This is a genomic window from Nocardioides sp. Bht2 (assembly GCF_047308515.1).
GTDB lineage: Bacteria > Actinomycetota > Actinomycetes > Propionibacteriales > Nocardioidaceae > Nocardioides.
In genome coordinates this window covers 1-55,201 of record NZ_JBLBWI010000001.1, presented here as the reverse complement: position 1 = coordinate 55,201, position 55,201 = coordinate 1, and the positions used below count along the sequence as shown (strand labels likewise).

General features: G+C 68.9%; 60 protein-coding genes (1 of these 60 cut by a window edge). 43 read left to right on the top strand and 17 right to left on the bottom strand.

Annotation, left to right across the window (positions count from 1 at the left end):
- The 8 genes from ACLM5J_RS00300 to mftF all read left to right on the top strand — a co-directional run.
- Positions 1-1,423, top strand: the 3' portion of a protein-coding gene (locus tag ACLM5J_RS00300; RefSeq protein ID WP_413654002.1) for a sugar transferase. The gene continues 125 nt to the left of window position 1, outside the view; 1,423 of the gene's 1,548 nt are visible here — the last part of the coding sequence; its start codon lies beyond the left edge, outside the window; the stop codon is at positions 1,421-1,423.
- 109 nt (positions 1,424-1,532) lie between these two features.
- A complete protein-coding gene (mftA, locus tag ACLM5J_RS00295) occupies positions 1,533-1,637 on the top strand; it encodes a mycofactocin precursor MftA (protein WP_413654001.1) in 105 nt (34 codons plus the stop codon).
- Positions 1,638-1,652: 15 nt separating this feature from the next.
- Positions 1,653-1,925 (top strand): mycofactocin biosynthesis chaperone MftB, encoded by a 273-nt coding sequence (gene mftB, locus ACLM5J_RS00290; protein WP_413654000.1) that lies wholly within the window; start codon positions 1,653-1,655, stop codon positions 1,923-1,925.
- Positions 1,922-3,247: a mycofactocin radical SAM maturase gene (gene mftC / locus ACLM5J_RS00285; protein WP_413653999.1), complete on the top strand. Its 1,326-nt coding sequence runs from the start codon at positions 1,922-1,924 to the stop codon at positions 3,245-3,247. The genes mftB and mftC overlap by 4 nt, the downstream gene beginning before the upstream one ends.
- The gene (mftD, locus tag ACLM5J_RS00280) at positions 3,247-4,482 is read left to right on the top strand and encodes a pre-mycofactocin synthase MftD (RefSeq protein ID WP_413653998.1); all 1,236 of its coding nucleotides are present in this window, start codon (positions 3,247-3,249) and stop codon (positions 4,480-4,482) included. Before mftC ends, mftD begins: the two co-directional genes overlap by 1 nt.
- A gap of 4 nt (positions 4,483-4,486) precedes the next feature.
- Complete coding sequence (gene mftE / locus ACLM5J_RS00275; RefSeq protein WP_413653997.1) at positions 4,487-5,257, top strand: mycofactocin biosynthesis peptidyl-dipeptidase MftE; 771 nt, start codon at positions 4,487-4,489, stop codon at positions 5,255-5,257.
- Complete coding sequence (locus tag ACLM5J_RS00270) at positions 5,254-6,054, top strand: mycofactocin-coupled SDR family oxidoreductase (protein WP_413653996.1); 801 nt, start codon at positions 5,254-5,256, stop codon at positions 6,052-6,054. The genes mftE and ACLM5J_RS00270 overlap by 4 nt, the downstream gene beginning before the upstream one ends.
- The gene (mftF, locus tag ACLM5J_RS00265) at positions 6,051-7,565 is read left to right on the top strand and encodes a mycofactocin biosynthesis glycosyltransferase MftF (RefSeq protein WP_413653995.1); all 1,515 of its coding nucleotides are present in this window, start codon (positions 6,051-6,053) and stop codon (positions 7,563-7,565) included. Before ACLM5J_RS00270 ends, mftF begins: the two co-directional genes overlap by 4 nt.
- Here the strand turns inward: mftF and mftR are convergent.
- On the bottom strand, positions 7,450-8,055 hold the full coding sequence (mftR, locus tag ACLM5J_RS00260; RefSeq protein ID WP_413653994.1) for a mycofactocin system transcriptional regulator: 606 nt from the start codon (positions 8,053-8,055) through the stop codon (positions 7,450-7,452). The genes mftF and mftR overlap by 116 nt on opposite strands.
- Before the next feature lie 66 nt (positions 8,056-8,121).
- Here mftR and ACLM5J_RS00255 point away from each other — a divergent pair, with 66 nt between their 5' ends.
- Positions 8,122-8,688: a hypothetical protein gene (locus tag ACLM5J_RS00255; RefSeq protein ID WP_413653993.1), complete on the top strand. Its 567-nt coding sequence runs from the start codon at positions 8,122-8,124 to the stop codon at positions 8,686-8,688.
- 4 nt (positions 8,689-8,692) lie between these two features.
- Here the strand turns inward: ACLM5J_RS00255 and ACLM5J_RS00250 are convergent, their stop codons facing one another.
- Positions 8,693-9,106 (bottom strand): Fur family transcriptional regulator, encoded by a 414-nt coding sequence (locus ACLM5J_RS00250; protein ID WP_413653992.1) that lies wholly within the window; start codon positions 9,104-9,106, stop codon positions 8,693-8,695.
- A 4-nt stretch (positions 9,107-9,110) separates the two neighbouring features.
- Positions 9,111-9,605 carry an FABP family protein gene (locus ACLM5J_RS00245; protein WP_413653991.1) on the bottom strand — a complete coding sequence of 165 codons (495 nt, stop codon included), beginning with the start codon at positions 9,603-9,605 and terminating at the stop codon, positions 9,111-9,113.
- A gap of 43 nt (positions 9,606-9,648) precedes the next feature.
- Here ACLM5J_RS00245 and ACLM5J_RS00240 point away from each other — a divergent pair, with 43 nt between their 5' ends.
- From ACLM5J_RS00240 to ACLM5J_RS00225, 4 genes are all read left to right on the top strand, one after another.
- Positions 9,649-10,011, top strand: coding sequence for a DsrE family protein (locus tag ACLM5J_RS00240; RefSeq protein WP_413653990.1), 363 nt, complete (start codon positions 9,649-9,651; stop codon positions 10,009-10,011).
- A 78-nt stretch (positions 10,012-10,089) separates the two neighbouring features.
- On the top strand, positions 10,090-11,052 hold the full coding sequence (locus tag ACLM5J_RS00235) for a YgfZ/GcvT domain-containing protein (RefSeq protein ID WP_413653989.1): 963 nt from the start codon (positions 10,090-10,092) through the stop codon (positions 11,050-11,052).
- A 192-nt stretch (positions 11,053-11,244) separates the two neighbouring features.
- Positions 11,245-11,781: a hypothetical protein gene (locus ACLM5J_RS00230; RefSeq protein ID WP_413653988.1), complete on the top strand. Its 537-nt coding sequence runs from the start codon at positions 11,245-11,247 to the stop codon at positions 11,779-11,781.
- Positions 11,782-11,917: 136 nt separating this feature from the next.
- On the top strand, positions 11,918-12,274 hold the full coding sequence (locus ACLM5J_RS00225; protein WP_413653987.1) for a phosphomannose isomerase type II C-terminal cupin domain: 357 nt from the start codon (positions 11,918-11,920) through the stop codon (positions 12,272-12,274).
- A 78-nt stretch (positions 12,275-12,352) separates the two neighbouring features.
- Here ACLM5J_RS00225 and ACLM5J_RS00220 read toward each other — a convergent pair whose 3' ends face one another.
- From ACLM5J_RS00220 to ACLM5J_RS00205, 4 genes are all read right to left on the bottom strand, one after another.
- A complete protein-coding gene (locus ACLM5J_RS00220) occupies positions 12,353-12,664 on the bottom strand; it encodes a pyrimidine/purine nucleoside phosphorylase (protein WP_413653986.1) in 312 nt (103 codons plus the stop codon).
- Positions 12,665-12,757: 93 nt separating this feature from the next.
- On the bottom strand, positions 12,758-14,038 hold the full coding sequence (locus ACLM5J_RS00215) for a sulfate adenylyltransferase subunit 1 (protein WP_413653985.1): 1,281 nt from the start codon (positions 14,036-14,038) through the stop codon (positions 12,758-12,760).
- A complete protein-coding gene (gene cysD, locus ACLM5J_RS00210; protein ID WP_413653984.1) occupies positions 14,038-14,952 on the bottom strand; it encodes a sulfate adenylyltransferase subunit CysD in 915 nt (304 codons plus the stop codon). Before cysD ends, ACLM5J_RS00215 begins: the two co-directional genes overlap by 1 nt.
- 129 nt (positions 14,953-15,081) lie before the next feature.
- Complete coding sequence (locus ACLM5J_RS00205) at positions 15,082-16,026, bottom strand: sulfite exporter TauE/SafE family protein (RefSeq protein WP_413653983.1); 945 nt, start codon at positions 16,024-16,026, stop codon at positions 15,082-15,084.
- Between the two features lie 131 nt (positions 16,027-16,157).
- On the opposite strand from ACLM5J_RS00205, the gene ACLM5J_RS00200 reads away from it, so the two are divergent.
- Both ACLM5J_RS00200 and ACLM5J_RS00195 read left to right on the top strand, forming a co-directional pair.
- Positions 16,158-16,628 carry a MaoC family dehydratase gene (locus ACLM5J_RS00200; protein WP_413653982.1) on the top strand — a complete coding sequence of 157 codons (471 nt, stop codon included), beginning with the start codon at positions 16,158-16,160 and terminating at the stop codon, positions 16,626-16,628.
- A gap of 19 nt (positions 16,629-16,647) precedes the next feature.
- Entirely contained in the window at positions 16,648-17,262 is a 615-nt protein-coding gene (locus tag ACLM5J_RS00195; protein ID WP_413653981.1) for a TetR/AcrR family transcriptional regulator, read from the top strand.
- A gap of 96 nt (positions 17,263-17,358) precedes the next feature.
- On the opposite strand, the gene ACLM5J_RS00190 is transcribed toward ACLM5J_RS00195, so the two are convergent.
- The 3 genes from ACLM5J_RS00190 to ACLM5J_RS00180 are packed head-to-tail and all read right to left on the bottom strand — an operon-like array spanning position 17,359 to position 19,405.
- Positions 17,359-17,859, bottom strand: a complete 501-nt coding sequence (locus ACLM5J_RS00190) for a flavin reductase family protein (protein WP_413653980.1) — start codon at positions 17,857-17,859, stop codon at positions 17,359-17,361.
- Complete coding sequence (locus tag ACLM5J_RS00185; protein WP_413653979.1) at positions 17,856-18,674, bottom strand: VOC family protein; 819 nt, start codon at positions 18,672-18,674, stop codon at positions 17,856-17,858. Before ACLM5J_RS00185 ends, ACLM5J_RS00190 begins: the two co-directional genes overlap by 4 nt.
- On the bottom strand, positions 18,671-19,405 hold the full coding sequence (locus ACLM5J_RS00180) for an enoyl-CoA hydratase/isomerase family protein (RefSeq protein ID WP_413653978.1): 735 nt from the start codon (positions 19,403-19,405) through the stop codon (positions 18,671-18,673). The genes ACLM5J_RS00185 and ACLM5J_RS00180 overlap by 4 nt, the downstream gene beginning before the upstream one ends.
- 183 nt (positions 19,406-19,588) lie before the next feature.
- On the opposite strand from ACLM5J_RS00180, the gene ACLM5J_RS00175 reads away from it, so the two are divergent.
- From ACLM5J_RS00175 to ACLM5J_RS00125, 11 genes are read left to right on the top strand one after another with little or no spacing between them, the layout of a single operon-like run.
- Positions 19,589-21,109 (top strand): ABC transporter substrate-binding protein, encoded by a 1,521-nt coding sequence (locus tag ACLM5J_RS00175; RefSeq protein ID WP_413653977.1) that lies wholly within the window; start codon positions 19,589-19,591, stop codon positions 21,107-21,109.
- 1 nt (position 21,110) lies between these two features.
- Positions 21,111-21,896, top strand: a complete 786-nt coding sequence (locus ACLM5J_RS00170; RefSeq protein WP_413653976.1) for an ABC transporter ATP-binding protein — start codon at positions 21,111-21,113, stop codon at positions 21,894-21,896.
- Positions 21,893-22,804 (top strand): ABC transporter permease, encoded by a 912-nt coding sequence (locus ACLM5J_RS00165; RefSeq protein ID WP_413653975.1) that lies wholly within the window; start codon positions 21,893-21,895, stop codon positions 22,802-22,804. The genes ACLM5J_RS00170 and ACLM5J_RS00165 overlap by 4 nt, the downstream gene beginning before the upstream one ends.
- Positions 22,805-22,807: 3 nt before the next feature.
- Positions 22,808-23,716 (top strand): ABC transporter permease, encoded by a 909-nt coding sequence (locus ACLM5J_RS00160; RefSeq protein ID WP_413653974.1) that lies wholly within the window; start codon positions 22,808-22,810, stop codon positions 23,714-23,716.
- Positions 23,713-24,540 (top strand): ABC transporter ATP-binding protein, encoded by an 828-nt coding sequence (locus ACLM5J_RS00155; protein ID WP_413653973.1) that lies wholly within the window; start codon positions 23,713-23,715, stop codon positions 24,538-24,540. The genes ACLM5J_RS00160 and ACLM5J_RS00155 overlap by 4 nt, the downstream gene beginning before the upstream one ends.
- On the top strand, positions 24,533-25,921 hold the full coding sequence (locus ACLM5J_RS00150) for a zinc ribbon domain-containing protein (protein WP_413653972.1): 1,389 nt from the start codon (positions 24,533-24,535) through the stop codon (positions 25,919-25,921). The genes ACLM5J_RS00155 and ACLM5J_RS00150 overlap by 8 nt, the downstream gene beginning before the upstream one ends.
- A gap of 4 nt (positions 25,922-25,925) precedes the next feature.
- Entirely contained in the window at positions 25,926-27,107 is a 1,182-nt protein-coding gene (locus ACLM5J_RS00145) for an acetyl-CoA acetyltransferase (RefSeq protein WP_413653971.1), read from the top strand.
- Positions 27,104-28,006 carry an SDR family NAD(P)-dependent oxidoreductase gene (locus ACLM5J_RS00140; protein ID WP_413653970.1) on the top strand — a complete coding sequence of 301 codons (903 nt, stop codon included), beginning with the start codon at positions 27,104-27,106 and terminating at the stop codon, positions 28,004-28,006. Before ACLM5J_RS00145 ends, ACLM5J_RS00140 begins: the two co-directional genes overlap by 4 nt.
- 42 nt (positions 28,007-28,048) lie before the next feature.
- Complete coding sequence (locus ACLM5J_RS00135) at positions 28,049-28,552, top strand: VOC family protein (RefSeq protein WP_413653969.1); 504 nt, start codon at positions 28,049-28,051, stop codon at positions 28,550-28,552.
- A complete protein-coding gene (locus tag ACLM5J_RS00130) occupies positions 28,552-30,078 on the top strand; it encodes a class I adenylate-forming enzyme family protein (protein ID WP_413653968.1) in 1,527 nt (508 codons plus the stop codon). Before ACLM5J_RS00135 ends, ACLM5J_RS00130 begins: the two co-directional genes overlap by 1 nt.
- Complete coding sequence (locus ACLM5J_RS00125; protein ID WP_413653967.1) at positions 30,075-31,622, top strand: class I adenylate-forming enzyme family protein; 1,548 nt, start codon at positions 30,075-30,077, stop codon at positions 31,620-31,622. The genes ACLM5J_RS00130 and ACLM5J_RS00125 overlap by 4 nt, the downstream gene beginning before the upstream one ends.
- 74 nt (positions 31,623-31,696) lie before the next feature.
- Here the strand turns inward: ACLM5J_RS00125 and ACLM5J_RS00120 are convergent, their stop codons facing one another.
- From ACLM5J_RS00120 to ACLM5J_RS00100, 5 genes are all read right to left on the bottom strand, one after another.
- A complete protein-coding gene (locus ACLM5J_RS00120; protein ID WP_413653966.1) occupies positions 31,697-31,957 on the bottom strand; it encodes a hypothetical protein in 261 nt (86 codons plus the stop codon).
- Positions 31,926-32,639 (bottom strand): ATP-binding protein, encoded by a 714-nt coding sequence (locus ACLM5J_RS00115; protein ID WP_413653965.1) that lies wholly within the window; start codon positions 32,637-32,639, stop codon positions 31,926-31,928. Before ACLM5J_RS00115 ends, ACLM5J_RS00120 begins: the two co-directional genes overlap by 32 nt.
- A 96-nt stretch (positions 32,640-32,735) precedes the next feature.
- Entirely contained in the window at positions 32,736-33,488 is a 753-nt protein-coding gene (locus ACLM5J_RS00110; protein WP_413653964.1) for an enoyl-CoA hydratase/isomerase family protein, read from the bottom strand.
- Positions 33,485-34,459, bottom strand: coding sequence for a zinc-binding dehydrogenase (locus ACLM5J_RS00105; RefSeq protein ID WP_413653963.1), 975 nt, complete (start codon positions 34,457-34,459; stop codon positions 33,485-33,487). The genes ACLM5J_RS00110 and ACLM5J_RS00105 overlap by 4 nt, the downstream gene beginning before the upstream one ends.
- A gap of 15 nt (positions 34,460-34,474) precedes the next feature.
- Complete coding sequence (locus ACLM5J_RS00100) at positions 34,475-35,449, bottom strand: MBL fold metallo-hydrolase (protein WP_413653962.1); 975 nt, start codon at positions 35,447-35,449, stop codon at positions 34,475-34,477.
- 69 nt (positions 35,450-35,518) lie between these two features.
- Between ACLM5J_RS00100 and ACLM5J_RS00095 the strand changes: the two genes are divergently transcribed.
- From ACLM5J_RS00095 to ACLM5J_RS00035, 13 genes are all read left to right on the top strand, one after another.
- A complete protein-coding gene (locus ACLM5J_RS00095) occupies positions 35,519-37,051 on the top strand; it encodes an AMP-binding protein (RefSeq protein WP_413654993.1) in 1,533 nt (510 codons plus the stop codon).
- A gap of 1 nt (position 37,052) precedes the next feature.
- The gene (locus ACLM5J_RS00090; protein WP_413653961.1) at positions 37,053-38,204 is read left to right on the top strand and encodes an acyl-CoA dehydrogenase family protein; all 1,152 of its coding nucleotides are present in this window, start codon (positions 37,053-37,055) and stop codon (positions 38,202-38,204) included.
- A 10-nt stretch (positions 38,205-38,214) separates the two neighbouring features.
- Entirely contained in the window at positions 38,215-39,210 is a 996-nt protein-coding gene (locus ACLM5J_RS00085) for an acyl-CoA dehydrogenase family protein (protein WP_413653960.1), read from the top strand.
- A 75-nt stretch (positions 39,211-39,285) separates the two neighbouring features.
- Positions 39,286-40,374: an LLM class flavin-dependent oxidoreductase gene (locus ACLM5J_RS00080; protein WP_413653959.1), complete on the top strand. Its 1,089-nt coding sequence runs from the start codon at positions 39,286-39,288 to the stop codon at positions 40,372-40,374.
- Positions 40,371-41,366, top strand: a complete 996-nt coding sequence (locus tag ACLM5J_RS00075; RefSeq protein WP_413653958.1) for an LLM class flavin-dependent oxidoreductase — start codon at positions 40,371-40,373, stop codon at positions 41,364-41,366. Before ACLM5J_RS00080 ends, ACLM5J_RS00075 begins: the two co-directional genes overlap by 4 nt.
- Positions 41,363-42,901, top strand: coding sequence for a class I adenylate-forming enzyme family protein (locus ACLM5J_RS00070; RefSeq protein ID WP_413653957.1), 1,539 nt, complete (start codon positions 41,363-41,365; stop codon positions 42,899-42,901). The genes ACLM5J_RS00075 and ACLM5J_RS00070 overlap by 4 nt, the downstream gene beginning before the upstream one ends.
- Positions 42,898-43,884 carry an LLM class flavin-dependent oxidoreductase gene (locus ACLM5J_RS00065; RefSeq protein ID WP_413653956.1) on the top strand — a complete coding sequence of 329 codons (987 nt, stop codon included), beginning with the start codon at positions 42,898-42,900 and terminating at the stop codon, positions 43,882-43,884. Before ACLM5J_RS00070 ends, ACLM5J_RS00065 begins: the two co-directional genes overlap by 4 nt.
- Positions 43,885-43,933: 49 nt before the next feature.
- A complete protein-coding gene (locus tag ACLM5J_RS00060; protein WP_413653955.1) occupies positions 43,934-44,908 on the top strand; it encodes an enoyl-CoA hydratase/isomerase family protein in 975 nt (324 codons plus the stop codon).
- 7 nt (positions 44,909-44,915) lie between these two features.
- Positions 44,916-45,899, top strand: coding sequence for an LLM class flavin-dependent oxidoreductase (locus ACLM5J_RS00055; protein ID WP_413653954.1), 984 nt, complete (start codon positions 44,916-44,918; stop codon positions 45,897-45,899).
- A complete protein-coding gene (locus tag ACLM5J_RS00050) occupies positions 45,896-46,225 on the top strand; it encodes a VOC family protein (RefSeq protein ID WP_413653953.1) in 330 nt (109 codons plus the stop codon). Before ACLM5J_RS00055 ends, ACLM5J_RS00050 begins: the two co-directional genes overlap by 4 nt.
- 1 nt (position 46,226) lies before the next feature.
- Positions 46,227-47,009, top strand: coding sequence for an enoyl-CoA hydratase/isomerase family protein (locus tag ACLM5J_RS00045; RefSeq protein WP_413653952.1), 783 nt, complete (start codon positions 46,227-46,229; stop codon positions 47,007-47,009).
- A gap of 75 nt (positions 47,010-47,084) precedes the next feature.
- Complete coding sequence (locus ACLM5J_RS00040) at positions 47,085-49,412, top strand: sensor histidine kinase (RefSeq protein ID WP_413653951.1); 2,328 nt, start codon at positions 47,085-47,087, stop codon at positions 49,410-49,412.
- The gene (locus ACLM5J_RS00035) at positions 49,409-50,083 is read left to right on the top strand and encodes a hypothetical protein (RefSeq protein WP_413653950.1); all 675 of its coding nucleotides are present in this window, start codon (positions 49,409-49,411) and stop codon (positions 50,081-50,083) included. The genes ACLM5J_RS00040 and ACLM5J_RS00035 overlap by 4 nt, the downstream gene beginning before the upstream one ends.
- A 12-nt stretch (positions 50,084-50,095) precedes the next feature.
- Here the strand turns inward: ACLM5J_RS00035 and cysC are convergent, their stop codons facing one another.
- Complete coding sequence (cysC, locus tag ACLM5J_RS00030) at positions 50,096-51,295, bottom strand: adenylyl-sulfate kinase (protein WP_413653949.1); 1,200 nt, start codon at positions 51,293-51,295, stop codon at positions 50,096-50,098.
- Positions 51,296-51,337: 42 nt separating this feature from the next.
- Here cysC and ACLM5J_RS00025 point away from each other — a divergent pair, with 42 nt between their 5' ends.
- The 3 genes from ACLM5J_RS00025 to ACLM5J_RS00015 all read left to right on the top strand — a co-directional run bounded on the left by ACLM5J_RS00025 (position 51,338) and on the right by ACLM5J_RS00015 (position 53,594).
- Entirely contained in the window at positions 51,338-52,297 is a 960-nt protein-coding gene (locus ACLM5J_RS00025; protein WP_413653948.1) for an asparaginase, read from the top strand.
- Positions 52,298-52,374: 77 nt separating this feature from the next.
- Entirely contained in the window at positions 52,375-52,788 is a 414-nt protein-coding gene (locus ACLM5J_RS00020; RefSeq protein WP_413653947.1) for a helix-turn-helix domain-containing protein, read from the top strand.
- 62 nt (positions 52,789-52,850) lie between these two features.
- Positions 52,851-53,594, top strand: coding sequence for a hypothetical protein (locus ACLM5J_RS00015; RefSeq protein WP_413653946.1), 744 nt, complete (start codon positions 52,851-52,853; stop codon positions 53,592-53,594).
- Positions 53,595-53,919: 325 nt separating this feature from the next.
- Here ACLM5J_RS00015 and ACLM5J_RS00010 read toward each other — a convergent pair whose 3' ends face one another.
- Positions 53,920-54,609 carry a hypothetical protein gene (locus ACLM5J_RS00010; RefSeq protein WP_413653945.1) on the bottom strand — a complete coding sequence of 230 codons (690 nt, stop codon included), beginning with the start codon at positions 54,607-54,609 and terminating at the stop codon, positions 53,920-53,922.
- Positions 54,610-54,825: 216 nt separating this feature from the next.
- On the opposite strand from ACLM5J_RS00010, the gene ACLM5J_RS00005 reads away from it, so the two are divergent.
- Positions 54,826-55,119 carry a DUF2516 family protein gene (locus tag ACLM5J_RS00005; protein ID WP_413653944.1) on the top strand — a complete coding sequence of 98 codons (294 nt, stop codon included), beginning with the start codon at positions 54,826-54,828 and terminating at the stop codon, positions 55,117-55,119.
- Positions 55,120-55,201 lie beyond the last annotated feature (82 nt).

The following is a 55,201-nucleotide window of genomic DNA, read 5'->3' as shown; positions in this document are numbered from 1 at the left end:
CCGGTTGTGGGGAGTGGTCGCCGCGATCGCGGTGGTCGACGCCGCCGTGCTGGCGCTGACCTCGTTCGTCGCGGTCTCGATGAGAGCTTGGCTGGACGGGATGATCGCGCCGTCGGAGGAGACCCTCGTCTTCTCGATCCGCAACGGCATCACCCCCTGGCTCTTCCTGGCCTGGTTCTGCTGTCTGGTCGCGTTCGGTGCCTACGCCCGGCGCAACCTCGGTGGAGGGTTCGAGGAGTTCCGGATCGTCGCGATGGCTTCGGGGATCGCGGCAGGTGCCGGTGGCACGTTGGCCTTCCTGACCCAGAGCTACCTCTCGCGGGGATACTTCATCGTCTGCTTCGCCGGCGGGACGGCGATGCTGCTGACCGGCCGTTACCTGGTCCGCAAGGCGCTGCACTTCGCCCGCTCTCGGGGGCGATTGGCGGAACGGGTGGTCGCGGTCGGCAGCCCGGCCGCACTGGGTGAGATCCAGGCCAACTTCGATCGACTGCACTGGACGGGCTACACCCTGGTCGGCGCCTGCATGCCGGGTGCCGCCGCGCCCCGGGGCAACCCGAGCGCGGTACACGGTGTCCCGGTCTTCGGCGGTACCGAGCACCTGGTGGCTGCCTGTGAGGCGACCGGTGCCGACACCGTGCTGGTCGCTGGCGGCGGGCACGAGTCCGCGGCCGCGCTGCGGGAGATCGGCTGGGCGCTCGAAGGTCACCAGGTGAACCTGGTGGTGGCGCCGGCGTTGCTCGACATCGCCGGGCCCCGGATCCACATGCGCCAGGTCGGCGGGATGCCTCTGGTCTATGTCGACAAGCCCCAGGTGAGCCGGGCCCAGGGCCTGCTGAAGCGGAGCTTCGACCTGGCGGTGGCCTCGGCGATGCTGCTCGCCGCGGCTCCGGTGATGGTGCTGGCGGCGATCGCGATCAAGCTCGAGGACCGAGGCCCGGTCTTCTACCGCCAAGAACGCAGCGGGCGCGACGGCGTCCGGTTCGGGATCTGGAAGTTCCGGTCGATGGTCGTGAACGCGGACGCTCTGCGCGACGACCTGGTGGCGAGCAGCGATACCGACGGCGTGCTGTTCAAGATGAAGGAGGACCCGCGGATCACCCGGGTCGGCAAGTGGCTGCGGCGCTTCTCCGTCGACGAGCTTCCGCAACTGTTCAACGTCATCCGCGGCGAGATGAGTGTGGTCGGGCCACGCCCGCCGCTCCCGGCCGAGGTCGAGGCTTACCCCGCCCACATGCACCGCCGTCTGCTGGTGCGGCCCGGACTGACCGGGCTGTGGCAGGTCTCGGGGCGCAGTGACCTGCCCTTCGACGAGGCGGTCCGGATGGACCTCTACTACGTCGACAACTGGTCCCTGATCGGCGACATCCTGATCATGCTGAAGACCGTCCGCGCGGTGCTGCTCAGCAAGGGTGCCTACTGATCGTCAGACTTTTCTGCCACGGACTTGTCCGAGAACCCTGGCTTTTTGGCAACGAGTGCCATTAATCTCCTCAGTGTGGCGCGCGCCACTTGAACTGAGGAGATTTCGGATGGACATCACGATCGATCCCAACGCGGAGACCGTCAGCGAGCAGCTCACCGCAGACATGCTGATCGAGGAAGTCTCGATCGACGGCATGTGCGGCGTCTACTGAGCCGCGGGGGTTCCGGTGCTTGACCAGGCATGGCAGTTGTCCCCGTCGGTGGCCCTACGGCCCGAACCGTTCGGCGCGCTGGCCTACCACTTCGGCAATCGGCGGCTCACCTTCCTGCGCCGCCCGGAGCTGGTGAGCGTCGTCAAGGCGCTGGGCGGATGCGACGACGTCCGCGCTGCGCTCGTCGAGGCAGGAGTGCCGGAACCCCACTGGGCGGCCTACGCCTCCGCCCTCGAATCGTTGGCCAAGGCCGACATGATCCGCCCCCGTGAAGGAGCATCGGCATGACCACCCTGCAGGAGCCCACCGCGACGGCGTCCCGGCCGCTCGGCGGAACCCTGATCGAGCAGTTCGAGCTCGGTCTCGATGCGCCGATCTGCCTGACCTGGGAACTCACCTACGCCTGCAACCTGGAGTGCGCGCACTGCCTCTCCTCCAGCGGCCGGCGTGACCCCCGCGAACTCAGCACCGAGCAGTGCGAGGCGGTCATCGACGAGCTTCAACGGATGCAGGTCTTCTACGTCAACATCGGGGGTGGCGAGCCGACGATCCGGCCGGACTTCTGGCACCTGCTGGAGTACGCGGTCAACCACCAGGTCGGCGTCAAGTTCTCCACCAACGGCGTCCGCCTCAACCCGGAGCGTGCGGCCTTCCTCGCCTCGCCCGCCTGCAACGGGTACGTCGACGTGCAGATCTCCCTGGACGGCGCAACGGCGGAGGTCAACGACTACGTCCGTGGGCCCGGTTCGTTCGACACCGCGTTGACGGCGTTGGCGAACCTGCAGGAGGCGGGCTTCTCCGACGCCAAGATCTCGGTGGTCTGCACCCGCCAGAACATCGGCCAGCTCGACGAGTTCAAGGCCCTGGCCGACCGGTTCGGGGCCACCCTGCGGCTGACCCGGCTCCGCCCCAGCGGCCGCGGTGCCGACGTCTGGGACGAACTGCACCCGTTGCCGCACCAGCAGCGTGAGCTGTACGACTGGCTGATGGCGCACGGCGAGGACGTGCTCACCGGCGACTCGTTCTTCCACCTGGCCGCCTTCGGTGAGTCGCTGCCCGGGCTCAACCTGTGCGGCGCCGGCCGGGTGGTCTGCCTGATCGACCCGATCGGCGACGTCTACGCCTGCCCGTTCGCCATCCACGACAACTTCCTGGCCGGCAACCTGCTCGACGAGGGCGGCTTCCAGAAGGTCTGGCAGAGCTCCGAACTCTTCACCGAGCTGCGTTCGCCGCAGACCGGCGGAGCGTGCAGCTCCTGCCAGTTCTTCGACTCGTGTCGCGGCGGGTGCATGGCCGCGAAGTTCTTCACCGGGCTGCCGCTCGATGGCCCCGACCCCGAGTGCGTCCAGGGATACGGCGAGCAGGCGTTGGCCGGACCGCGGACGATTCCCGCCGCGAGCCAGGACCACTCGAAGGCGAACCCGACCCGCAATCAACCGGTGATGCTGACTCTGGGACGCCGTCCTGATCAGTTGGAACCGCCCGCCGCGCCGCCGGTCTCGGCCTGCGCGGAGAACCCCCTGGCCGGATTCGTCCCGGCCGACTTCGACGTCCCGGCCGACGGTGGCTGTGGTTGCCGCGCCGGCGCCTCTGGAAAGGCATGCTGCTGATGAAGCTCGAGAACCCCTGGAAGCAGAACCCCTGGTTCGAATCGGTCGCGGTCGCGCAGGAGCGCGCCCGCAAGAGGCTGCCGAAGCCGGTCTACGGTGCGCTCGTCGCCGGTTCCGAGCGGGGCCAGTCGATCGCGGCCAACCTCGACGGCTTCGCGGCCCTCGGCATGGCTCCGCACGTGGTCGGCGCGACGGCCGAACGTGACCAGAGCACCACGGTCTTCGGGCAGCAGGTCAGTTCGCCCGTGCTGATCAGCCCTACCGGCGTCCAGGCGGTGCACCCGGACGGCGAGGCCGCCGTGGCCCGAGCCGCAGCCGCGCGCGGCACGATCATGGGGTTGTCGAACTTCGCCTCGAAGTCGGTCGAAGAGGTCGTCGCCACCGGAGCGACCACCTTCTTCCAGATGTACTGGACCGGTGACCGCGACACGATGATCCAGCGGATGCAGCGTGCCCACGCGGCCGGATCGAAGGGCCTGATCGCCACCCTGGACTGGTCCTTCTCGATGGGCCGTGACTGGGGCAGCCCCGAGATCCCGGAGAAGGTCGACCTCAAGACGATGGTGCGGATGGCACCCAAGGTCGCCACCAAGGTCCGCTGGGGCCTTCAGTTCGCCAAGGCCCGCAACATCCCCGACCTCACCGCCCCGAACCTGGCCCCGCCGGGTGGCGCGGCGCCGACCTTCTTCGGCGCCTACTACGAGTGGATGACCACGCCGGCGCCGACCTGGGCGGACGTCGCCTGGATGCGGGAGACCTGGAGCCAGATCAGCGGAGGTGCGCCCTTCGTCCTCAAGGGCGTCTGCCGGATCGACGACGCCCTGCGCGCGGTCGACGCGGGCGTCGCCGGCATCTCGGTCTCCAACCACGGTGGCAACAACATCGACGGCACCCCGGCCGCGATCCGGATGGTGCAGCCGATCAGCAAGGCGGTCGGGCACCAGATCGACGTGGTGATGGACGGCGGCGTGCGGCGCGGCTCCGATGTGGTCAAGGCGGTGGCGCTGGGGGCGAAGGCCGTGATGATCGGGCGTGCCTACCTGTGGGGCCTCGCGGCGAACGGCCAAGCAGGCGTGGAGAACGTGCTCGACGTGATCAACGGCGGTATCGACTCGGCGATGCGCGGCCTCGCGGTCTCCTCGCTGGGGGAACTCACCGAGGAACACCTGCTGGTCCCTGCGGAGTTCCACCAGTCGTTGGGTGCGCCGGCGCTGGACGCATCCCTGCGGGGCTGAGCCGGTGTCTGCGGTACTGCACCTCGACGGCGCCCGCTGGACCGACGTGCCCGCCGGGGCGTTGGTCCTGGTGCCGGTGGGCTCGGTCGAGCAACACGGTCCGCACCTGCCGCTGGCCACTGACGCCGCGATCGCGGCCGAGGTGACCCGTCAGGCCGCGGAGCTGGTCGCGGCCGAGCGCGCCGCCGAGCTCGGGCCGGTGGTGGTGGCTCCGGTGCTGCCCTACGGTGCCAGCGGGGAGCACCAGGGCTTCGCCGGGACGATGTCGATCGGCACCGACGCGTTGAGCCTGGTCCTCATCGAGTTGGCTCGTTCGCTCAAGCTCTGGGCCGGGTCCGTGGTCTTCATCAACGGTCACGGTGGGAACATTCCCGCGCTCACACGGGCCGTGGTCCAGCTGGTCGCCGAGGGACACGACGCGGCCTGGGTGCCCTGCGCCTCCGGCCATGTCGACGCCCACGCCGGACAGACCGAGACCTCGCTCATGCTGCACCTGGCGCCCGAGCAGGTCGCGATGGCCGAGGCGGAGCCGGGGAACCTGCGACCGATCGAGGAACTGATGCCGCAGCTGATGAAGAACGGAGTCATCGGGGTCTCCGCGAACGGCGTGCTCGGCGACCCGACGCAGGCGGACGCCGTCACCGGACAGGGGTTGTGGCGCGGATTGATCGACGACGTCGCGGGGCGGGTCATCGGCCGGCAGCGTGACGCCCGAGGCTGCTTGACGTCGCCCTCCCGCGAGGGGGCGGTCGGCCAACTCGTGGAGACCGAATGACCCGGCCGGCTCGCGTCGCACTGGTGACGGGAGCCGCCCGCGGGATCGGTGCGGCGACCGTCGATGCCCTGTGTGCGCAGGGATATCGGGTGCTCGCCTTCGACAGTTGCGCCGGCGACGAGGTGCCTGTCGGCGTCCGCGGCTCCCTGGCGGACCGTGCTGAGCTGGAAGCGGTCGCCGCACGGCATCCGGGCCAGGTGCTGGCCCACGTCGGCGACGTCCGCGATCCGGCGGCGTTGCGGGCTGCAGCCGCGTCCGCGGTGGCCACGTTCGGCGGACTCGATGTGGTGGTCGCCGCCGCCGGCGTGATCGGCGGTGGTCGGCCACTGTGGGAGACCTCGGCCGACGAGTTCGCCAGCCAATGGGAGGTGAACGCTCTCGGGGTGTGGAACACCGCCCACGCCGTGGTGCCGCACCTGCTCGCCCAGCCGGACCCGGCGGGCTGCCGCTTCGTGGCCGTCGCCTCGGCGGCGGGGGAGCGCGGGATGTTCGGGCTCTCCGCGTATGCAGCGAGCAAGCATGCGGTGATCGGCATCGTCCGCGGTCTGGCCGCTGACCTGGTGGGTACCGGGGTGACAGCTGTAGCAGTCGCTCCCGGCGCCACCGAGACGGCGATGCTGCAGGCCACCGCAGAGCTCTATCAGCTCGACGACGTAGGCGAGCTCGTCGCGAATCAGCTGATCCGTCGGGCCATCACTCCGGCCGAACAGGCAGCGGTGATCGCCTTGTGCTGCTCGCCGGCCGGGGCCGCGTTGAACGGTTCGGTGCTGCGGGCCGACGGCGGCTTCGTCGGATGAACGCACTGCCTCGTGGTGCGATCGTCCGACTCGACGACCGATCCCGATGGCTGGACGACTCGACCCTGGTCGGTGGTGCGCCGGCCAGGCTCTTCCGGTTCGGTGCGGGGGTGCGGGAGCTCCTCGAAGGCGGTCTCGAGGTCACCGACGGCAACCGTGCGGCGCTGGCCGCCACCCTGGTCAGGGCGGGCGCCGCGCACCTGGATCTCAGCACGGTGCAAGGGATCGAGCGCAGCGAGGTCACCGTGGTGGTGCCGGTCCATGGCCGGGCGGCACCGTTGACCCGCCTGCTCGACGCCCTGCCCAGCGGTTGTGCCGAGGTGATCGTGGTGGACGACGCCTCACCGGACCCCGTTGCCCTGCACGCAGCGATCGCCGGCCGCGAACACCACCGGCTGATCAGGCTGGCGACGAACCAAGGACCGGCCGCCGCCCGCAACGCCGGGCTGGCCCAGGTGCGTACCCGGTTCGTGCTCTTCGTCGACTCCGACGTGGTCGTCGGTGGCGCGGCGTTGGACCATCTGTTGCGGCACTTCGCGGATCCGGCTCTGGCGGTGGTGGCGCCACGGGTCTGTGCCCTTCCCTCGGCGCCGTCGTGGCTGGGCCGCTACGAGGAGGAGGCCTCCGCGCTCGACATGGGCACGCGGTCTGCCGTGGTCCAGCCGCGTACTCCGGTGGGCTGGCTCCCCAGCGCCTGCTGGCTGGCGCGGGTCGAGACCTTGGGAGCCGGGTTCGACCCTCAGCTACGGGTGGCAGAGGACGTGGACCTGATCTGGCGGCTGGTCGCGGCCGGCGGGTCGGTGCGGTATGCGGCCGAGGTGCCGGTCCACCACGAGCACCGCGTGCAGTGGGGAGCGTGGCTGGAACGCCGCTTCCGGTACGGGACGGGGGCGACGCCGTTGGCCCAGCGGCACGGTGCGACCGTCGCGCCTGCGGTGCTCACCCCCTGGACCGCAACGTTGTTGCTCGCCGTCGCGGCGCAGCGTCGGTGGAGTCTGCCGGTGGCTGTGCTCGCCTGCGCGACGGGCGCGATCCAACTGTGGCGCCGGCTCCCCGAACCGCAGCCGCTGGCCCGGGCTCGGCAGGCGGGTGCGCTGACCGCGCGTGGCGCCGCAACCGCCCTGGAGCAAGGCGTCTCGTTGACCGTGCGACATGCCTGGCCGGTGGCCGTTCTCGGCGCCGCCCTCGGCCCGCGTGGCCGCCGGGTGGCGCTTGCGGCGTTGCTCGCCGACGCCGTCCTCGCACGTCGGCGTCGAACGACCTCGTTGGATCCGGCGCGGCATCTCCTGGCACGGCGGGCCGATGACCTCGCCTATGGCGCTGGAGTCTGGTGGTCGGCGTGGCAGGGCCGGTCGGTCCGCGCCTTGCTGCCGGATCTCGTGCTCCCGACGCGGGCTAGGGCGCCAGGTGGGCCCGCAGCCCGGTCATCGCTTCGTCCAGAAGGTCGGGCAGGGAGGCGGTCTCGTCCGCCAGCCACCGGTCGTACGCCGCCAGCGCCAACGCCAGGCTGACCTGTCCGACGGTCTGTGGAAGCAGGTCCGCGACATCGCGGCCGGTCCGCTCCGCCACGTACTCGGCGATCACGGCCCGCCACTGCTCGTAGCGCAGGACCGAATGCGCTTGCAGCGCAGGGGTCCGCAGGATCAGGAGCATCCGCTCGCGGTGCGGGGGAGAGGCGTTCTCGGGGTAGGTGTTGAAGCTGAGCACCGCGCGGTGCACCGCCTGCCACAGGGGCACGTCGTCGGGCATCGCGCGCAGGGTCGAGCGGAAGGTGTCGAGGGTGCGGTCGAACTGGCCCCAGGGAATGTCGTTCTTGGAGTCGAAGTAACGGAAGAGGGTCCGCTTGCCGACGCCCACGGAGCGGGCGATCGCGTCCAGGGTGGTCTGATCGAAGCCGTGCTCGGCGAACAGGGAGAAGGCGGCCTGTTCGATCTCGGCATGGGACGTCGCCCCTGGACGGCCGCGGGGCCGTTCGCCGGCGGGGCTCTGTGCAGACAACACGCTGGGACCCTACCAACTTCGCAGGCCAGCGACGGGGCCACCGAGCGGGCCCACTACGCTGCCTGAGTGCGCCCCACTGTGCTCTTCGTCTGCGTCGCCAACATCTGCCGGTCCCCGGTTGCCGAGCGACTCTTCGAACTGCGCCTCGCCGACGCCGGTTTCCCGGGGGCGATCGAGGTCGCCTCAGCTGGGGTTCGGGCTCTCGAGGGACGGGAGATGGCGCCGGAGTCCCTGCGTACGTTGACCGAACGTGGCGCGGCGACCGGCAGCTTCGGCGCCCGGCTGTGCAGCACCGAGATGTTGGCGCACGCCGATCTGGTGCTCACCGCGACCCGCGGCATCCGCTCCTCGATGCTGGCCGAGACCCCGCAGGCGTTGCGGCGCAGCTTCACCATCACCGAGTTCGTGGCACTGAGCGAGCATGTCCAGGCACAGGCGCCGGTTGCGGACCTTGCCGCGCTGATCGCGGGGTGTGCGCAGATACGCGGCTCGGTGCCGGTCGCCGAGTACGACGTCGCCGACCCGTACGGCCGGAGCGCGGCACACTTCGACACCGCGGCGGAACAGATCGACGCCGCCGTCGCGCGGATCGCGGCGGTGCTCGGCCCGTTGGCCGTGTCGGCCACGGCGTAACGGCTCAGCCGCCCGCGCACTCCACGCAGGTCCCGAACATGGTCAGGTGGCCGACGTCCGGGACGAACTGCTCCTGATCCCGGAGCTGGGTCAGGACGCCGTCCAGGATCTTCGGGTCGACGGAGATCACCTTCTGGCAGCTGCGGCAGACCAGGTGGAAGTGCTCATGGCTGCCGAGCGCGTGGTAGGTCGGCGCGCGGTCCGAGAGGTGGGTGTGCCGGACCAGGCCGAGCTCTTCGAGCACCTCGAGGTTGCGGTAGATGGTGGAGAGGTTCACCGCCGACGAACGCTTGCGGACCTCCGCGAACACCTCATCCGGGGTCGCGTGGCCGAGCGTCTCCACCGCGGCCAGGATCAGCTCCCGCTGCGGGGTCAGGCGTTTGCCGCTGCTGCGCAGTCGGGCGGCGAACTCGCTCACGGTGTCACTGTCGCTTCAAGCGCGCCCACAGGTGGGGCTGGAGCTCCTGGCCCATCGCCGCCATGTCATAGGCGTAGAGCAGGTCGCCGTCGACGTTGCCGTAGAGGCGGTGGCCGGCGGTGACCTCCTTGGCGGTCTCGGTGCGGGCGATCGCGTCGGTGCTGATCTCGAGCTTGGCGTCGCCGGCCGTACCGAACCAGACCTCGGCGATCCCGGAGCTGTGGTTGAGCAGGACCTCGACCTTGCCCTCGGGCAGGCAGCGGATGAAGCCGGACTCGATGGCCGCGTCGCGGACCTTGTTGCCCTCTTCGTCGACGATCCAGGAACGCGCCATGTAGTGGAAGAAGGGCCGTCCGTCGTGGGTGAAGATCAGCTCCTGGCCGAACTGGAACTTCTCGATCGTCGGGTAGTCACCGTGGCCATTGCCACGCCAGGTGCCCAGCATCCAGGCGATCGGGGCGCAGTTGGGGTGAAGGTTCTCAGGGAGCTCGAACGGCATGGGCCCCATTCTAGGAGCATGGCGGCGACTACCCTCTGCAGACATGACGCGTTCGCTTCTCATCAAGGTCACTGCTGGCGCCGAGGATGCCGAACGGTGCAACCAGGCGTTCACCGTCGCCGCCGCTGCGGCGGCCTCGGGCGTCGAGGTGGGGCTCTGGCTGACCGGTGAGGCTTCCTGGTTCGGCCTGCCCGGGCGCGCAGAGGGTTTCAGCGTCCCGCTGGCGACGCCGCTCGCCGATCTGCGCGACACGATCCTGGCGGCTGGGCGGATCACCGTCTGCACCCAGTGCGCCGATCGACGGGGGATCACCGCGGAGCAGTTGCTCCCCGGGGTCCGGATCGCCGGTGCCGCCGTCTTCGTCGAGGAGGCCCTGGGCGACGGCGTCCAAGCCATCGTCTACTAGCTCAATGTGACCTCAGCGTCGCAATTGCGGCCGAAAGCCAGCGCTGAGGTCACATTGAGGGGTGGGTAGGCTGGCAGCGTGAACCCCTTGTTGTCGCTGCCCGGAGCGGTCTCCGGTGACGGTGTGGATGCGCCGGTCGCCGCCCATTACGGATCGTTCAACAACGAACAACGCACGCTGGAGGCGGGCGACGGGTTCGTCGACCTCTCGCACCGCGACGTCGTCCGGATCTCCGGGCCGGACCGGCTCACTCTGCTGCACTCGCTGACGACGCAGCATCAGGAGGTGCTCGCGTCCGGCCAGCCCACGGGGTTCCTGGTGCTCAGCCCGCAGGGGCACGTCGAGCACGCCGTCTTCGGCTCCGACTCGGGTGGTGAGGAGGGAGTCTTCACCGGTCACCTGGAGCCTGGCGCCGGTGCGGGGTTGATCGACTTCCTCACCCGGATGCGGTTCATGATGCGGGTCGAGATCGAGGACGCCACCAGCGAGCTCGCGGTCACCTGGCGCCCGGCCAAGCAGGCCGGGGGAGCCTTCGACGGCTACGAGTTCGTGCCCCGCGACCGGATCGGTGCCTACGCCGAGGCGGCCGGCCCGGCAGCAGGGCTGTGGGCCTTCGAGGCGTTGCGGATCGCGCGTGGCGAGGCCCGGTTCGGGATCGACACCGACCACCGCACCATCCCCAACGAAGCGGGCTGGATCGGCTCCGCCGTCCACCTGGACAAGGGCTGCTACCGGGGCCAGGAGACGGTCGCACGCGTGCACACGTTGGGCCGCCCGCCGCGTCGTCTGACCATGTTGCACCTGGACGGGTCGGACAACCGTCTGCCGGCGCAGGGAAGTGAGCTGTTGCACGGCGACAAGGTGGTCGGGTTCGTCGGAACCTCGGCCCGCCACTACGAACTCGGGCCGATCGCGCTGGCCATGGTGAAGCGGAACGTACCGCTTGACGCCACCTTGAACGCCGACGGCATTCCGGCTGCCCAGGAGGTCGTCGTCGACCCCGAGATCGGGCTCCACGTCCGACCCAACCTTCGCGGCTGAGCTCCGAGGTACACAGCGAGTTCCCGACTCCCAGGTCGGGGGTGGTTCTGGCGACCCCTGCGACAGCCGGTCCAGGGATGGATCGGTCTAGTCCGGACAAGTCCGCTTTCCCGAATTGCGTCATGATCCGCCCGGTGGGCCATCTCACTTGTAGGGGGCAAGCACCTGCGCGGTGGCTACAAGGGGCAAGAGATGAATGGATGGACGAGGCGGAGCGTTCGAGCCGGACTGGTCGCGCTCGCGGCGGTCCTGGGGCTGGGCCTCGCGACCTCTGCGGCGGCCCAGGACGGGCCGGCAACGGTGGTGACCCCGGTGGCACCCCAGGTCCGGGCGATCGATGGCTGCGGGAGCTACGGATTCGTGGGGATGCTGGGTGGGGAAGGGATCGCCTATCGGCTCACCGAGGGCAACGGCCGCGAGGGGGAGTGGGAGGTTCGGGCCGAGGCTCTGCCCGGATACCAACTGGAGCCGGCTGCCGTCCATCGCTGGGGCGGTGACTTGGGCGGATACCGGCCCTGCGCCGGGGGCTCGGACACGGACGCCTCCTCGGCGTCGGCAGACGGCGCCGCCAGTTCGACGTGGGCAGACGACGCTGCGGCGACGACGGCCGACAAGTACTCCGAGCGCGGAGAGCAGGCGCTGCACATCCTGGCGGCCGTCTTCGGCGTCATCGCTCTGGTCTGCGGGAGCTACCTGGTGGTGCTCGAGCGGCGTCGTCGTTCCAGCTGATCCGGCGCGCTGCGACCCGGTCGGGCAGAAAGCGCGCGACTTCGCGGAGTTGTCGCTACGGTTGAGCCAAGACCTGCACCATCCTGTTGGGGGCAGTACTGTTGCCGACTGGCTCGTCGTGGAATGGATCTTTTTGATGGCACATGATTCTGCAGTTCGCCCGTGGGGTTCGTGGCACGTCATTGACGAGAGCCAGGGCTACAAGGTCAAGCGCATCCACGTGAAGCCTGGCCAGCGCCTGAGCTATCAGACGCACCGTCACCGCTCCGAGCACTGGGTGGTGATCTTCGGGATCGCCACCTGCGTGGTCGCTGGCGAGACGATCGTCGCCGGGCCCGGCCAGTCGATCGACGTGGCGGTCGGCGAGGCGCATCGGATCACCAACGAGCACTCCGAGGAGCTGGTGATCATCGAGGTCCAGCACGGTGCCTACACCGGCGAGGACGACATCTGCCGGATCGAAGACGACTACGGTCGCCAGGACGCCAGCTGACGACGCGTCATCACGGACTACGGCGAAGGGCCGCGATCACTCGATCGCGGCCCTTCGTCCGTCTCGGGGGGAGATGGATCAGTGGTAGTGGCAGACGTAGTCGAGGGTCTCGAGCACCTCGATGTCGAACGACGAGTCGCCCGGCACCTCGAAGGACTGCCCGGCGCCGTACTCCTGCCACTCATCGGCTCCGGCGAGCCGGATCTTGCAGCGACCGGCGTTGATCCCCATCGTCTCCGGGGCAGCGGTGCCGAAGTTGAGGGTGGCGGGGAAGATCACGCCGAGCGACTTGCGGGTGCCGTCGGGGAGGTGCACGGTGTGGCTGACGCACTTGCCGTCGAAGTAGATGTTGGCCTGCTTGACGACACTCACGTTCTCGAACTGGGTCATGGAGAAAACCCTAGAGCGCGCAGTTCCAGACGCAGAAGGGCCCTGCCGATCGGCAGGGCCCTTCGGTGCGTCAGGAACGCGATGCTGCGCTGATCAACCGTTGATCATGCCGGCGCCGACGGTGACGCCGGTCGCCTCGTCGATCAGGATGAACGAGCCGGTGGTGCGGTTCTTCGAGTAAGGGTCGGTCAGCAGCGGGACCGTGGTCCGCAGCTGGATCCGGCCGATCTCGTTGAGCCCGAGCTGGTTCGCCTCCTGGTCGCGGTGCAGCGTGTTGATGTCCAGGCGGTACTGGATGTCCTTGACCAGAGCGCGACCGGTACGGGTGGTGTGCTTGATGGCGAGCTTCTGGCGCGGGCGCAGCGGCTCGTTGGTCATCCAGCAGACCATGGCGTCGATGTCCTGGTTCGGCGTCGGCGCGTTCTTCACCCGGGCGATGGTGTCGCCGCGGGAGACGTCGACGTCGTCCTCAAGACGGACGGTGACCGACATCGGCGGGAAGGCCTGGTCGATCTCCTTGTCGAAGAGGTCGATGCCCGCGATCTTGCTGGTCATGCCGCTGGGCAGCACGACGACCTCGTCGCCCTTCTTCAGAACGCCGCCCGCCACCTGCCCGGCGTAGCCGCGGTAGTCGTGGAACTCGTCGGAGTGCGGACGGACCACGTACTGCACCGGGAAGCGGACGTCGACCAGGTCGCGGTCGCTGGCCACGTGCACGTGCTCCAGGTGGTGCATCAGGGTCGGACCCTCGTACCACGGCGTGTTCTCGCTGCGGTTCACCACGTTGTCGCCCTGGAGCGCCGAGATCGGGATGATCGCGAGGTCCGGGATGTTCAGCTTGGTGGCGAACTGGGTGAACTCGGCCTTGATCTTCTCGTAGACCGCCTCATCCCAGCCGACGAGGTCCATCTTGTTGATCGCCAGCACCAGGTGCGGGACGCGGAGCAAGGAGAGCAGCACCGCGTGCCGACGCGACTGCTCGGTCAGGCCGTTGCGGGCGTCGACCAGGACCAGGCCGAGGTCGGCGGTGGAGGCACCGGTGACCATGTTCCGGGTGTACTGGATGTGGCCGGGGGTGTCGGCGATGATGAACTTGCGGTTCGGCGTCGCGAAGTAGCGGTAGGCAACATCGATGGTGATGCCCTGCTCCCGCTCCGAGCGCAGACCATCGGTCAGCAGCGAGAGGTCGACGTAGTCGTGGCCCTTCGCCTCGGAGGTGCGCTCGACGGCCTCGATCTGGTCCTCGAAGATCGACTTCGAGTCGTAGAGGAGGCGGCCGATCAGGGTCGACTTGCCGTCGTCCACCGAACCGGCGGTGGCGAAGCGGAGCAGGTCCATCTGGCGCTTGCTCTCAGGCGTGGTCTCGGTACCCATCAGAAGTAACCTTCCTTCTTGCGGTCCTCCATGGCAGCCTCGGAGAACCGGTCGTCACCACGCGTCGCGCCACGCTCGGTCAGTCGAGCCACCGAGATCTCCTCGATGATCTCCTCGACCGTGGAGGCCTTCGACTCGACACAGCCGGTCAGGGTGATGTCGCCGCAGGTGCGGAACCGCACCGTGCGCTCGTCGGCTTCCTCGCCGGGGCGCAGCGGGTTGAGCGGGGTCTCGGTCATCAGCATGCCGTCGCGCTCGAAGACGCGGCGCTGGTGGCTGAAGTAGATGCTCGGGATCTCGATCTCTTCGCGGCGGATGTAGTCCCACACGTCGAGCTCGGTCCAGTTGCTGATCGGGAAGATCCGCATGTGCTCGCCGGCGTGGATGCGGCCGTTGTAGAGGCTCCACAGCTCGGGGCGCTGGTTCTTCGGGTCCCACTGGCCGAACTCGTCGCGGTGGGAGTAGACCCGCTCCTTGGCGCGTGCCTTCTCCTCGTCACGGCGTCCGCCACCGAAGGCGGCGGTGAAGCCGTTCTCCTCGATCGCGTTGAGCAGCGTGCCGATCTGCAGGCGGTTGCGGCTGGTCTTCCCGTCGTCGACCACGACGCCGTTGGCGATCGCGTCGTCGATGGAGGCCACCACCAGCTTGACGCCGAGGCGGTCCACCCAGCGGTCGCGCGTCTCCATCACCTCGGGGAAGTCGAGACCCGTGTCGACCTGCAAGATCGGGAACGGGATCTTCGCCGGGTAGAACGCCTTCTCCGCGAGGCGGAGCATCACGATGGAGTCCTTGCCGCCCGAGAACATCAGGACGGGCTTCTCGAACTCCGAAGCGACCTCTCGGAAGATGTGGATCGACTCCGCTTCCAACTGGTCGAGTTGACTCAGCTGGTAGTCGGCATGTGGTGCAGTCATGGCTGAACTATGACCTCTCTTGGGACAGCGGCCCTCATCGTAGCCGGTTTGGCCAGGCCTCCTGGCCGTGGTCAGGAGGGTGAAACGGGTGGTCGTGTGGGCGGGGTCACAGTGCGTGACCGAGGTTGCTCACTCGGGGGTGCGGCGCGAGTTGCTGACCCGCCAGGCGCCGGAGTTGTTGTCGAAGGCGGGCAGGCCTCGAGTCTGCCGTACGAAGCCCCACAACAGCGGGCCGAGCAGGAGCAGGCCGGCGCCGATCAGTCCGACCGCCTCGGGGGAGACGCCGAGTAACTTCAGACCGGTGAGGGAGAGCACGATGACGATGCCGCGCCGGATCACCGACTGGCTGACCCAGTGCGCGAGGCGGGCGCCGAGGAAGGTGCCCGGGATGCCGCCGATGACCAGCGGGATCAGCACCTCCCAGTCGACGCCGGAGACCAGCACGTGGCCGATCGCCGCGGCCAGTACCAGCGGCACGGCCTGGACCAGGTCGGTGCCGACCAGCTTCACGGCCGACAGGGTCGGGTAGAGCAGCAGCAGGGCCACCATGATCAGGGAGCCCGAGCCGACCGAGGTGACGCCGACCAGCAGGCCGCCGATCATGCCGACCAGGAGGGTCGGGATCGGCTTGAGGACGATCTCCTCGCGCGGTGCTTCATTGCCCGAGGTGACCAGCCGGAGTTGGAGATACATCCGCAGGGTGTAGGTCAGCGCGGTGAAGAGGAGGGCGACGCCGATCGCGTGCTTGACGAACTCTTCCTGAGCCTCGCCGGCGCCGACGTGGTCGATGATGAACGCCCCGGCGAAGGCGAAGGGCACCGAGCCGACGATCAGCAGGCCGGCGAGGCGGAGGTTGGGCGAACCGCGCCGCCAATGCACTCCGGCGCCCACGCTCTTGGTGATCGAGGCCGAGACCAGGTCGTTGGCGACCGCGGCGGTGGGGTTGACGCCGAGAAAGATCAGCGCGGGGGTCATCAGCGCGCCGCCGCCCATCCCGGTCAGACCAACGACGATGCCGACACCGAAGGAGACCACGAGCACCGCGAGCGCGGCGGTGGTGAGGAGGTCAGGCATGCAAATCCCTCAAGTTCAGTGATTTGATCGTGATAGGTGACAGTGGAACACGGTAATAGGAAGTCCCGATCATCTCCGAACCGAGGTCGAATCCGATAAGATACCTTCCAGTCGGTATACAAGGAGGCGAGATGGAGCCGCGAAAGACCGTGGTCCCCGGGCCGATGGGACTGTTGGAACTGGTCGGCGTCGACCTGGGAGTCAGCGCGCCGCGGGTGGTGTCTCAGGCCGAGGTGGACGCGTTCGCGGACCTCACCGGAGATCACCAGTGGATCCATGTCGACGTCGAGCGCGCGAAGGACGGTCCGTTCGGCTCCACGATCGTCCACGGCTTCTTCACCCTGGCCCTCGTGCCGTTGATGTTCGGCGAAACCCTGGAGGTCGCCGAGTCGTCGATGGGCGTCAACTACGGGTTGGACAAGGTGCGTTTCGTGGCGCCGCTGCGTCCGCAGGAGGAGGTCCGGGCGCGCGCTACGTTGGTCAGCGCGGAGCTGCTGGGTGATGGCGTCGGTGTCCATGCCGCCGCACGAGTTGTTGTCGAACGGGTCGAAGATGGCCAGTTGTGCTGCGTGGCGGACATAGTCTTCCGCTACTACGTCTGAGAGATCGCGGGAGATCATGGTGGAGAAGAGAGCAAGTCGGCGCCGGTGGCCCGAGGGGTACGACCCCGCAGGCACGCGCAGGCAGTTGGTCGACAGTGCGCTTCGGCTCTTCGAGGAGCGCGGCTTCGACCGCACCTCGCTTCAGCAGATCGTCGAGGACGCCGAGCTCACCAAAGGCGCCTTCTATCACCACTTCCAGAGCAAAGAGGATCTGCTCTGGCAGATCCAGGACGAGTACCTGGAGTCGCAGCTCAAGGACGCGCACAAGATCGTCGAGGCCGACGCTACGCCGACCGAACAGATCCGCGCACTGATCTACCTCAGCCTCGAGGGCGTCGCCAAGCATCGTCCGCACGTGGCGATCTTCCAGCAGGAGCGTCGCAATCTCACCGGCGAGCGGCTCGACGAGGTCACCCGCAAGCGGGACGAGGTCGACGCCTTGTTCAACGAGACCATCCGCCGTGCCATCGAGGCCGGCGAGCTGCGTGACGACATCAATCCGCGGCTGATCACCTTCGGCATCCTCGGTATGTGTGCCTGGGCCTTCCAGTGGTTCAATCCGCGGGGCACGCTCAAGATCCAGGACGTCGCCGACCAGTTCTCCGCGATGATCCTCGACGGTCTGACCGTCTGACCCTCTGACGTTCTCTCTGACGTGGTGGCGTCGGTCGCTGGCTGGCGACCGACGCCACCACTGTTTCGGCTCGGCTCGGCTCGGCTCGGCTCGGCGTCAGCGCCGGTGCTGGAGGAAGCGACCTTGGTAGAAGCCCAAGGATCCGCTCGCGGCCTCCTTGTGCCGGACCTGGTCGACATCGACCAGGATGATGATGTGGTCGCCGCTCAGGATGATCTCGCCGGGCCTGCCGACCAGGGTCGCGGCCGCACCGGTCAGTTCGGGGATGCCGTCGGGGCCCGACGACCAATCGATGCCCTCCAGCTTCCGCTCACCGCTGAGGCCGGACGTCGCGAAGCGGCGCGCCACCTCCTCCTGATCCTCGCTGAGGATGTGGACCGCGATCCGTTCGGCGGCGAGCAGGATGTCGTAGCTCGAGGACGACGTCGCCAGGCAGAACAGCACCTGTGCCGGTTCAAGGGAGACGGAGGTGAAGGAGTTGACGGTCAGCGCCGCGACGCGGCCATCCGCGGTCACCGCCGTCACGGCCGTCACTCCGGTGGGGAACTGTCCGCAGGCGTCGCGGAACTGGCGGGTGTCGAAGAGTGGTTCGGTCATCGGGAGTCACCTGTCGGGGCCTGGATGCGCGAGTCGCGGCGAAGGGGAGCGGTCAGTTCGATGAGGTAGAGCGGGTTCTCGTCGGGGTCGTCGACCACGTGCAACGGTCCGTACGGGCTGGGTACCGGGCCGAGCAGACTGGTGCCGCCGAGCTCGCGGACCCGGGCGATCGAGGAGGCGAGATCGGCCACACGGAAGTAGGGCATCCATCGGGCCGGGACCTCGTTGGGCCAGGCGCTCTCCATGGCGAGCAGGCCGGCCACCGGGTCGCCCTCCAGGCTCAGGACGGAGTAGCGCTGGCCGCGTGCCGACTCTCGCTCTTCGCGGTCGAACCCGAACAGTCCCTGGTAGAAGTCGGCGGATCCGTCCGGGTCGCCTGTCGCCAGCTCGTTCCAGCACAGGGTGCCCAGTGCGTTGAGGCGGGCGACGCCGGTACGGGTCTCGGCCTGGTAGAGGCCCAGGGTCGCGCCCGTTGGATCCAGCACGGTGGCGCCGGTGCCGGCCGCCGGGAGATACCGCGGCTCCAGTTGCACAGTGCCGCCGAGCGTCTGGGCCCTCGAGAGGGCGTTCTCCAGGTCGTCGACGGCGAAGTAGGTGATCCAGCCGTGCTGCCGTCCGCTGTGGAGCAGGTCGGCATCGATGATGCCGGCCACGTCGTCCGCGCCGTCGTGGCAGAGCAGGTAGTCCCCGCTCCTGAGCGGCTCGGTCCGGCATCCCCAACCGAAGAGGGCGGAGTAGAACGCTCCGGAGCGTTGCGGGGCACTGCTGCAGAGCTCGACCCAGGCGGGTTCGCCGGTGCGGAAGGCCGCGGTCATCGGGTGCCCCCCTCGCCGATCGTGCCCAGGGTCTGCACCGCCGCGGCGTAGGCGGGGTCGCTGGTGCCGGAGGCATGGCAGGCCTGGATCGCACCGAGGACCGTGCGGGTGACCGCGCCGGGGAACCGGGTGAGGTGATGGGCGAGTTCGGCGGCGACGGCGTCCACTTCGTTGGCGGGTGCGAGCTGTGCGACCAGGCCCCAGGCGTGCAGTTCCGAGGCGGCGACCGGCAACCCGCTGAGCAACATCCGGTGGGCCGCGGCAGAGGGGAGCTGTCGCAGCAGGGTGCCGAGGACGCCGGCCGGGGAGATGCCGTAGGCGATCTCGGGGAGCGCGGCGGTCGCGTCGTCGGCGACGACGGCGAGGTGCAGGCTCGCCAGCAGGCCGACGCCGAATCCGGTGACCTGCCCCCGGACCGCCGCGATGACGGGGACGGGAAGTGAGGTGATCCGGTTGAGGGCCCGGTCGGTGGCCCGGAGCGACGCCTCGAGGTCGGCGGGGGAGCGTTGCGCCAGGGCGGCGAACTCGCGGGTGTCCCAACCGGAGCAGAAGGTGGGGCCGGCCATCGTCAGGTGGATGGCGTTGACCGCCGGGTCGGCGGCGCTGCGTTCCAGGGCGTCGACCAGGTCGTTCAGCGCCGACTCGGTGAAGCAGTTGTGCCGGCTGGAGTGGTCGAACCGCACCGTGCCCAGCGGCCCGTGGGTCGCGCTGTGAATCTCGTGTTGGCTCATGGCATCGCAGCATACAGACTGGTCGGTATGAAATGGAAGGTGTGATGGGAGTCTCGTGAATGTGTTGACTTGATACCGGCTGGTCGGTACTTTATCTACCAAGTCTTGGCAGCTCTGAAGCCACTCGCGTCACAGGTGCGGTCCGTGATGAGGGCCGCGTCCAGCAGGAAAGATGAGGGACCAATGAAGAACCGCAACAAGGCAATCCGCCGGGGGTTGGCCGCCGTCGCCGCAGCCAGCCTCCTGGTCGCTGGCCTGAGCGCATGTGGCAGTGACGAGAGCTCGGGTGCGGCGTCGTCGGACACCCTCCGAGTCGTCCTGCCTGCGCAACCCGCCACCCTGGACCCGATCGTGGGTGCCCGCTCGGCCCAGGTCGTGTGGGCCACTGTCATCGAGCCGCTGGTAGCGACCGGTGAGGACCTCGAGCCGACCGACACCGGTCTGATCACCGCCTGGGAGCGGACCGACGACCTCACCTGGACCTTCACCCTGCGCGAGGGCGTGAGCTTCAGCAACGGCGAGCCCGCCGATGCTGCAGCTGCGGTGAACACCCTGGAGCTGGTCCGCGACCTCGACACTTCGATCCTGAAGTCCTTCTGGGGCAACGCCGCCTCGTTCGAGGCGCCGGACGCGACCACCCTGGTGATCAAGACCAAGGCCCCGCAGTACGACGTCGTCAACCAGCTCGGCACCGTCTACCTGGTGCCGCCGAAGTACTACAAGGAGAAGGGCACCGAGGGGTTCGCCTCCGCGCCGATCGGCACCGGTCCCTATCTCTTCGACGCCATGCGCGCCGGTCGCGACATCTCGGTGAAGCGCAACCCCGACTACTGGGGCGACGCCGCCGCGACCGAGAAGCTGACCTTCAGCTGGTCGCCGGAGGCCTCCCAGCGCCTCGCCCTGCTGCGCAGCAAGAGCGTCGACGTCGCGTTCGACCTCCCGCCGACCCAGCAGGACGAGGCGGAGAAGGCCGGCCTCGACGTGGTCGCCACCGAGTCGGCGATGAAGATCGTCGCCTTCCTGCAGACGGACAAGGCTCCGTTCAACAACCCCGACGTCGCCAAGGCCGCCGCGCTCGCCGTCGATCGGGACAAGATCGTCGAGGGCATCTTCAACGGCAAGGCGGTCGCGGACGGCGGACTGCTCAACGTGAAGCCCGGCACCCAGCCCGACGCCGTCGTCGAGCAGGACCTCGCCGAGGCGAAGAAGCTGCTCGGTGGCAAGACCGTCGAGGTGCCGATCGCCTACCCCGCGGGCCAGTACACGAACATCGAAGAGGTCGCGCAGGCCGTGGGCGGCATGCTCGAAGAGGCCGGCTTCAAGGTCAAGTACAACGCCATGGACTACGGCAGCCTGGTCACCCAGATCGGTGGCGGCGAGCTCGACGGCATCTACATCTTCGCCGGCGTTCCGAACGTCGCGGTGCCGTCCTTCTTCGTCAACGGCTTCATGCGTTCGGCGTCGATCACCAAGAACTGCGGGAGCCCGGAGACCGACGCGATGGCCGATGAGGCTGTCTCCCAGGCCGACGCCGCCGCGGCCGACAAGATCTACAGCGAGCTCAACAAGATCGGGGTGGTGGAGAAGAACTGCTACATCCCGCTCTACCGCCAGATCTACGGCTACGCCGTGGCTGACGGCGTCAAGGACGTCGCGTACAGCCCGCTCAACGCCGTCGACTTCACCGATGTGACCGTCGGCTGACATGTCCGAGTCAACTGTGCTCGCTGTCCACGACCTGGTCGTGGAGCATCGCCGGGAGAAGTCCCGGGAGACCTTCCGTGCAGTCGGAGGGGTCTCGTTGGAGATGGCTGCCGGTGACACCGTCGGCGTCGTCGGAGAGTCAGGCTCAGGCAAGACCACGTTGGCCATGGCGGCGACGGGTCTCGGCCCGCGCACGAGTGGCCGGATCGACCTGCTCGGGCACGATCTCGACGGGCTGAGCCGGCGCGAGTTGCGCCGGCTCCGCCCGGAGGTCCAGGTCGTCTTCCAGGACCCGCACGGCTCCTTGGACCCTCGGCAGTCGGTGCGCTCCGGCTTCTCCGAACTGCGTCGGCTCCAACCCGAACGCACCGCCTGGGTGGACGACGTGGAGCTGTTGGCACAGGTCCGGCTAGGGCCCGAGGTGCTCGGCCGGTACCCGCACCAGCTCAGCGGTGGACAGGCCCAGCGGGTCTGTATCGCCCGCGCCCTGTTGATGAGGCCGCGGCTGATCGTCGCCGATGAACCGACCTCGGGGCTCGACGTCTCGGTCCAGGCCGACGTGCTCGACCTGCTCGACGAGTCGTTGCAGGCCAGCGGCGCCTCGCTCTTCTTCATCAGTCACGACCTGGCCGTGGTGCGCAACGTGTGCTCCCGGGTCGTGGTCATGCTGCACGGCGAGGTCGTCGAGACCGGACCGACCGAGCAGGTGTTGGACGACCCGCAACACGAGTACACCCGCAAGCTCCTGGCCGCGATGCCGGGATCACGGTGGAGGGCAAGCCGATGACACGACGCATTCTCACCCGCATCGGGGCAGTGCTGGTCACGCTCTGGATCGCCGTCTCGATGGCGTTCGCGCTGGGCCGGCTCTCCGGAGACCCGACCTCGACCATTCTCGGCCCGATGGCGAGCAGCGAGCAGCGCGACGCGTTGCGTGCCGAACTCGGCCTCGACCGGCCGCTGTTGACCCAATACTTCGACTACCTCGGGGGAGTGGTCAGCGGCGACCTCGGCAACTCGTTGCAGTTCTACCAGCCGAACCTGCAGATGATCATGGATCGAGTGCCGTTCACCTTGCAGCTGGTCGGCGGCGGGATGTTGATCGCGGTGCTGATCGGCGTGCCGCTCGGTGTGCTGGCTGCCGCCCGTGAAGGCAGCTGGTGGGACCGTGGCGCATCCGCCCTCGCCCTGCTGGGGCAGTCGATCCCGGTCTTCTGGCTCGGGATGATGCTGGTCCTGCTCTTCGCGGTGAAGTGGGGCATGTTGCCCGCCGGCCAGTCCGGGAGCCTGAAGCACTTGATCCTTCCCGCCTTCACCATGGCGCTGTATCCGATGGCGCACGTGGCTCGGCTGACCCGGGCGACGATGAGCGAGGTGCTCAGCGAGCCCTACATCGACGCGGCCCGAGCCCGTGGCCTCTCCACCACGGCGGTGGTCTGGCGGCACGGCTTCAAGAACGCCTCACTGCCGGTACTGACCGTGGTGGTGCTCCAGGCCGGGACCCTGCTCTCCGGGGCCGTCGCGGTCGAGTACGTCTACGCCTGGCCCGGGCTCGGGCAGCTTGCCCTGCAGGCGATCCAGTTCCGCGACTTCCCGTTGGTCCAGGCCATCGTGGTCTTCGGTGCGATCGCCTTCGTCCTGCTCAACCAACTCGTGGACCTGATCCACGTCGCGATCGACCCGAGGGTGAGGTGAACCATGACTGACGTCATCGCCACCGTGCCGGCGGACTCCGCCGCCGCTACCGTGACCGGTCCGCCCCGCAAACGTCGGCGGACCAACCGGACCTCCGTCTTCTGGCTGTCGCTGCCGTTGGTGCTGCTGGCACTCGCCGTGATCATCCTGCCGATGACCGGCTGGCTGCACGACCCGAACAAACAGGACCTCGGCAACACGCTGGCCCCGCCGGCCTTCCTGGACGGCGGCAGCTGGTCCCACCCGCTGGGTACCGGGCGTCTCGGCCAGGACATCTTGGCCCAGTTGGTCGCCGGTGGACGGCTCACCCTGTTCATCGGGTTCGTCGGCGCGCTGGTCGCGATCGGCCCCGGCACCCTGATCGGGGTCACCGCCGGATACTGCCGCGGTTGGGTCGACGTGGTGATCTCGCGCCTCATCGATGCCCAGCTGGCGCTGCCGTTCATCCTGATCGCGCTCGCTGTGATCGCGAACCGGGGCAGCTCGCTGCCGGTGCTCTTCCTGGTGCTGGCGTTGACCGGCTGGGCACCCTGCGCACGCGTCACCCGTTCGGTGGCGATGTCGTTGCGCGAACGTCAGTTCGTGATGGGCCTGCGGGCCGCGGGGGCCTCGGAGATGAGGATCGTCTTCCGCCACGTCGTGCCGAACCTGATGGGCACCGTCGTCGCCCTCGGCAGCCTCCAGGTCGGGACCGCCATCCTGGTGGAGAGCGCGCTGAGCTTCCTGGGCATGGGCATCCTTCCGCCGGACATCAGCTGGGGCGCGATGCTCTCCTCGGGACAGGACGTGTTGTCGAACGCTTGGTGGGTCGCCGCCTTCCCCGGTCTGGCGATCACCGCGGTGGTGCTGATGGTCAACCTGCTCGGGGATGCCCTGCTCACCCACAACGACCCGAGGAAGAGGCGCCGATGAGCTCCGAGAACCGCTCGCTGCTGGAGATCGAGGACCTCACCATCCGGGCCTCGCTACGGCTCGGTGAGATCACCCTGCTCAACAACGTCAGCCTGACTCTCGCACCGGGTGAGGTGATCGGCCTCGTCGGTGAGTCCGGGAGTGGCAAGACCACCCTCGCCCGCGCCGTCCTGGGCCTGTTGGAGAAGAACGTCTGGGTCGCCGACGGCTCGATCGCCGTCTGCGGTGAGACGGTCTCCACCCCGACGCTGAATCGCACCGCGGGCATCCGCGGCCAGCAGGTCGGGATGGTCTTCCAGGACGCCTCGCGTTCGCTCAACCCGCTCATCCGGGTACGGCGTCAGCTGGCGGAGGTGCTGGTCCGGCACGTACCGGGCATCACCAAGGACCAGATCAAGGAGCGCTCGGCCCGGGTGCTCGAGCGGATGCGGATCGCCGATCCGGACCGGGTGCTCGACAGCTACCCGCACCAGCTCTCCGGAGGGCTGCGGCAGCGGGTCGCGATCGCTCTCGCGGTGGTCACCGAGCCCGCGGTGATCGTCGCCGACGAGTGCACGACCGCTCTCGACGTCACCACCCAGGCCGAGGTCGTCGTCCTGCTGCGCGGGCTGGCCGCCGACCTCGGGGTCGGCTTGCTGTTCGTCACCCACGACCTGATGTTGGCCAGTGATCTGTGCGACCGGATCGCGGTCATGTACCGCGGCGAGATCGTCGAATTCGGCGACGTCGAACACGTCCTCAAGAACCCGTCCGTCGACTACACGCAACGCCTGTTGGCTGCGGTTCCCCGTTGGAATGAAGGAGTCCCCACGCGTCATGCCTGACCGTCCTGGCATCACCCGATATGCCGCCTATCTGCCGATCCACTACCTCGACGACACCCGCCTCGGTGCCCAGGCTCCTGGCGGCCCGGGCCGCCGCGCACGGTCGGTCGCCAACCACGACGAGGACGCCCTGACCATGGCGGTCGAGGTCGGTACCCGGCTCGGCAGCAGTGTCGACGCCGCGCGGAGCCTGCTGCTGGCGACCACGTCGGCGCCCTATGTCGGACGCACCGCGGCGACCCTCGTGCACGAGGCGCTCGGCGCGGCGCCGTCGCAGCGCGCTGTGGACCTGGCCGGCCACCGTTCCGGCTTCGCGGCCCTGGACCTCGCGGTCGAGAACGGTGCGCTGGCGATCGCCGCCGACACTCGGACCACCCGGGTCGGTGCGTCGGACGAGCTCGGTCAGGGCGACGCTGCCGTGGCCTTCCTCGGTGGTGCGCCGCTCGCGGCCACCGTCGACGGGTCGGGTTCGGCGACCGTCGAACTGCTGGACCGGTGGCGGCTTCCCGGAGAGGTGCACGAACGGACCTGGGATGAGCGGTTCACCGCCGAGGTCCTGGTCGACGCCGCACGTACCGCCGTAGCCGCTGCACTCGCCGAAGCAGGCGTCTCCGCGCCGACCACCGTCGTGGTCAGCTCGACGAACCCGCGGGCCGCGGCGACCCTGCGCAAGATGCTCGGCTCCGACGGCGCCGACGCCCGGCTCGAGAGCGCCACCGGCTTCACCGGTACCGCGCACCCCGGCCTGCTCCTCGCCGACGCCCTGGACCGAGCCAACCCCGGCGACACCGTGCTCCTGGTCTCGGCCGCCGACGGCGCCGACGCCTGGCTGCTCACCGTCGGCGACCAGGTCCGGGCCGCCCGCTCGGGCCCGAGCGTGGCCGCGCAACTCGCCCGGCGTTCGGCCGTCGGTTACGGCGACTACCTGCGCTGGCGCGGGCTGCTCGACGTCCAGGGGCCGGCCCGGCCCGCCTCCGCTGCCCCCGCCTCGCCGCCCATGCATCGGCGGCGCGGCTGGAAGTACCGGCTCGAGGCGGTGCGCTGCGTCGACTGCGCGACCGTCACCACGCCGCCGAGCAAGGCCTGCTCGGGCTGCGGGTCGATCACGCCCGGCAAGCCCGAACTCCTCCACGACGCAGAGGTCCGCGTGGTCAGCGTGACCCAGGACCTGCTCACCACCATGCCGGTGCCCGCGGTCGCCGTCGTCATCGCCGATGTCGACGGTGGTGGACGCCTGACCGGCTACGCCACCGACGTGGACGCCGATGACGTCGCGGTGGGTGGCCGGATGCGGCCCACCTTCCGGCGGATGTGGACCACCGAGGGCATTCACAACTACTTCTGGAAGCTGCGACCCGCGGAGGGTGACGATGTCGACTAACCGGATGATTCACGATGTGGCGATCGTCGGAATGGGCTGCACGCCGTTCCGCGACCACTGGGACAGCTCTGCCGACGACCTTCTCGTCGACGCGGTGCACGAGGCGGTAGGCACGGTCGCCGGGCTCGAACTCGGCCAGATCGACGCCTTCTGGGTCGGCACCCAGGGCTCGGGGATGAGCGGCCAGACCCTGGCCAAGCCGCTGCGCCTCAAGAACAAGCCGGTGACCCGGGTGGAGAACTACTGCGCCACGGGATCGGAGGCGTTCCGCAACGCCGCCTTCGCGGTCGCGTCGGGGGCCTACGACATCGTGATGGCGACGGGCGTGGAGAAGCTCAAGGACTCCTCCTTCTCCGGCCTCACCGCCACCTGGCCGCCGGCTGACGGCAGCGACGTCGACTGGACGGCGCCCGGTGGGTTCTCGTTGCTGGCGCCGGCCTACCAGTCCGCCCACGGCGTCGACGACGCCACGCTGCGCGAGACGTTGACGGCGATCGCGGTGAAGAACCACGCCCACGGTGCCCTCAACGAGCGGGCGCAGTTCCGCAAGGCGGTCGACGCCAGTGCTGTCGAGCGTTCGCCGCGGATCGCCGGACCGCTCCGGGTGATGGACTGCTCTGGCGTCTCGGACGGCGCCGCAGCGGCGATCCTGGTTCGGGCCGAGGACGCGCACCTCTACACCGATCATCCGATCTACCTGCGGGGGATGGGCTTCGTCGCCGGAGCCGGCGAGGGGCTGGCGACCGACGGCTACGACTTCACCTCGTTCCCCGAGGTGGTCGAAGCCGCCCGGGTCGCCTACGAGCAGGCCGGCGTCACCGACCCGGCAACGCAGATCTCCTTGGCCGAGGTGCACGACTGCTTCACACCGACCGAGCTGGTGCTGATGGAGGACCTCGGGTTCTCCGAGCGCGGTCAGGGCTGGAAGGACGTCCTCGCCGGACGCTACGCGCTGAGTGGCGACCTCCCGGTGAACACCGACGGTGGCCTGAAGTCCTTCGGCCACCCGATCGGCGCCACCGGACTGCGGATGATGTACGAATGCTGGCTCCAGTTGCGTGGGGAGGCCGGCGAGCGTCAGGTCGCCGATGCGAGACTGGCTCTCGCCCAGAACCTGGGCGGTCAGCCCGGGTCCTGCGTCGCGTTCGTGGCGGTTCTCGGCAACGAGCAGGGAGAGCCGCGATGAGCACCATCGACTTCGCCGGACGCGCCGTCATCGTGACCGGCGCGGGCAACGGGATCGGCCGCGCACACGCGATGTTGCTGGCCGAGCGCGGAGCCCGGGTCGTCGTCAACGACATCGGCGGCGCCGTCGACGGCACCGGCGCCGGTACGGCCGCGCAGAAGGTGGTCGACGAGATCGTCGCCGCCGGCGGGACCGCCGTCGCCTCCACCCACTCGGTCGCTGACGCTGCCGGAGGTCAGGGCCTCGTCGACGTCGCGCTGACCGAGTTCGGACGGATCGACGCGGTGATCCACAACGCCGGGATCCTGCGTGACCGATCCTTCGCCAAGATCACCGACGACGACATCGACCCGGTGCTCGACGTACACCTCCGCGGTGCGTTCCACGTGCTGCGGCCGGCCTGGCCGCACTTCCTCGAACAGAAGTACGGACGGATCCTGCTGACCACCTCGGCGTCGGGGCTGCTCGGCAACTACGGGCAGGCCAGCTATGCCGCGGGCAAGGCCGGACTGCTGGGACTGATGAACGTCCTTGCGGTCGAGGGAGCGCGCCACGGGATCACCGTCAACGCGCTCTCCCCGACGGCGGCCACCCGGATGACCGAAGGCCTCCTGGGCGACCTCACCGAGCACTTCGACCCGCGCCATGTCGCGGCCGTCGCGACCTATCTGGTGAGCGAGCAGTGCGCGCTGACCCACCACGTCATCTCCGCCAGCGGCGGACGCGTGGCCCGGCTCTTCGTCGGCTCCACCCAGGGCTGGTACGGCGGTCCGGAACCGGTACAGCCCGAGGACGTGCACGAGGCGCTGGAGGAGATCTGCAGCCTGGACGGGTTCATCGTGCCGGACGACGGCAACGACGAGGTCGCCCTGATTCGTAAGGCGCTGCTGGGCGGATGACCGCCCGCGCCCGGACAACTGAGAAGACCTGAGAGGGAACAGATGCCAGTCAGCGAAGTCCACCACGTGGCGATCACCGTGGCCGACCTGGAGCGATCCGCCTCGTTCTACGAGCACGCTCTCGGCTACCGGCGCACCCTGCGCACCGACGTCGGTGGCCCCGGGATCGAGACCTCACTGGGCCTGCCTGCCGCGACGACCGGCAAGGTGCAGTATCTACAGGGGCCGAGCAAGGTGGGTCAGCTCGAGCTGATCGAGTGGAACGGCACGGCCACCCGGACCCCCTCCGCCGGGCACCTGGAACTGGGCACCTTCCTGCTCAGCTTCGAGGTACCCCGCGAGGAGCTGCGCGAGGTGTACGACAAGGTCGTCGAGCACGGCGGCGAACCGCTCACCGAACCGAACCGCGTGCTGCTGGAGAACTACGGGTACATCGAGGCGTTCGCCTGCCGCGACCCCGACGGCAACCTGCTGGAGTTCGTCTCGCTCCCCACCCGGGAGGAGATCCTCGCTCTCCGCGCCCAGCACCCCGTAACGGAGCAGTGATGGTCGCCAACTTCACCGAGGTACTGCGGCGCCAGGCGAACCGCCGGGGCGATGCGGAGGCGCTGATCGACGGTAGCCAACGGTGGACCTACGCCGCGTTGGACGCCGAGGTCGACCGCTATGCGGCTGCCCTCCTGGCGGGTGGCGTCACGCCGAGCGACCTGGTCGGCGTGCTCGGACGCAACCACGCCCGCTACCTGATCGAACTGTTGGCGATCGCCAGGATCGGGGCGGTCTCGGTGCCGCTGAACTGGCGCCTGCACGCCACCGAGCAGAGCTGGATCCTCAGCCAGGCAGGGATCGGCGTGCTGCTCTTCGACGACGACTTCGCCGACGACGCGGCGGTGCTGCATGCGGAGGCGGGTCTCCGGATCAGCATCGCGAACGGCAAGCGGGCCCTCGGCGGGGGAGCGCGGATCGACGACCTCCTCGCCGAGCTTCCGGATCGCGTCCGGGTCCCGGACGCGACGAAGAGCCCGGAGGATCTGCACCGGTTGCTCTACACCTCCGGCACCACCTCGCGGCCCAAGGGTGTGATGCACAGCTACGGCAACATCGCCGCGAACCACCTGGGCCAGATGCTGGAGCTCGAACTCACCCCGGCCGACAGGATCCTGATCTCCGCGCCGCTCTTCCACGTCAGTGGGCTGGAGGCGCCTGGACTCGCCACGCTGGTCGCCGGCGGCACCATCGTGCTGTGCGAGACCTTCAAGCCCGACGAGATCGCCGAGGTCGTCAGCCGGGAGCAGATCACCGGTCTGGTCCTCGCCGCCCAGATCCTCTTCGGGATCATGGAGCTCGACCGGATGGACGACCTGGCCAGCATCCGCTACCTGCTCTTCGCGGGCGTTGCCCCGGCCGTCCGGCGCCGGGTCAAGGAACTGTTGCCGAGGGTCCGCCTGGTCGACACCTACGGAATGACCGAGCTGACCAACGGCTGCTGCTACATGGACGCCGCCCACGAGCAGGAGAAGGTCGGCTCGCTCGGCGTCCCGCTACCGCTGATGCAGTTGCGGATCGTGGACGGCGACTTCAACGAGGTGGAGCCCGGCGTGCAGGGCGAGATCATCGTTCGTGGTGCGAAGGTCTCGCCCGGCTACTGGCGCGACGAGGCGACCACCGCCGCCTCGCGGCGGGACGGTTGGTTCTTGACCGGCGACGTCGGGTACCTCGACGACGACGGCTACCTCTGGTTCGTCGACCGGCGGACCGACCTGATCAAGTCCGGTGGCGAGAACGTCGCCACCGCGGAGGTGGAGCGGGTGCTCGCTGCGCTCGACGGCGTCGCGGAGGTGGCCGTGATCGGCGTCCCGGACCCGCGCTGGGACGAGGTTCCCAAGGCGTTCGTGACCTTGGCTGCCGAGGCCGACCTCGACGCACAGGCGATCCGCCAACACTGCTTGGCGAATCTCGCCAAGTTCAAGGTGCCGCGCGACATCGAGATCGTCGACTCCTTGCCCCGCAACGACTCCGGCAAGGTGCTGAAGCGAGTACTACGGGAGAACGAGGCGGAGAAGGCGCGATGAGTACCGCAAATCTGAGCCGGCTGGTCACCAGCAACGCTCAACGCTTCGGCGACGCGGAGGCCCTGGTCTTCGAGGATCGTCGGTGGAGCCACCGTGACCTCGACCGTGACGTGCATGCGATGGCGGCCGGCCTGCGCAGCCACGGGATCGGGCCGGGGTCGCGGGTGGCGGTCGTTGCCAACAACGTTCCGGAGTTCCTGATCCTCGCCCTGGGCCTGGCCCGTTCGGGCGGCGTCCTGGTGCCGCTGAACTACCGGCTCACCGCCGGAGAGCTGCACCAGCTCCTCCGGCACGCGGGCGTCGACGCCGTCGCGTCGGTTCCTGAGTTCGCCGAGCTCACCGCAGCCGCCGTCGAGATGGTGGATGGCGACGTCGCGCTGCTTGCGCTGGAGGAGATTCCCGGCTGGATCAGCGTGCCTGCGCTGCTCGCCGAGCACCGCGGCGAGCTGGTCGCCGATGCCGCGGTCGGCCCGGACGACCTGCAACGGATCGTCTACACCTCGGGAACGACCTCGTTGCCGAAGGGCGTGCGGCTCAGCCACGGCAACGTCAACGCCAACATTCAGGCGCACGTGATCGAACTGGGCCTGACCAACAGTGAGCGGCTGCTGAACTTCGCCCCGCTGTACCACGTAGGCGGAACCGATATCCCCGGTTACGCGGTCTGGGCCGCGGGTGGCTGCATGGTGCTGCAGCGCCGCTTCGACCCGGTGGCGGTGCTGCGCGCGGTGGAGGCGGAGCGGATCACCGGGATGGTGGTCGCCGCGACGATGCTCGACATGATCCGACGTGATCTGCCCGAGCCTGCGCCGGACCTCACCAGCGTCCGCTGGATCATCTACTCCCAGGTGACCCGACCGCTCTTCGAGGTGGCGCGCGATCTCTTCCCCGGGGCTCGGCTCACCGAGGGCTATGGGCTCACCGAGACCTGCAGCGCGTTGACCTACCTCGACCGCGAGCACATGGAGTCCAAGCAGGGGTCGGTCGGTCTTCCGGTCACCGGCGTCGACGTCCGGGTGGTCGACGAGGAGGGACGCGACGTCCCGCCCGGCGCGGACGGCGAGGTGGTCGCCCGCGGACCGAAGATCTCGGCCGGCTACCTCGACGACGCTGCGGCTACGGCCGCGGCGTTCCGCGACGGGTGGTTCCACACCGGAGACATCGGCTGCATCGACGACGACGGCTACCTCTTCATCCGCGACCGGCTCAAGGACATGATTCGTAGCGGCGGCGAGAACATCGCCAGCGCCGAGGTCGAGGGTGTCCTCGCCGAGCATCCCGATGTGCTCGCGGTCTCGGTGGTCGGTGCCCCGGACCCGGTCTGGGTGGAGGTTCCGGTGGCCTTCGTGGTCGGGCGCCCCGGCGTCGACGCAGGCTGTCTGATCGAGTTCGCCCGCACCCGGCTCGGCAGGTTCAAGGTGCCGAAGGCGATCTACCTGGTTGACGAGTTCCCGACCAACCCCTCCGGCAAGGTGCTCAAGCGCGAGCTCCGCGCACTGCAGCCGGCCCTGACCCCGCACTGGGAGTACACCGCTTCCAGCTAGCGGGTCCGGCATGCGAGGGCGCGGAAGCCCCAACCGAGCCCTCGCATGCCATTTCTGCGCTCTCGGAGGCGGCTTTACGGGCCGAAGCATCCGATCGGGATGACGTGAACGCCATCGTCGCGGATCCCACCCGCGCCGGTGCTGGTGATGACGCCGAGGCACGACGGTTCGCCATGCCGGGACGTGTCGACGTTGTCCCTGAAGCGCAGCAGGGCAGCTGCGGCCTCGTCCACGGCTTCTGGGTTCAGCTTGATCTCGAAGGCAGCCCACCCATCGGGCCCAGCGGTGACGACGGCGTCGGCCTCATTGCCATTCGAGTCGCGCCATGAGTCCACCCGCGCGCTTCTGAGCTGGGCGTAGATGCAACCGAGCTCGCGAGCGCATGTGCGGTAGCCAGGCCTCGGAGTTGTCCAGGAGATGAAGGCGGCCCAAAGCCTCGAGGTAGGCCGCGAGGGTCTCTTTGGCGATCGGTCCGCCTGCGCCCCCGACGTCCTTCGCGAGATCGACCGCTTTGGAAGCTTGCCCGACCGAGCGGCCGAGGGCCTGGAGCAGCCGTCGAAGGTTCTCCGGGGAGCGGCGAGACCCCAGGCTCGGGATGGCCACCCGCCGATCACGACCCGATTCGAGCAGACTCATGGGGCGCATCTGCATCACCGAGAAGCGTCCGGCGCCGGAGTGCCGAGAGGCGTCGTCGGCGGGCGTCGCTGAGCCAGTGAGGATGAAGAGTCCGTTCCTGCCCCGGTCATCGACCTGCCTACGCACCTTGTTCCAGATCGCAGGTTCGACCTGCCACTCGTCGAACAGGATCGGGGTCTCGTTGTCGAAGAGGCGCTCCGGAGCGAGTCTGACGAGGCTCTGGACCGTTTCGTCATCATCAACCCGGAAGACGGTCTTGGCGTGTTGCGTCGCGGTCGCGGTCTTGCCGCAGGCCTTGGGGCCTTCGATGAGAACTGCCCCTATGTAGTCGAGACGCCGCTCAAGATCGCGGTCCGCGAGCCGAGGTCGATAGTTCCGCATGCTGGGAATCGACCTTTTGCATAGCGACGGGTCTACCTTCTGCATACTCAACAGTCTTCGTTCTGCATCGAGGTTCGTCGTGCCGGGGTACAGGAGTCAGTCGCTGCGCAGGCGCTCCATCGAGGTGGCGCCGGCGACGGCGTCCTGACCGGCCAGGTGTTCGGTCTGTACCTGCCACTCCAGATCCCAGGCAGGGTCCGCGTCGCGTGGTGTCCGGGCCAGGCGGAGCATCCGGGCCATCGCGGTCGGGTCGGCGGCGGCCAGACTCTGGGCGAGGGTGAGCGCGCGGGCCTGGAGTGCGTCGTCGTCGACGACCTCGGTGACCAGGCCGATGCTCGCCGCCTGCTGGGCGTCCAGCGCCTCGGCGGTGAGCAGCAGGCGACGCGACCAGGCCTGGCCGACGGCGGTGGGCAGCATCGCGCTGGAGCCCCAGCCGGGGACCTGGCCCACCCGCAGGTGGCGATCCCCGAGGGTGGCGCTGCGGCCGGCGATCGCCAGATCACAGGCCAGCATCAGCTCCAGTCCGCCGCCATAGGCGGCGCCGTTGACCGCGGCGATGGTGGGCACCGGCGCCGTGCTGATCGCTCGGACCAGGTCGCGGCCCCGGCCCAGGAAGTTCCGGAGGGCGGGCGGATCGTCCAGCAGCGCGGTGCCCTCGGCGAGATCGGCTCCGGCACAGAAGGAGCGCCCGGTTCCGGTCAGTACCAGTGTCCGGACCTCGGGCTCGTGGGCTGCCGCCAGCCACTCCTCGAGGATCGCCATCACCTGGCTGCTGCAGGCGTTCCCGGAATCGGGGCGGGCGATCCGCGCGTGCAGGACGGCGCCATGTCGGGTGATCTCGACGCTCATCCCAGCGCCACACAGAGCTTGCCGAACGCGTCTCCTTCGACCATCCGACGAACCTGCTCGTCGAGTCTCTCGAGCGGCAGGGTGCTGTCGACCTCGGGACGCAGCCGGTAGCGGTCGACCAGACCGACCAGGGCGGTGAACTCCTCGAAGGTGCCCATCGTCGAGCCGTGCACGGTGATCTCCCGTGCGAAGAGACGGGCCAGGTTGAGCGGAGCGACGAACCCGGTGGCGGAGCCGCAGGTGACCACCCGTCCACCCACGGCGGTAGCCGCGATCGAGTGTTCGAAGGTGGCCGGACCGACCGCGTCGATGACCACATCGGCCAGCGCAGGAAGGCGCTCTCCGGTAGCCACCACGTGGTCGGCGCCCAGGGCGAGAGCACGCTCTCGCTTCTCGGCGGAGCGCGAGGTGACCATCACGGTCGCGCCGACCGCCCGGCCCAGGGCAAGCGCCGCGGTGGCGACCCCGCCACCCGCGCCCTGGACCAAGAGGGTCGAGCCGGCGTCCAGCCGGCCCTGGGTGAAGAGCATCCGGTAGGCGGTCAGCCAGGAGGTCGGCAGCGCGGCGGCCTCGGCCCAACTCAGGTGCGCGGGTTTCGTGACCAGATGCTCGCTGCGGACCACCGCCTCCTCGGCCAGGAGCCCGGCTCCGAGATCGCTGAGGAGCGTGCCGAGCGGGGTCACGTGCTCGGGCCCCGCGCCGAGAGCGACGGGATAGACGATCACTTCGCGACCGTCGTCGGTCAGCCCGGCTCCGTCGCTACCGAGCACCCGCGGGCCGGACGACGGCGAAGGGGCCAGGCCTCGCAGCATCCAGACGTCGTGCATGTTGAGGGCGGAGGCGCGCAGTGCGACCCGGGTATGGCCGGGCCGGTCCGCCGGCGTCGGGCAGGGGCCGACGGCGAGGGCGCGGTCCGGGTGATCGGGGTCGGGGGCGGCGACCTGGGCGGCGAGCATCTGTCGGTTCTCCACGGGAGTCCTCTCGGTTCAGGGCAGGGGCTGGAGCAGAGCGTGGGTATGGACCAGGGCGAAGCGGCGGGTGCTGATGCCCATCTCGTGCCACGGCTTGGCCCAACTCAGCTGGGGCGCGACGCCCCAGGCGTCCAGATGGGTGGTGGCGAGGGCGCGGGCACGCGCCTGCTCGGCGGTATGCAGGGCGGCGAGTTCGTGACACCGCTCTTCGACGTCGAGGAACGGGTACTGGTGGGCGGGGCAGGCGACGGTGGCGCCGAGCCCGCCGATGGTGGCGAAGCTGCCGAGGAGGTCGCCGACGGGGTCGTCGTGGCGGAGCGGGGCCAGCGCCAGTTGGGTGCTGCCCTCGGGCATCAGGGTATCGCCGGTGAAGACGAAGCCGGCCGGGTGCTGGTAGACCGTGTGGCCGTAGGTGTGTCCCGGCGCGTGGATCGCTCGCAGGGTCACGTCGCCGAAGGTGAGTTCGGTGATCGCGTCCACCAGGATCCGGTCGGCCGTCATCGATTCGCGGTGCACGGCCACCTTCGTGGCGGCCTCGAACATCTCGGCGCCGGTCTCGTCGGGAACTCCGGTCTGGCCCAACACGGTCCGTAGTTGGTCGAGGAAGCCGCCTCGTTCCTGCCGTTGCCAACCGAAGTCGTCGCGCCGGTGGATGGTCAGCGTGGCGCCGGATGCTTCCCGGATCTGTTCGGCGAGGCCGAGGTGGTCGGGGTGGTTGTGGGTCAACAGGACCGCGACGACGTCGGTGATCCGGTGGCCGATCGCGGCCAGGGAGCTGGTCAAGCTGCTCCAGCAGGTGGGGTGTTCGTAAGCGGCATCGATCAGCACCAGGCCCGCGCTGGTGCGCAGCGCGTAGACCGTGATGGAGCGCAGCGGGCTGCCGGCCAGGGGCACCCCGATCGCGTAGATACCGTCGCCGAGTGCGGTGGGCGGGGCGACTTGCTTGGCCCGGTGCAGTTCTGCGAGTTTGTGGTCAAAGGGTGTGGACATCGGTGGTGGTCCCCTCTATTGTTGAACGAGAACATACCGAATGGTCGGAACTAACTTCAAGGGGTGAGCATGGCGCAGGAGGAGCGGATCGGCTTCCGGCAGTGGGCTGCGGCAGAACCCGATCTGACCGCGATCATCGACGCGGCGGACAACGCGGTCAGCTATCGCGAGCTCTTCGCCGAGGTGAACCGGATCAGTCACGGGTTCACCGAGCTCCACGGGCTGGAGGAGGGTGACACCGTCGCCTGCGTGATGGAGAACTCGATCGGGATGATCGCGCTCTATCTTGCTGCCATGCAGAGCGGCCTCTACCTGGTCACCGTCAACTACCACCTGACCCGGCACGAGATCGACTACATCCTGGCCGACTCCGGTGCCAAGCTCGCCGTCTGCTCGCCGCGAGCCGAGGAGGCGGTCGTCGCCGCCGGCGAGATCCCCGTCGTCGTCGACGGGACTCCGGCCCACGGTGCACTGGCCTGGTCCGCCCTGACCGAGGGCATGCCCTCAGCGTCGCCCGAGCGGGTGCCGGCGGGCTCGCTGATGATGTACACCTCGGGCACCACCGGCCGACCGAAGGGCGTGCGTCGTCCGCTCAGCGGGGCCACCGCGGACGAGGGTGCGCGCACCTACCTCTGGCTCTTCTCCGAGTTCGGAATGGCGCGCTCCGCCTTCTCTGCCTGGTTGGTCGCCGCACCCCTCTACCACTCGGCGAACATCACGCCCGCGATCGGCGCCCTCAATGCTGGTGGCACGCTGGTGTTGATGCGGGGCTGGACGCCGGAGGGGTTCTTGGAGCGGGTGGAGCGTCAGCGGATCTCCGGTACCAGCATGGTGCCCACGCACTTCCACCGGCTGCTGCAGCTCCCCGACCAGGTGCGGGCTGCGGCGAAGATCGACTCGCTCGAGTACGTGATCCACGGCGCCGCGCCCTGTCCGGTCGACGTCAAGCAGCAGATCATGGACTGGTTCGGCCCGGTGGTCTACGAGTACTACGGTTCGACCGAGGTCGGCACCACCATCGCCCGGCCGCAGGAATGGCTGGCCCACCCCGGCACGGTCGGTCGGGTCGCCTCCATCTCGACGCTGAAGATCCTGGACGCCGACGGCAACGAGGTGCCCACCGGCGAGACCGGGATCGTCTACATGCGCCAGGGAGAGGACAAGGTCGGCTACCACAACGACGCGGCGAAGACCGAGGGGTCGCGCCGCGGGGGACTGCTCACCGTCTGGGACGTCGGCCACGTCGACGCCGACGGGTTCCTCTACATCACCGGCCGGATGAGCGAGATGATCCTGGTCGGCGGGGTGAACGTCTACCCCGCCGAGATCGAGGGAGTGCTGTTGTCGCACCCCTGGGTGAGTGACGCCGGCGTGGTTGCGCGTCAGCACCCCGACCTCGGCGAGGTCCCGGTCGCCCACCTGTCGTTGGCCGACGCCGCCCCCGACCGGGCGACGGTGCTGGCCGCCCTCGCCGACCACGTGGCCGAACGGCTGGCAGCGGCCAAGCATCCCCGCGACTACGTCGTCCACGAGACGTTGCCGCGCGACCCCAACGGAAAGCTCTACAAGGCGCGACTGCGCACTGCCCAGGAGGTGGGCTGAGATGGATTTCGAGGACTCCGCTGACGAACTGCGGTTCCGGGCCGAGGCGGCCGAATGGATCACCGCCGCGATGGCCGACATCCCGGACCAGGAACCGCTTCCGCAAGCCGAGCGCGAAGAGTGGTCACGGCTCTGGCAGGACCGGCTCTCCGCCGGCGGCTGGGTCGGCCTCTCCTGGCCGAAGGAGGTGGGCGGTCGTGGGATGGATGCGCTCGCGCAGGCGATCTTCAACGAGGAGTGCGCCAAGGCAGGCGCGCCGTACCCGCTGAACGGTGTCGGCATGATGCTGGCCGGCCCGACCATCCTGACCCACGGCGACGACGCCCAGAAGGCGCGCTACCTGCCGCCGATCCTGGCGGGCCAGGAGTATTGGTGTCAGGGGTTCAGTGAGCCCGGCTCGGGCTCCGACCTGGCCAGCCTGCGGACCTCGGCGAAGAAGGTCGACGGCGGCTGGATCGTCAACGGCTCGAAGATCTGGACCTCCAACGCGCACCACGCGACCAAGTGCATGCTCCTGGTGCGTACCGACGCCGAGGCCGGCAAGCACGCCGGGATCAGCTACCTGCTCGCCGACATGGACCAGTTCAAGGTCAGCTCGCTGGTCATGATCAACGGCGACACTGAGTTCAACGAGATGTTCATCGACGATGTCTTCGTGGCGGACGAGGACGTGCTCGGAGGCATCGGCAACGGTTGGCCGGTGGCCCTGACCACCCTCGCCTTCGAGCGCGGAAGCATGGCGCTGAACCTCTGGGTCTGGGCCCGCGAGGCGGTGGACCGGATCATCGAGATCGCCCTCGAGACCGGCGCGATCGACGACCCCGCGGTGGTCGATCAGATCGGTGCCCTGCACTGCGATGCGGAAGCCGTGCGGGTGGGGTCGATGCGGATGGTCGGCGAGACCCGCGCCGGAGCGGCGCCGGGGCCCGAGACGTCGGCGTTGAAGAGCCTGTGGGCCGGGGTGGTGCAGAACGCCAACCGGCTCGCCGTCCAGCTTGACGGCACCTCCGGGGTGCTGCTCGACACCGAGGGTGCCGCAGCGCGGATGCGCCGCTACCTCCGGGCGCGGGCGCACACCATCGAAGGTGGTTCCGAGGAAGTGCAGAAGTCGATCTTGGCGGAGCGGGTCCTGGACCTGCCTCGTTCGCGATAGGAGTCCACAGATGCGAGCAACGTTCACCCAGGACCAGTCCGACATCGCCAAGACGGTCGAGGCGATCGCGGCCACGGCGGCAGGGGAGACCCGTGCCTGCCTGAGTGCTCCGTGGCAGCCGCCGTCGATCGACGCGGTGCTCCTCACCGACTTCTCGGTGCTGGGCGTGCCGGAGCGGGCGGGAGGCGTCGGTTCCAGCCTGGTCGACCTGATGGTCGCCGTGGAGACGCTGGGTCGCGCGCTGGTGCCGACCTCATTCGCCGCGCACGCCACTGCCGTCCAGCTGATGGTGGACTCCGGTGCCGACCTCACCGCCGCTCTCGACGGCTCGGCTCGGTGGACCTATGCGGTCGACGAGCCCGGTCTCGCCGGCTGGCCGACCTCCGGCAGCCCGCGCAAGACCCTCGTGCCCTGCGTGGCCACCGCCGACGCGGTGGTTGCCGCCGACGGCAACGGGGTGCGGCTGGTGTTGCCGCAAGAGGTGCGCGCCCGGGCCTCCTTCGACGCGTCGAGGCCGATGTCGGACGTGCGCGTCCCGGCGGGGGAGTCGCTGCCGCTCGGGCGCGGACTGCAGCGCGCGACGCTGGTCGCAGCCGCCGAGATGTGTGGTGTCGCGCAGGGGGCGATCGCGCTGGCCGGCTCGTACGCCCGCACCCGGCAACAGTTCGGCCGGGTGATCGGCTCGTTCCAGGGTGTCGCGTTCCAGTTGGCCGAGGCGGTCGCTCAGGCCAAGGCGGCCTGGGATCTGACCGTCCATGCGGCCTGGGCGGTCGAGAACGGCAAGCCCGAGGCTGAGATGCAGGTGCATGCCGCGAAGGCGTCCGCCGGGCGGGCTGCGGTCTTCGCGGCCGAACGGTGCATCCAGGTGCACGGCGGAATGGGGATCACGATGGAAGCCGACCCGCACCTGTTCCTGCGCCGGGCGATGGTCCTCGACGCCGGCCTGGGCTCCGCTGCCTGGCATCGCCGCCGGGTGGGTGCGCTCCGGATCGCCGCTTACCGCTGAATCTGCACCACACCCTTTACCGGGGCTGCCCCGGGCCACTAACATACCGTCTGGTCGGAATAAAAGGAGACCTCTGTGAAGTTCGGAATCATGAATCTGTTCCCGGTCGCCGATGGCGCCTCGGACCACGCCGTCCTGCGGGACACCCTGGACGAGATCCAGTTGGCGGACGAGCTCGGGTTCGACTCGGTCTGGCTCGCCGAACATCACTTCTCCAAGTACGGCATCCTCGGCAGTCCGTTGAACTTCGGGATGGCGGTCGCGGAGCGGACCAAGAAGATCACCATCGGTACCGCCGTCCTGGTGATCCCGTTGCACGACCCGATGCGCCTCGCCGAAGACATCGCCGCACTCGACGTGCTGTCCCAGGGCCGCGTCACCATCGGCGTCGGCCGTGGCTACAACCCGCGTGAGTTCGAGGGCATGCGGGTGCCGCTGGCGGAGTCCAAGGGCCGCTACGCCGAGACTCTCGAGGTCGTCCGGCTCGCGCTCAGCCAGGAGGAGTTCAGCTTCCACGGCGAGTTCTTCCACTACGACAACGTGACCACCTACCCCCGCCCGTTCACCCCCGGCGGCCCACGGATCCTGCAGGGCACCGTCTCCCCGGAGAGCTTCAGCGAGCGCGGCGCGATCGGCGAAGCGATCATCACCTCGCCGAACTTCACCCCCCTGGGGATGATGAAGAAGAACTTCGACCTCTACCGTTCGGCGATGGAGAGCAACGGACATGACATCAGCGGCTACGACCTGCCGTTCATGCAGCAGGTCTGGTGCGGGGACGACAAGGCCGGGCTCACCCAGGCCGCAGAGGCCGCGCTCAACTACTACAAGTCGGTCGGCAAGGTGATCCCCGGCTCCGAGCAGGCGCTCGAGCAGGAGCGTGCCTACTACGAGGCGGTCGCCAAGAACATCGACCTGCTCACCCTGGAGCAGACCTTGACCCACGGCGGGAACTTCGGCTCGGCGCAGCAGGTCATCGAGACCATCGAGATGCTGCGCGAACAGCTCGGCATCAACCACTACATCGGCTGGCTGCGGATCCCGTCCTTGGACCGGACTGCCGCGCTGCGCTCGATGGAGAAGTTCGCCACCGAGGTGATCCCGCACTTCCGGGCCCAGGCCCAGCAGCGCGACGGTGCTCTGGACAAGGCGGTCGTCGGGTGAAGGTCAGCCTCTTCCTGAGTGCCCAGTTCGACACCGACGCTGACGTCAACCAGGGCATCGACGACGTTCTCGCCCAGGCGGTCGCGGCCGAGACCGGCGGCTTCGAGTCGGTCCTGCTGGGGCACCACTACCTCGCCCAGTCGGCGTTCCTGCAGCCGATCCCGCTGGCGGGCTACCTGGCCCGCGCAACCGAGACGGTGCGCCTCGGCTTCGGCGTCCTGGTGGCGCCGCTGCTCAACCCCGTCGCGCTGGCCGAAGAGCTCGCCACTCTCGACGTCCTGAGCCGAGGCCGGCTCACCGTCGGGATGGGGGCCGGATACCGCAAGCGCGAGACCGCCGCTTTCGGCGTCGAGTGGAGCGACCGGCTGGTCCGACTCCGGGAGTACGTGCCGATCCTGCGCAGCCTGTGGGCCGGGGAGAGCCTCGACCTGGCGGGAAGCTGGGGCACGGTGCCCAACGCCTCGTTGGCGCTGCGGCCGGCCCAGGCCGGGGGACCGCCGATCTGGATCGGCGCCTTCGCCGAACCCGCGATCCGTCGCGCCGCGCGGCTCGACTGCTCCTGGCTGATCGGCCCGAAGGGCGGCGAGGATGAGCTCGCCGCGAACCTCGCGCTCTACCGGGAGACCCTGGTCGAGCACGGGCACTCCCTCGATCGGGCCTACCCGATCAGCCGTGAGGCGTTCATCGCGGACACCCACGAGCAGGCCGTCGCCGGGATCCGCCCTCACCTCGAGCGTCAGTACGCCGGCTACAAGTCCTGGGACGACGCACAGCAGATCGACCTCGACCGCTACATCGAGGACGACTGCCTGGTCGGAACCGCCGAGGAGGTCGCCGCCAAGCTCCAACGTTGGGAGGAGAAGCTCGGCCTCACCGAGGTCGCGCTCCGGCTCCAGTTCGTCGGCGCCGGACAGGCCGAGGCGATGGACCAGATCACTCGCTTCGGCGCCGATGTCATCCCCCGTCTCGCAGCCAACGGAGGTCAGTCGTGAACCCCAATCTCGGCACGATCCTGGAGAAGCAGGCCACCGCACAGCCCACCGCCGACGGTCTGATCGGTGAGGACGGCCGGACGTTGAGCTTCGCCGAGGCCGACCTGCTCGCCGGCGGCATCGCGGTGGCACTGCGCGCCGCCGGTGTGGGAGCCGGCGACCGGATCGCGGCCTACGTGAAGAACGGCCCCGAGCTCGCCCTCCTGCTCTTCGGAGCCTGGAAGATCGGCGCCATCCCGGTCACGATCTCCAGCCTCTACAACGCCCATGAGCTCGCCGAGTCGGTCACGAAGACCGAACCGGTGCTGCTGTTGGTCGACGACGCCAAGCCGGAGGTGGTCGCCGCCGTCCGCGAAATGGTGCCGGTGCTCACCTTCACCGGCGACCTCGCCGGTGTCCGGGCGCTCGAATGGCGCTCCGGTGCCGCACTGCCCGCCGTCACGGTCGGTGCCGACGACGAGGCCTGCATCCTCTTCACCGGGGGCACCTCGGGTCGCCCGAAGGCCGTCTCGGTGACCCACGGCGGCGTCCGGGATTCGCTGGCCCGGCTGGCCCGGGTCTCCACCGGCAGCGAAGACGGTGCCGCAGCCAGCCAGAGCGCCCCCAACCTGATCGCGTTGCCGCTCTTCCACTCCGGCGGGCAGCACTCGATGTTGTTCGCCCTGCACGTCGGGCGCGGCTGCGTCGTGTGGGACCGGTTCTCCCTGGACCGCCTGCAGACCCTGTTGACGCGCCACCGTTTCGACAACCTCTTCCTGCTGCCGACGATGCTCTTCGACATCGTCCATGCCGACCAGGAGCTTCCGCTGGAGTCCGTGAAGTCGGTCCTGGTCGCAGGTCAGGCGTTGAGTTGGCCGGTGCGCAAGGCGTTCGAAGAGCGCTACCGGGTGCCGATCCTGGTCAACTACGGCTCCACCGAGTCCGGCCACATCGCCGGCTGGACCGGCCGCGACATGCGTGCCGGCGCGTGGAAGCCGGGCTCTGCCGGCAAGGTCTACCCGGGCGTGGAGATCGAGATCCGCGACGACAACGGAGTGGCGCAGCCGATCGGCACCGCGGGCGAGATCGTGGTCAGGTCCGCGATGACCCGCGGCTACGTCGACGACCCCGACGCCTCGGCCGAGCTGGTCAAGGACGGCTGGGTGCACACCGGAGACATCGGGTACCTGGACGACGATCTGGTCCTCTTCCTGTCCGGCCGCAAGCGCGACATGATCAAGTGCGGCGGCTTCCAGGTCTGGCCCGAGGAGATCGAGGACGAACTCCGTAACCATCCGCTGGTGCACGACATCCGGGTGGTGGGTACGCCCGACGACCGGCTCGGCGAGATCCCCACCGCGATCGTGGTCCGGGAGAGCGACGACGCCGTCTCCGACGACGACGCACGCGAGCTGATCGTGGCCTATGCCCGGGAACGACTGGCGCACTTCAAGACTCCGCGTCGGATCGAGTTCGTCGCCGAACTGGAACGGAGCGAGGCCGGCAAGATCAAGCGGGGCGCGGTCCCCGAGCTGACCGGTGGGGCGGGCGCATGAAGTTCGGCATCATGGCCTCGCACCAGTACCCGCACGATGAACCCCTCGGCCCGCACCTGGACGCGCTGTTCGGGACCGTCGAGACGGCTGCCGAGCTGAACTACGACTCGGTCTGGACGATCAACCACTTCCAGTCGAACCTGGCGACGCCGCAACCGATCTCGATGCTCGGGGCGCTGATCCCGCGGACCGGCTCGATGACGATCGGTACCGGGATCCTGCTGCTGCCGATGTTCCACCCGGCGCATATCGCGGAGGAGTTCGCGACCCTGGACCACCTCTCCGGCGGTCGGGTGGTGCTCGGCGTCGGCGCGGGCTACCGGGAGAACGAACTCGCGGCCTTCGAGATCGATCCGGAGAGCCGGTTCCGGCGGATGAACGAGAGCCTGCAGGTGATCCGGGCGCTCTGGTCGGGTGAGCAGGTCGACCTGGACGGCGAGTTCTACCCGCTGCACGGGGCGCGCTGCGGGATCGCCCCGCTCACCCCTGGCGGGCCGCCGATCTGGGTCGGCGCCGGCGGCAAGCAGTCGATCCGGCGCGCCGCTCGGCTCGGCGACGCCTGGTACGCGCCGGGCAATTCCCCGAACCCGACCTTCCTGAGCAAGCACCGGGCCATCTATGACGAGGCACGGATCGCGGCCGGTCTGCCGGTGGACGGGATCGAGCGTCCGGTAGGCGTGGAGCTCTTCTGTGCGCCGACCACCGAGCAGGCGCTGGAGATGGCGATGCCGTACGCCCGCGCCGAGTACTCCACCTACGCCGAGTACCCGGCGCTGCGGTGGCAGCGCGAGCGGTTCGACGAGTTGGTCGCCAACACCCTGCTGCTCGGCTCACCCGAAGACCTGATCGCCCGGATCTCCGAGCTGCGCGACCAAGGCTTCAACCACGTGATCTTCCGTCCCGGCTGGCTCGGGATGCCGCCCGAGATGGTGCGTGAGTCGCTGCGACTCTTCGCCACCGAGGTGTTTCCGGCCTTCGCCTGAAACGCCACCTCAACCCCATTCCTTTGACCCTGAAGCGAGAGGCATCATCATGAAGAAGACCGAGTCCGAACTGCTGGAGAACCAGTGGGACGCCGAGAACATGATCACCGACGAAGCGCTGATCGAGAAGTACGTGACCTACGACGTCGACGCTGATCGTTCGGTCGCCACGATCTGCTTCGACCGGCCCGAGATGTTGAACGCCATCCCGGTCGCGGCCTTCGAGCGGGTCGGTGACCTGGTCCGCGAGGCGGAGACCGACGACGCCGTGAAGGTGATCGTCTTCAAGGGCAACGGCGAGCACTTCGGCACCGGCGCGGACGCCGCCGAGCTCGGCCACTACATCGGCTACAAGTCCGGCACGGACAAGGCGTCGCGCCGTCGTCCGGCGCAGCGCCAGCGGATCCTGCCCGACCGGAACGTGCTGACCACCAGCTTCACCCGTCCGATCGTGGAGTCGCTCAAGGCGACCATCTGCCAGGTCCAGGGCTACTGCTACGGCGGCCACTTCCAGATCGCGCTCTCGGCCGACATCGTGATCGCCACCCCGGACGCGAAGTTCACCCACCCGGCCTTCCGCTACCTCGGCCCGGCGCCGCAGGACATGTACCACTGGATCGAGAAGCTGGGCCTGACGACGATGAAGGACGTCATGCTCACGATGCGTGCGATCGGCGCCGAGGAGGGCGAGCGCAAGGGCCTGGTCACCAAGGTCGTCGAGCGTGACGAGCTGGACCAGTGGGTCGCCGACTACGCCCAGGCGATCGCCGTGATGCCCCTCGACTCCTTGATGATGGGCAAGTCGATGATGCAGGTCGTGATGGAGGCGCGCGGTAAGGGCCTGGGCGCGATGACCGGCTGGATCGGTCACGGTTGGGCGACCAACGTGGCCTTCGAGGACGGCGACTTCAACTTCCTCAAGGAGCGCCGCACGCAGGGTGTCTCCGGTGCGCTGGCGACGCGCGACAACATGGTTGCCCCCTACTTCCGACTCTCCAACAGCCGCAGCGCAGCGCAGGACTGATGGGCTCGTGAAGTTCGGAGTACTCCTCGACCACCAGTACCCGATCGGCGAGGACATCGGGCGCCGGACCGGCGAGTTGGTCGAGCTCACCCAGCACGTGCGTGACCTCGGCTTCGACTCGCTGTTCGGCATCCACCACTACCTGGCTTCGCTGAGCACCCCGCAGCCGCTCCCACTGCTCTCGCGCCTGCTGGAACACACCGGGACGATGCAGATCGGGACCGGGATCCTGATCCTGCCGCTGGGACACCCGGTGCACTGGGCCGAGGAGATCGCCACCATCGACCAGATGTCGGGCGGGCGGTTCGTGCTCGGCATCGGGTCGGGGTACCGGGAGGACGAGTTCTCGGCGTTCGGCATCGACCGCCGTAAGCGGGTCTCGCGGATGAACGAGTCGCTCGAGGTGATGCAGAAGCTCTGGACGGGCGAGCCGGTCCACCACGACGGCCAGCACTTCCAGCTCGACGGCGCGCGATGCAGCGTGCTGCCGGTGCAGGAAGGTGGGCCGGAGGTGTGGGTCGGTGCCAACGGGCCGATCGGGATCAAGCGGATCGCGGGGCAGGGCCGCTCCTGGCTCTCGCCGAGCAACGTGCGCCGCAACTGGGCGGTCGGCAACCTGACCGACTACCGCGGCCACCTGCGTGAGGCCGGGCACGACGAGGCGGGGATGACCTTCCCGATCCACCGCGACCTCTGCGTGGCCGACTCCTTCGAGGAGGCGTGGCAGATCGCGGGCGGCCCGGTCCGCGAGTCGTACAACGAGTATGTCCAGTACGGCATGGACTACTTCGAGTCGCAGTGGGAGGGGATCAAGCACAAGGCGCTCTTCTTCGGTTCGCCCGACGAGATCGCCGCCAAGATCACCGACTTCGCCGAGGCCGGCTTCAACCACTTCGTCTTCCGGGTCCAGTGGCTCGGCCTGCCGATCGAGGAGTCGATGAAGATCCTGGAGCGGTTCGCCAACGAGGTCATGCCGAGGTTCCGGGTATGAAGGTCGGGCATCTGATCGTTCCGGTCGACGACATCGGGACCGCCGTCGAGTTCTACTCCGAGACCATGGGGCTCTCGGAACGGTTCCGCGACGGTGATCGCTACGCCGCGCTCACCGACGGCTCGGTCACCCTGGGGTTGGCCACCGCCGTCGAACAGCCGGTTCCCGGCCGAATCGTGCTCTCCTTCCAGGTCGGTGATCTGGCCGCCTTCCTGGCCGCGTGGCCCGGGGGAGAGGACGTGGCGGTCACCGAAGGCGGGCACGAACGGCGCGCCACGCTGAGTGATCCGTTCGGCAACCCCGTCGTGGTCTACGAGAGGAGCTGAGATGACCGACGTGCTGATCGTGACGCGCGCCGAAGGTGTCGCGGAGCTGCGGCTCAACCGGCCGGAGGCGGGCAACGCCTTGAACACCGAGCTCAAGGAGGCGCTCGTCGCCGCGTTGAGGGAGGTCGCCGCGGATGAAGCGGTCCGTGCCGTCCTGCTGAGCGGCAACGGCAAGGCGTTCTGTGTCGGCCAGGATCTGGCCGACCTGGCGGCGACGCTCGACGCCGAGCCCGAGCGGGCTTCGGAGACGGTGGCCCTGCACTACAACCCGATCACCCAGGCGTTGGCCACCATGGAGAAGCCGGTGGTCGCCGCCGTCCACGGCACCTGTGTGGGTGCCGGCCTCGGCTTCGCCCTCGCCTGCGACCTCCAGGTCTGGGGAGCGGGGATCACCCTGGCCACCGCGTTCTCGAAGGTCGGGCTGACCTGTGACTCCGGGCTCTCGGCGACGCTGCCGGCTGCGGTCGGTGCCGCCAGGGCCCGCGAGTTGGTGCTACTGGGCAACCCGTTCACTCCCGAGGACGGGATCTCCTGGGGGCTCGCCGGTTCGGTCCTGCCTGCGGACGAGGTGATCGCAGCTGGCGCGGCGCTGGCACAGCGACTGGCAGCCGGACCGACCGCCGCCTACGCGGCGAGCAAGCGGCTGTTGGCTCGTGGTGTCGCCATCGAGGCGACCCTCGCCGCCGAAGCCGAGGAGCAGGCGCGGTGTGGAGCGACCACCGACCATCAGGCCGCCGTCAGCGCGTTCCTCGCCAAGGAACGGGCCAGCTTCGTCGGGAGGTGAGGTGACGCGGCGTGGGGGAGCGGTGCTGGTTAAGATCGCCACAGCGGGGGCTGAGCTAGCAGGAAGGACTACCACGTGCGTTGCGTGGTGCTGCTCCGTGCCTTCGTGACGGGTCTGGACGGCGACTCGGCAACCGCAGGCTGGGCGACGCGCAGCCTCAGCGAGTCGATCCGCGGTGCGCTGTTCGCCGCGGTGGCTCTCTTCCAGGCCTTGGTGATCCTCGCGCTGCTGCTGTCGCCCGGCGATGGCACGTGGTTGTTGGTGGCGTTCCATCTCCTGATCGCGGGGATCGCCTGGACGGCTCGACATCGTCCGATCCCGGGATCGCTGGTCGTCGCCGCCGTCTACGGGATCGGCCTGTTGGACATTGCTCTCACCTCGTCCGCCGACTCATTGGTCACCTTCGTGGTCTGCTGGATGATCAACCTCGCCCACGCGCTGCCGGCCTTCTTGATGCGCCGGTGGTCCGCGGTACTTGCGCCGCTGGTGGGGAGCGTCGGTTACGCCGTCGGGGTCCACCTGCTGCACCCCGATTGGGGTGGCACCTATGCATTGGCGGTGCCGCCGACCGCGCTCTTCATGATGCTCGGAACCCGAGCCGGCGCGATGGTCCTGGCCGACCTCACCGGTCGGATCGACGCCCAGGCCGCCGCCGGAGCCGAAGAGACCGCCGCACTGGCCTGGCGCCGGCGGGTCAGCCGGGAGACCGCCGAGGACGCGCGGGTACTCCACGACACGGTGATCAACACGCTCGGCGCCCTCGCAATGGGCGGTGCGGCGATCAGCGATGGGGCGTTGGTCCGGGCCCGCTGCCGCAGCGACGCGGACACGGTGATCACCTTGCACCACGGCGTCGCCGGGCCGACGGCGCCGGCCTCCTTGCCCCAGGCGTTGGCGCACCACGGCCTGTTCGTCGAACGCCGCGGGCTCGACGACGCCGAGGTTGCCGGGTTGTTGGCCCTGATCGATGCCGATCGGGCGCGAGCCTTCATCAGCGCCACCAATGAGCTGGTCCGCAATGTCGCCAAGCACGCCGGAGTGGACCGGGTCGTGGTCGACGCGCGACACCGTGGCGGGCGACTCCAGCTCGCGGTGCTCGACGCCGGGCGGGGATTCGACCAGGACCGCGTCGAGCTCCGCGGGCTGCTGAGTTCGGTGTTCGCGCGGGCCCAGGAGGCGGGTATCCGGGTCAGCCTCCGCTCAGAGCCGGGCAGTGGCACCGCCGCGGTGCTCTCGGTGGACCTTGAGGCGAGCAGCACCGACGGTCTTCGTCCGGGTCGCGTCGACGACGACGCCGAGAAGTTGGACCAGGTACTGGCCCAGATGCGCAGGAACGCGGCGTGGCTCTGGGCGGCTGGCGCTGCCTCCGTCGGCGTCGGGCTCGAGGTGGTGAACCATCCGGGCAGAGCCACCTGGACCTATCTGACCCTCGTCGTCGCGTTCGCCGGTCTCGCGATCGCCCGGGTGGCCTACCGCCGCCGCCGACGGCTACCGGCCGGGATCGGGGTCGCCCTCGGGATGCTCGCCTCGATCGGTTTCGTGGCCGCCGCCGCGACCTCGGGCTTCGGGGAACAGGATGTGGTGCTGTGGCAGGTGGTCAGCCCGACCGGTCTCTTGGTGCTGCTGACGATGCTGCCGGGAGTCGCCGGCGTGCGCTATCTGGGATTCGGCCTCTTCATCGGCACCGTCCTGGTGACCGCGGTGGTCGGCACCGACTCCCTGGAACCGGCCCTGATCGTCGGTAGCGGTGGTCTGATCGCGCTCACGTTGGTGCTGGGGTTCGTCTCCTTCGGGCGCGTGGTCGGCCGCATCGCCGCCCGGACCAGGGCGGACCAGCAACGACTGCTGGACGCCCGGCTCGACGGTCTGGAGCGCGACGCCGCCACCGAGGCCCGGGGCCGGTGGCGGGCCGCCGGCCTGAGCGATGCGCTGGAACTGCTCGAAGAACTCGCCGACGGACGTCTGGACCCGCACGACTCCGAGGTCAGACGTCGCTGCGGCGAGGAGGAGCTCTACCTGCGCCAGCTGATCCAACTCAACCCGGAGCTGGTCCGGATGTCGCACTGGTATCTGCGCGCCTTGGGCGAGGCCAAGGTCCGCCGGGTCAGCCTGATCCTGCGCAGCGGTGAGGTGGAGCCGGACGATGCCGAGACGGTCCGGGTGATGGGGGAGAACCTGCTCCGCGCCGTCAATGCGGTGCGTCCGAGTGACGATCTGACGATGACGCTCTACGGTGGCGACAGCGGGGTCACGCTGACCATGGTCGGCCCGAACCCGATGCTGTCGGAACAGACAGGCCGGTGGCAGGTGCCGATGGGTGCCCAGCTACGGGTGCAGTCGATCGGCGGCCAGGACGTGGTGGAGTTCGCCCTACCTACCGAGCTGAAGGAGGCGGTCCGATGACGGAGACCGAGATCGATGCCAGCAGATTCGAGTGGCGGGTCGCGATCGTCGAGGACCATCTCCTGCAACGCCGCCGGACCGAGGAGCTGGTCGCCTCCCAAGCGCAGTTGAAGCTCGTCTGGAGCGGGGAGAGCCTGCCTGCCTTCGTGGACTGGCTGAGCAAGTCGCCACGGGCCAACCATCCCCATCTGCTGGTCCTCGACCTGCAGGTCGACCGTGGTGACGCCGCGGACCCCGAGGTGGTGCGCCGGTTGGTCGACGCGGGTCTGCGGGTCCTGGTGCTCTCGGCGATGGCGTCGCCGTCCCTGGTCCGCGACGTGCTTCGCGCCGGGGTGGGCGGGATGGTCGGAAAGCGGGACAAGGAGGACGACATCGTCTCCGCGATCTGGGCGGTGCTCGGACGGTCCACCTGGATCACTCCGGAGTTGGCCAGCGTGATGGCCGGAGACCCGGACCGTCCTGCGCTCAGCGACCAGGAGGAGCGAGCCCTGGTGCTCTATGCCTCCGGGCTCACCCTGGACGCTGTGGCAGAGGCCTTGGGGGTCCGCAAGGACACCGCGAAGAAGTACCTGGGTCGGGTCAAGGCCAAGTACGCCGCCGCCGGCCGCCCGGTGCGGACCAAGGTGGAGCTCAACGAGGCCGCCCGACAGGACGGCTTCCTCAACCGCTGAGCTCCACGTCGCTCAGAGGTTGAGCAGGCCGCGTTCGCGCAGCACAGCCAGTACGTCGTCGAGTGCGGCCTCGATGGTGCGACCGGTGGTGTCGACGACGACGGCCGCGTCCTGCGGCACCTCGTAGGGCGAGGAGATCCCGGTGAACTCGCCGATCTCGCCGGTCCGGGCCTTGGCGTAGAGGCCCTTGCGGTCGCGTCGTTCGCACTCCTCGAGCGGGGTCGCGACGTGGATCAGGAAGAACTCCGCGCCGGCGTCCTCCACGAACTCGCGGACCTGCTGACGGGTCTCGTCGAAGGGCGCGATCGGGGAGCAGATCGCCACGCCGTTGTGGCGCGCGATCTCAGCCGCCACCCAGCCGATCCGGCGGATGTTGGTCTCCCGGTCGGCCTTCGAGAAGCCAAGGCCGGCGCTGAGATTGCGGCGCACCACGTCGCCGTCCAGGCTGGTGACGGTCCGCTTCCCCTGCTCCAGCACCTTGTCCTGCAGGGCCCGGGCCAGGGTCGACTTGCCGCTGCCGGAGAGTCCGGTGAAGAAGAGCACCAGTCCGCGCTCGTCGGCGGGCGGCTCCTCGAAGTCCAAGATGTCGGCGATGGCGACCGGGTACTCGACCTCGTCGCTGGCCGGGGTAGCGGGCAGGGCATACACCTCGTCGTCGGCGGCGTAGTTGCCGACGACCTGGGCACCGAGCAGGTGGTCGATCTCGGGGTCCCGGTGCGAGGCCAGGGGAACGGCGACGACGGCCGCATCCGGCAGCAGGTCGGCGGCGGCCAGCGAAGCGCGGATCAGGCCGACGGCACTGAGCCCCTCCGGGGTGCCGGTACCGACCAGGGCCAGCAGGACGACCTTGCCGTCGAGGTCGGCGAGCGCGTCGAGCTGGTCGGCGTCGAGCGCTGCGCTGAGCGGAACGAAGGTGGAGCCGGCGTACTGCTCACGGACCTCGGACGGCGTCAGATAGAGCCGGCGGAACGGGCCATACTGGGCGTGCGTCAGCGCCTGGACGCTGCCGTCCGCGTGGACGCGGGCGAGCGGCAACCCTTCCGGGTCGACGAGTTCAACCTCGGTGTGGCGCAGTTCGCCGGGAAGGTTGAGCCGGACCGGCGAGCCGGGCTCGTTGAAGCCGGTCAGCGGAGCGAAGGCCCCGGTGGTGAGGAGTTCGAGGTCGTCGAGCTCACGGGGGGAGGGGCAGTGCTGAGAAAGGTTGTCGGCCACGGGCACATCCTGCCAGCCCGGCTCTCGTGATAGGCAGGGCACATGGGTCACGAGGTGCTGGTCGAGGTTGTCCGTTCGGGTCTGCTGGAAGGCACCCACCACGGATCGGTGGTGGCGCTCGCGGCGGACGGCTCGGTGGAGTGGAGCAAGGGAGATCCGGATGCGGTCGTCCTACCGCGCTCCTGCAACAAGCCGCTGCAGGCCGCCGCGATGGTCCGGCTCGGCCTGATGCTTGAGCCACGCCTCCTGGCGCTGGCCTCGGCCTCGCACTCGGGGGAGCCGTTCCAGGTCGCCGCGGTGCGCGAGATCCTGGCGCTGGCCGGGCTCGACGAGACGGCGCTGCACAACCCCGCCGACTGGCCGCTGGACTCGCACTTCGAGCGCGAGTTGATCGCGGCGGGCGGCGAACAGACCCGGCTGCAGATGAACTGCTCGGGCAAGCACGCGGCCATGCTGTTGACCTGCCAGGTCAACGGATGGCCGATCGACGACTACCTGGACCCTGGCCACCCGTTGCAGCAGGCGATCGCGACCACCTTCGCCGAGTTGACCGGCCAACCGGTCGGCCACGAAGCGATCGACGGCTGCGGCGCACCGCTGCTCGGTACCAGCCTGGTCGGTCTCGCTACCGCGTTCTCCAGGCTGGCGACCGCGGCCGAGGGAACCGCGGAGCATGCGGTGGCCACCGCGATCCGGGACTTCCCCGAATACGTCTCCGGCACCCGGCGCGACGAGTACCTGGTGCTGCGCGCGATCCCGGGTGCGATCGCCAAGGCCGGTGCGGAGGCGTGCCATGTGCTGGCGCTCGCCGACGGTTCGGCGTTCGCGCTGAAGATCGCGGACGGCGGTATCCGGGCCCGGCCCGTGGTGCTCGCCGCAGCGTTGGAGCGCAGCGGGGTGCTTGCTGGTGCGGGCGTCGATGCCGCGGCGGTCCGGGCGACGGGGGAGAAGTTGCTGACCGGCGGTGGCGTCGTGGTGGGGGCGGTCCGCGCGGTGCTCTGAGCCGTCGCGAACGGTGGTGAGCGGCGTCACATGCCGCGTGCTTGCAATCTGCTAACTTTTGCAAGCACTATGGAGGCATGGCATTGGGCAAGGTCGGGAAGACCGTGGAGTCGCTGGGCGACTACCTCAAGGAACAGCGGGTTCAGTCGAAGTTGTCGTTGCGGCAGCTCGCTGATCAAGCAGGCGTCTCCAACCCCTACCTCAGCCAGATCGAACGTGGTCTGCGCAAGCCCTCTGCCGAAGTGCTGCAACAGATCGCCAAGGCGTTGCGCATCTCCGCCGAGCAGTTGTACATCCGTGCCGGCATCCTCTCCCCGGAGGACGGCGTCGGTGGTTCGGTCGAGCTGGCGATCTTGAACGACCCCGGACTCACCGAGCGTCAGAAGCAGTCACTGCTCGACGTCTACGCCTCGTTCCTCGCCCTCAACGGCGTGGCACCGGCGGAGGAGGACGCCACCGCGGCGACTCCCGAGGACGACACCGAGCACTGAACCTCCCTCTCGGTGCGGCGGGGGGCCGCATCACCCACCAGCAACAACAGGAGTTGATCACCATGGCCAAGTTCGACCTCAAGACCGAGGCGGCTCGCCCGTTCTACGCCACCGTCGGCGCCACCGACCTCGCTGCCGAGGTTGCCCGCCAGTACCTCACTGACGTCCAGGCCCGCGTTGCCGACGTCTCGAAGAAGGTGCAGAAGCTCGACCTGGAGCCGAAGAACTTCAACGGCCGCGCGCAGTCGTTCGCGAAGGACCGCGTCGAGGTTGCCACCAAGGTCGCCACCAAGGAGGCCAAGGACGCGCAGGCCAAGTTCGAGGCCCGGGTCAAGGAGCTCCAGGCGGACGCCAAGGAGGCGCAGGCCAAGTTCGAGAGCCGGATCGCCGAGCTTCAGGCTGAGGCCAAGTCCCTGCCCGCGAAGGCCCAGAAGCTGGTCACCGAGGCTATCGACGAGGCCGTCGAGACCTACACCGACCTGGTCAAGCGCGGTGAGAAGGCCGTCGAGCTGATCCGCAAGGGTGAGTACACCGTCGTCGTCCCGGCCAAGCCCGCCAAGAAGGCTCCGGCCAAGGCTGCCGCGAAGAAGGCCCCGGTCGCCAAGAAGGCTCCCGCCAAGAAGGCTCCCGCGAAGAAGGCCCCGGCGAAGAAGGCTGCCGCCGAGACCGTCGCGAAGGCTCCGGTCGCGAAGAAGGCTCCGGCCAAGAAGGCTCCCGCGAAGAAGGCACCGGCCAAGAAGGTCGCCGAGACCGTCGTGGCTCCGGCCGCCGCCGTCGTCGAGACCCCGGCTGTCGCCAACGACTGAAGAGCAGGCGACGTCGAACAGCTGAGCCTGTTCTGATCGCCATTGCTGGCTCTTCGAGCACGATGCAAGGCCCCCGGACGTATGAGGTCCGGGGGCTTTGCCCTTGCTGGGGGCACGCCGATGCCTCCGGTGTCCTTGTGGCTGCCGGAGGTGGCGGTGTGGTCGAGGTCGGCGTCGGCTGAGCTGCGGGTGCAGTTGGGGAGGACGCAGTGCGGGTCGCGTTGCTTGACCAGCTCCACCATCCACGGTGGCGGGTCGTGGTGCTTGAGCCAGTCTTCGAGCTGGGCGACGAGGATCGGACCGAGCCGGTCTGTGTCGGCCAAGGTCAGGTCGTCGGTGCTGAACAGGTCGTTGAGGGTGGTGTGCACGAAGACTCGTAGCCCGCGCCGACGGTGGTCGAGCTTGTCGAGAACCTCGTTGCCCTCGTAGTCCAGCTTGTCCTGGGCTTCGGCGATGGAGCCGAGCGCTTGGCTTTGCGTTGGTTCAGGGTGTCCTTGTCACCGGCCCGCTTCAACCGCTCCGCTTCCTCACAGACGAGGTCATGGAACCGTGAGAGGTCCAGCGAGTCGCCGGTCACGTCGAGTCTCGAGGTGCCGGATGCCGTGCCTTCCGGGCCGTAGCGGTGGTTGAGCCGGACGTCCCAGTCGGCCTTCGACAGTGGACCGGTCTTGTCGCGGATCAACTCGGGGTGGAACTTCGCGACTGCTATGGCCAGCATCCGTTCGATGGTCTTCCAGCCGTACCGTTCGCCAATGGCGAGTTGGGTGTCGAACCACGCGGCAGCCTCCGCCGACAGCTTCCTGGTGAGCTCGGCGACCCGGCGGGCCTTCCACCCCGGCACTTCCAACAATTCAACCTGTGCCCACAGGCGCGGGAGTCGGTGGTGCAGATCAAGAGCGTCCGCCAAGAGCGAGAGCGCGGTGTAGCGGGAGACACCCGAGGCGGTAGCGAACTCTTCCGCAGCGAACGCGGCCACGGCCGGAGTGCCGTCCCGCATCGAGGTCGGTGACCTCATACGGAACATGTGCGGCGTCGATCTCGATCATGAGAACAGTCCATCAGGACCCTCCGACAGTTTGATCTCGACAAGCTCGATCAACGGAATCCAGCTCGTTTTGGTACCAAATGCCGAATATCCGAGGCGCCCGCTATGAGGTCCGGGGGTCTTTTGCCGTTCGGGGTGCCCCGCCGGCGGCTACCGGCGGTGACGGCCGCCCACTAGGCTGGGAAGGTGCCCGAGGTCCTGCTCTTCCAGTCCACCGTGTTGATGGTGGTCCTGCTCATCGCTGTCGTGGTCAAGACGTTCGCCTTCATCAGTGCGCTGCTCTGGTCCGCCGAGGCGTACCACGCCGCTGGGAAGCTGACCAAGAACGCCTGGGTGGCGATCCTCGGGGTGGGACTGGCCGCCCAGATCATCCTGATCACGGCCTCGCCGCTGAACCTGATCCACCTCGCGGCGTCGATCGCGGCCCTGGTCTACGTGCTGGACGTCCGTCCGGCGATGGCGTCGCTGACCCGCCGCTGAGCAGCGGGTCAGCTCCGCATCGCTAGTTGTGATGCCCAGCCAGGTTGTTCAACCTGGTGATGGGGGCGGCTTTCCCGATTGC

Coding starts and splice junctions, on each gene's coding strand:
- ACLM5J_RS00035 (WP_413653950.1), top strand. CDS start 49,409: ATGACGGAGACCGAGATCGATGCCAGCAGATTCGAGTGGCGGGTCGCG.
- ACLM5J_RS00020 (WP_413653947.1), top strand. CDS start 52,375: ATGGCATTGGGCAAGGTCGGGAAGACCGTGGAGTCGCTGGGCGACTAC.
- ACLM5J_RS00230 (WP_413653988.1), top strand. CDS start 11,245: ATGAATGGATGGACGAGGCGGAGCGTTCGAGCCGGACTGGTCGCGCTC.
- ACLM5J_RS00130 (WP_413653968.1), top strand. CDS start 28,552: ATGGTCGCCAACTTCACCGAGGTACTGCGGCGCCAGGCGAACCGCCGG.
- ACLM5J_RS00010 (WP_413653945.1), bottom strand. CDS start 54,609: ATGAGGTCACCGACCTCGATGCGGGACGGCACTCCGGCCGTGGCCGCG.
- ACLM5J_RS00095 (WP_413654993.1), top strand. CDS start 35,519: ATGGCGCAGGAGGAGCGGATCGGCTTCCGGCAGTGGGCTGCGGCAGAA.
- ACLM5J_RS00025 (WP_413653948.1), top strand. CDS start 51,338: ATGGGTCACGAGGTGCTGGTCGAGGTTGTCCGTTCGGGTCTGCTGGAA.
- mftC (WP_413653999.1), top strand. CDS start 1,922: ATGACCACCCTGCAGGAGCCCACCGCGACGGCGTCCCGGCCGCTCGGC.
- ACLM5J_RS00175 (WP_413653977.1), top strand. CDS start 19,589: ATGAAGAACCGCAACAAGGCAATCCGCCGGGGGTTGGCCGCCGTCGCC.
- ACLM5J_RS00220 (WP_413653986.1), bottom strand. CDS start 12,664: ATGACCCAGTTCGAGAACGTGAGTGTCGTCAAGCAGGCCAACATCTAC.
- ACLM5J_RS00185 (WP_413653979.1), bottom strand. CDS start 18,674: ATGACCGCGGCCTTCCGCACCGGCGAACCCGCCTGGGTCGAGCTCTGC.
- ACLM5J_RS00240 (WP_413653990.1), top strand. CDS start 9,649: ATGACGCGTTCGCTTCTCATCAAGGTCACTGCTGGCGCCGAGGATGCC.
- ACLM5J_RS00045 (WP_413653952.1), top strand. CDS start 46,227: ATGACCGACGTGCTGATCGTGACGCGCGCCGAAGGTGTCGCGGAGCTG.
- ACLM5J_RS00090 (WP_413653961.1), top strand. CDS start 37,053: ATGGATTTCGAGGACTCCGCTGACGAACTGCGGTTCCGGGCCGAGGCG.
- ACLM5J_RS00200 (WP_413653982.1), top strand. CDS start 16,158: ATGGAGCCGCGAAAGACCGTGGTCCCCGGGCCGATGGGACTGTTGGAA.
- cysD (WP_413653984.1), bottom strand. CDS start 14,952: ATGACTGCACCACATGCCGACTACCAGCTGAGTCAACTCGACCAGTTG.
- ACLM5J_RS00160 (WP_413653974.1), top strand. CDS start 22,808: ATGACTGACGTCATCGCCACCGTGCCGGCGGACTCCGCCGCCGCTACC.
- ACLM5J_RS00150 (WP_413653972.1), top strand. CDS start 24,533: ATGCCTGACCGTCCTGGCATCACCCGATATGCCGCCTATCTGCCGATC.
- ACLM5J_RS00205 (WP_413653983.1), bottom strand. CDS start 16,026: ATGCCTGACCTCCTCACCACCGCCGCGCTCGCGGTGCTCGTGGTCTCC.
- ACLM5J_RS00015 (WP_413653946.1), top strand. CDS start 52,851: ATGGCCAAGTTCGACCTCAAGACCGAGGCGGCTCGCCCGTTCTACGCC.
- mftD (WP_413653998.1), top strand. CDS start 3,247: ATGAAGCTCGAGAACCCCTGGAAGCAGAACCCCTGGTTCGAATCGGTC.
- ACLM5J_RS00225 (WP_413653987.1), top strand. CDS start 11,918: ATGGCACATGATTCTGCAGTTCGCCCGTGGGGTTCGTGGCACGTCATT.
- ACLM5J_RS00110 (WP_413653964.1), bottom strand. CDS start 33,488: ATGAGCGTCGAGATCACCCGACATGGCGCCGTCCTGCACGCGCGGATC.
- ACLM5J_RS00135 (WP_413653969.1), top strand. CDS start 28,049: ATGCCAGTCAGCGAAGTCCACCACGTGGCGATCACCGTGGCCGACCTG.
- ACLM5J_RS00140 (WP_413653970.1), top strand. CDS start 27,104: ATGAGCACCATCGACTTCGCCGGACGCGCCGTCATCGTGACCGGCGCG.
- ACLM5J_RS00190 (WP_413653980.1), bottom strand. CDS start 17,859: ATGACCGAACCACTCTTCGACACCCGCCAGTTCCGCGACGCCTGCGGA.
- ACLM5J_RS00245 (WP_413653991.1), bottom strand. CDS start 9,605: ATGCCGTTCGAGCTCCCTGAGAACCTTCACCCCAACTGCGCCCCGATC.
- mftA (WP_413654001.1), top strand. CDS start 1,533: ATGGACATCACGATCGATCCCAACGCGGAGACCGTCAGCGAGCAGCTC.
- ACLM5J_RS00065 (WP_413653956.1), top strand. CDS start 42,898: ATGAAGTTCGGCATCATGGCCTCGCACCAGTACCCGCACGATGAACCC.
- ACLM5J_RS00115 (WP_413653965.1), bottom strand. CDS start 32,639: ATGCGGAACTATCGACCTCGGCTCGCGGACCGCGATCTTGAGCGGCGT.
- ACLM5J_RS00100 (WP_413653962.1), bottom strand. CDS start 35,449: ATGTCCACACCCTTTGACCACAAACTCGCAGAACTGCACCGGGCCAAG.
- ACLM5J_RS00125 (WP_413653967.1), top strand. CDS start 30,075: ATGAGTACCGCAAATCTGAGCCGGCTGGTCACCAGCAACGCTCAACGC.
- mftF (WP_413653995.1), top strand. CDS start 6,051: ATGAACGCACTGCCTCGTGGTGCGATCGTCCGACTCGACGACCGATCC.
- ACLM5J_RS00270 (WP_413653996.1), top strand. CDS start 5,254: ATGACCCGGCCGGCTCGCGTCGCACTGGTGACGGGAGCCGCCCGCGGG.
- ACLM5J_RS00215 (WP_413653985.1), bottom strand. CDS start 14,038: ATGGGTACCGAGACCACGCCTGAGAGCAAGCGCCAGATGGACCTGCTC.
- ACLM5J_RS00085 (WP_413653960.1), top strand. CDS start 38,215: ATGCGAGCAACGTTCACCCAGGACCAGTCCGACATCGCCAAGACGGTC.
- ACLM5J_RS00145 (WP_413653971.1), top strand. CDS start 25,926: ATGATTCACGATGTGGCGATCGTCGGAATGGGCTGCACGCCGTTCCGC.
- ACLM5J_RS00180 (WP_413653978.1), bottom strand. CDS start 19,405: ATGAGCCAACACGAGATTCACAGCGCGACCCACGGGCCGCTGGGCACG.
- ACLM5J_RS00155 (WP_413653973.1), top strand. CDS start 23,713: ATGAGCTCCGAGAACCGCTCGCTGCTGGAGATCGAGGACCTCACCATC.
- ACLM5J_RS00170 (WP_413653976.1), top strand. CDS start 21,111: ATGTCCGAGTCAACTGTGCTCGCTGTCCACGACCTGGTCGTGGAGCAT.
- ACLM5J_RS00165 (WP_413653975.1), top strand. CDS start 21,893: ATGACACGACGCATTCTCACCCGCATCGGGGCAGTGCTGGTCACGCTC.
- ACLM5J_RS00050 (WP_413653953.1), top strand. CDS start 45,896: ATGAAGGTCGGGCATCTGATCGTTCCGGTCGACGACATCGGGACCGCC.
- ACLM5J_RS00060 (WP_413653955.1), top strand. CDS start 43,934: ATGAAGAAGACCGAGTCCGAACTGCTGGAGAACCAGTGGGACGCCGAG.